This is a genomic window from Winslowiella iniecta (assembly GCF_001267535.1).
Lineage (GTDB): Bacteria > Pseudomonadota > Gammaproteobacteria > Enterobacterales > Enterobacteriaceae > Erwinia > Erwinia iniecta.
Map to the genome: position 1 here is coordinate 60,239 of NZ_JRXE01000001.1, position 57,671 is coordinate 117,909.

At 54.2% G+C, this 57,671-nt stretch carries 52 protein-coding genes and 2 pseudogenes (2 of these 54 running past the window's edge); 23 read left to right on the top strand and 31 right to left on the bottom strand.

The features are described 5' to 3' along the window. Together NG42_RS00225 and lrp are read right to left on the bottom strand one after the other, a co-directional pair. A protein-coding gene (locus NG42_RS00225) for a DNA translocase FtsK 4TM domain-containing protein (protein ID WP_052896543.1) crosses the window boundary here: on the bottom strand, positions 1–602 show its 5' portion. 2,866 nt of this gene lie to the left of the window's left edge; 602 of the gene's 3,468 nt are visible here — the first part of the coding sequence; it begins with the start codon at positions 600–602; its stop codon lies beyond the left edge, outside the window. Positions 603–721: 119 nt separating this feature from the next. Then, complete coding sequence (lrp, locus tag NG42_RS00230) at positions 722–1,216, bottom strand: leucine-responsive transcriptional regulator Lrp (RefSeq protein WP_006118610.1); 495 nt, start codon at positions 1,214–1,216, stop codon at positions 722–724. Between the two features lie 521 nt (positions 1,217–1,737). Here lrp and trxB point away from each other — a divergent pair. The 5 genes from trxB to infA all read left to right on the top strand — a co-directional run bounded on the left by trxB (position 1,738) and on the right by infA (position 7,653). Next, positions 1,738–2,706: a thioredoxin-disulfide reductase gene (trxB, locus tag NG42_RS00240; protein WP_052896546.1), complete on the top strand. Its 969-nt coding sequence runs from the start codon at positions 1,738–1,740 to the stop codon at positions 2,704–2,706. 156 nt (positions 2,707–2,862) lie between these two features. Continuing rightward, positions 2,863–4,623, top strand: coding sequence for a heme ABC transporter permease/ATP-binding protein CydD (gene cydD / locus NG42_RS00245; RefSeq protein WP_052896548.1), 1,761 nt, complete (start codon positions 2,863–2,865; stop codon positions 4,621–4,623). Beyond that, on the top strand, positions 4,620–6,350 hold the full coding sequence (gene cydC, locus NG42_RS00250; RefSeq protein ID WP_052896550.1) for a heme ABC transporter ATP-binding protein/permease CydC: 1,731 nt from the start codon (positions 4,620–4,622) through the stop codon (positions 6,348–6,350). The genes cydD and cydC overlap by 4 nt, the downstream gene beginning before the upstream one ends. Positions 6,351–6,380: 30 nt before the next feature. Further along, positions 6,381–7,073 carry a leucyl/phenylalanyl-tRNA--protein transferase gene (gene aat / locus NG42_RS00255; RefSeq protein WP_052896552.1) on the top strand — a complete coding sequence of 231 codons (693 nt, stop codon included), beginning with the start codon at positions 6,381–6,383 and terminating at the stop codon, positions 7,071–7,073. A gap of 361 nt (positions 7,074–7,434) precedes the next feature. Further along, the gene (gene infA / locus NG42_RS00260; protein ID WP_002211347.1) at positions 7,435–7,653 is read left to right on the top strand and encodes a translation initiation factor IF-1; all 219 of its coding nucleotides are present in this window, start codon (positions 7,435–7,437) and stop codon (positions 7,651–7,653) included. Between the two features lie 124 nt (positions 7,654–7,777). Here infA and clpA read toward each other — a convergent pair whose 3' ends face one another. Together clpA and clpS are read right to left on the bottom strand one after the other, a co-directional pair. After that, positions 7,778–10,054, bottom strand: a complete 2,277-nt coding sequence (gene clpA / locus NG42_RS00265; RefSeq protein WP_052896554.1) for an ATP-dependent Clp protease ATP-binding subunit ClpA — start codon at positions 10,052–10,054, stop codon at positions 7,778–7,780. 58 nt (positions 10,055–10,112) lie between these two features. After that, a complete protein-coding gene (clpS, locus tag NG42_RS00270; protein WP_052896556.1) occupies positions 10,113–10,433 on the bottom strand; it encodes an ATP-dependent Clp protease adapter ClpS in 321 nt (106 codons plus the stop codon). Between the two features lie 321 nt (positions 10,434–10,754). Here clpS and cspD point away from each other — a divergent pair, with 321 nt between their 5' ends. Beyond that, the gene (gene cspD, locus NG42_RS00275; RefSeq protein ID WP_052896558.1) at positions 10,755–10,982 is read left to right on the top strand and encodes a cold shock-like protein CspD; all 228 of its coding nucleotides are present in this window, start codon (positions 10,755–10,757) and stop codon (positions 10,980–10,982) included. 117 nt (positions 10,983–11,099) lie between these two features. Here the strand turns inward: cspD and NG42_RS00280 are convergent, their stop codons facing one another. After that, complete coding sequence (locus NG42_RS00280; RefSeq protein ID WP_052896560.1) at positions 11,100–12,764, bottom strand: ATP-dependent nuclease; 1,665 nt, start codon at positions 12,762–12,764, stop codon at positions 11,100–11,102. A gap of 138 nt (positions 12,765–12,902) precedes the next feature. Between NG42_RS00280 and NG42_RS00285 the strand changes: the two genes are divergently transcribed. The 3 genes from NG42_RS00285 to ltaE all read left to right on the top strand — a co-directional run bounded on the left by NG42_RS00285 (position 12,903) and on the right by ltaE (position 16,748). Continuing rightward, entirely contained in the window at positions 12,903–13,802 is a 900-nt protein-coding gene (locus NG42_RS00285; RefSeq protein WP_052896562.1) for a LysO family transporter, read from the top strand. A gap of 160 nt (positions 13,803–13,962) precedes the next feature. Beyond that, positions 13,963–15,684, top strand: coding sequence for a ubiquinone-dependent pyruvate dehydrogenase (gene poxB / locus NG42_RS00290; RefSeq protein ID WP_052896564.1), 1,722 nt, complete (start codon positions 13,963–13,965; stop codon positions 15,682–15,684). A gap of 62 nt (positions 15,685–15,746) precedes the next feature. Continuing rightward, positions 15,747–16,748, top strand: a complete 1,002-nt coding sequence (gene ltaE, locus NG42_RS00295; protein ID WP_052896566.1) for a low-specificity L-threonine aldolase — start codon at positions 15,747–15,749, stop codon at positions 16,746–16,748. A 41-nt stretch (positions 16,749–16,789) separates the two neighbouring features. Here ltaE and NG42_RS00300 read toward each other — a convergent pair whose 3' ends face one another. Next, complete coding sequence (locus NG42_RS00300; RefSeq protein ID WP_052896568.1) at positions 16,790–17,611, bottom strand: N-acetylmuramoyl-L-alanine amidase; 822 nt, start codon at positions 17,609–17,611, stop codon at positions 16,790–16,792. Further along, complete coding sequence (locus tag NG42_RS00305) at positions 17,611–17,931, bottom strand: heavy metal-binding domain-containing protein (RefSeq protein WP_052896570.1); 321 nt, start codon at positions 17,929–17,931, stop codon at positions 17,611–17,613. Before NG42_RS00305 ends, NG42_RS00300 begins: the two co-directional genes overlap by 1 nt. Positions 17,932–18,031: 100 nt before the next feature. Here NG42_RS00305 and NG42_RS00310 point away from each other — a divergent pair, with 100 nt between their 5' ends. The 6 genes from NG42_RS00310 (at position 18,032) to artJ (NG42_RS00335) (ending at position 22,514) form a co-directional block, all read left to right on the top strand. Next, the gene (locus NG42_RS00310) at positions 18,032–18,574 is read left to right on the top strand and encodes a lipoprotein (protein ID WP_052896572.1); all 543 of its coding nucleotides are present in this window, start codon (positions 18,032–18,034) and stop codon (positions 18,572–18,574) included. A gap of 214 nt (positions 18,575–18,788) precedes the next feature. Continuing rightward, on the top strand, positions 18,789–19,517 hold the full coding sequence (gene artP / locus NG42_RS00315) for an arginine ABC transporter ATP-binding protein ArtP (RefSeq protein WP_052896574.1): 729 nt from the start codon (positions 18,789–18,791) through the stop codon (positions 19,515–19,517). A gap of 14 nt (positions 19,518–19,531) precedes the next feature. After that, positions 19,532–20,263 (top strand): arginine ABC transporter substrate-binding protein, encoded by a 732-nt coding sequence (artJ, locus tag NG42_RS00320; protein ID WP_052896576.1) that lies wholly within the window; start codon positions 19,532–19,534, stop codon positions 20,261–20,263. 7 nt (positions 20,264–20,270) lie between these two features. Beyond that, a complete protein-coding gene (gene artQ, locus NG42_RS00325; protein WP_052896579.1) occupies positions 20,271–20,987 on the top strand; it encodes an arginine ABC transporter permease ArtQ in 717 nt (238 codons plus the stop codon). Continuing rightward, a complete protein-coding gene (artM, locus tag NG42_RS00330; protein ID WP_052896582.1) occupies positions 20,987–21,655 on the top strand; it encodes an arginine ABC transporter permease ArtM in 669 nt (222 codons plus the stop codon). The genes artQ and artM overlap by 1 nt, the downstream gene beginning before the upstream one ends. 127 nt (positions 21,656–21,782) lie before the next feature. Further along, complete coding sequence (artJ, locus tag NG42_RS00335) at positions 21,783–22,514, top strand: ABC transporter substrate-binding protein ArtJ (protein ID WP_052896584.1); 732 nt, start codon at positions 21,783–21,785, stop codon at positions 22,512–22,514. A gap of 152 nt (positions 22,515–22,666) precedes the next feature. Here artJ (NG42_RS00335) and NG42_RS00340 read toward each other — a convergent pair whose 3' ends face one another. The 9 genes and pseudogenes from NG42_RS00340 to NG42_RS00380 all read right to left on the bottom strand — a co-directional run bounded on the left by NG42_RS00340 (position 22,667) and on the right by NG42_RS00380 (position 30,011). Next, positions 22,667–23,146 (bottom strand): YbjO family protein, encoded by a 480-nt coding sequence (locus NG42_RS00340; RefSeq protein WP_052896586.1) that lies wholly within the window; start codon positions 23,144–23,146, stop codon positions 22,667–22,669. A gap of 118 nt (positions 23,147–23,264) precedes the next feature. Further along, positions 23,265–24,107, bottom strand: a complete 843-nt coding sequence (potI, locus tag NG42_RS00345; protein WP_052896587.1) for a putrescine ABC transporter permease PotI — start codon at positions 24,105–24,107, stop codon at positions 23,265–23,267. Next, positions 24,104–25,024 carry a putrescine ABC transporter permease PotH gene (gene potH, locus NG42_RS00350; protein WP_052896589.1) on the bottom strand — a complete coding sequence of 307 codons (921 nt, stop codon included), beginning with the start codon at positions 25,022–25,024 and terminating at the stop codon, positions 24,104–24,106. The genes potI and potH overlap by 4 nt, the downstream gene beginning before the upstream one ends. Positions 25,025–25,036: 12 nt before the next feature. After that, positions 25,037–26,170, bottom strand: a complete 1,134-nt coding sequence (potG, locus tag NG42_RS00355; protein WP_156321992.1) for a putrescine ABC transporter ATP-binding subunit PotG — start codon at positions 26,168–26,170, stop codon at positions 25,037–25,039. A gap of 126 nt (positions 26,171–26,296) precedes the next feature. Continuing rightward, the gene (potF, locus tag NG42_RS00360; RefSeq protein ID WP_052896593.1) at positions 26,297–27,406 is read right to left on the bottom strand and encodes a spermidine/putrescine ABC transporter substrate-binding protein PotF; all 1,110 of its coding nucleotides are present in this window, start codon (positions 27,404–27,406) and stop codon (positions 26,297–26,299) included. Positions 27,407–27,785: 379 nt separating this feature from the next. Next, entirely contained in the window at positions 27,786–28,265 is a 480-nt protein-coding gene (locus NG42_RS00365; protein ID WP_052896595.1) for a YbjN domain-containing protein, read from the bottom strand. 87 nt (positions 28,266–28,352) lie between these two features. After that, a pseudogene (rimK, locus tag NG42_RS00370) lies at positions 28,353–28,937 on the bottom strand (30S ribosomal protein S6--L-glutamate ligase); the annotation flags it as partial. 77 nt (positions 28,938–29,014) lie between these two features. Then, the gene (nfsA, locus tag NG42_RS00375) at positions 29,015–29,737 is read right to left on the bottom strand and encodes an oxygen-insensitive NADPH nitroreductase (protein ID WP_052896597.1); all 723 of its coding nucleotides are present in this window, start codon (positions 29,735–29,737) and stop codon (positions 29,015–29,017) included. After that, positions 29,721–30,011 (bottom strand): YbjC family protein, encoded by a 291-nt coding sequence (locus NG42_RS00380; RefSeq protein WP_052896599.1) that lies wholly within the window; start codon positions 30,009–30,011, stop codon positions 29,721–29,723. Before NG42_RS00380 ends, nfsA begins: the two co-directional genes overlap by 17 nt. 211 nt (positions 30,012–30,222) lie before the next feature. Between NG42_RS00380 and NG42_RS00385 the strand changes: the two genes are divergently transcribed. Next, entirely contained in the window at positions 30,223–30,486 is a 264-nt protein-coding gene (locus tag NG42_RS00385) for a GrxA family glutaredoxin (protein WP_052896601.1), read from the top strand. A gap of 60 nt (positions 30,487–30,546) precedes the next feature. Here the strand turns inward: NG42_RS00385 and ybjM are convergent, their stop codons facing one another. Beyond that, a complete protein-coding gene (gene ybjM / locus NG42_RS00390) occupies positions 30,547–30,921 on the bottom strand; it encodes an inner membrane protein YbjM (RefSeq protein ID WP_052896602.1) in 375 nt (124 codons plus the stop codon). A gap of 271 nt (positions 30,922–31,192) precedes the next feature. Between ybjM and NG42_RS00395 the strand changes: the two genes are divergently transcribed. The 3 genes from NG42_RS00395 to NG42_RS00405 all read left to right on the top strand — a co-directional run bounded on the left by NG42_RS00395 (position 31,193) and on the right by NG42_RS00405 (position 35,816). Further along, on the top strand, positions 31,193–32,881 hold the full coding sequence (locus NG42_RS00395) for an aspartate:alanine antiporter (RefSeq protein ID WP_052896603.1): 1,689 nt from the start codon (positions 31,193–31,195) through the stop codon (positions 32,879–32,881). Positions 32,882–33,345: 464 nt separating this feature from the next. Continuing rightward, the gene (ybjG, locus tag NG42_RS00400) at positions 33,346–33,951 is read left to right on the top strand and encodes an undecaprenyl-diphosphate phosphatase (protein WP_052896605.1); all 606 of its coding nucleotides are present in this window, start codon (positions 33,346–33,348) and stop codon (positions 33,949–33,951) included. A gap of 578 nt (positions 33,952–34,529) precedes the next feature. Continuing rightward, positions 34,530–35,816: an HAAAP family serine/threonine permease gene (locus tag NG42_RS00405; protein ID WP_052896606.1), complete on the top strand. Its 1,287-nt coding sequence runs from the start codon at positions 34,530–34,532 to the stop codon at positions 35,814–35,816. 65 nt (positions 35,817–35,881) lie between these two features. Here the strand turns inward: NG42_RS00405 and NG42_RS00410 are convergent, their stop codons facing one another. Beyond that, complete coding sequence (locus NG42_RS00410; RefSeq protein ID WP_052896608.1) at positions 35,882–37,087, bottom strand: serine hydrolase; 1,206 nt, start codon at positions 37,085–37,087, stop codon at positions 35,882–35,884. Positions 37,088–37,366: 279 nt separating this feature from the next. Between NG42_RS00410 and NG42_RS00415 the strand changes: the two genes are divergently transcribed. Continuing rightward, positions 37,367–38,023 carry an HAD family hydrolase gene (locus tag NG42_RS00415; RefSeq protein ID WP_052896611.1) on the top strand — a complete coding sequence of 219 codons (657 nt, stop codon included), beginning with the start codon at positions 37,367–37,369 and terminating at the stop codon, positions 38,021–38,023. 39 nt (positions 38,024–38,062) lie between these two features. Here the strand turns inward: NG42_RS00415 and NG42_RS00420 are convergent. Both NG42_RS00420 and NG42_RS00425 read right to left on the bottom strand, forming a co-directional pair. Continuing rightward, positions 38,063–39,175 (bottom strand): annotated as a pseudogene (locus NG42_RS00420) (PQQ-dependent sugar dehydrogenase). A 117-nt stretch (positions 39,176–39,292) separates the two neighbouring features. Beyond that, positions 39,293–39,961, bottom strand: coding sequence for a DUF3313 domain-containing protein (locus tag NG42_RS00425; protein WP_052896612.1), 669 nt, complete (start codon positions 39,959–39,961; stop codon positions 39,293–39,295). 347 nt (positions 39,962–40,308) lie between these two features. Here NG42_RS00425 and NG42_RS00430 point away from each other — a divergent pair, with 347 nt between their 5' ends. Further along, positions 40,309–40,563: a hypothetical protein gene (locus NG42_RS00430; RefSeq protein ID WP_052896614.1), complete on the top strand. Its 255-nt coding sequence runs from the start codon at positions 40,309–40,311 to the stop codon at positions 40,561–40,563. Between the two features lie 41 nt (positions 40,564–40,604). Here NG42_RS00430 and NG42_RS00435 read toward each other — a convergent pair whose 3' ends face one another. The 6 genes from NG42_RS00435 to NG42_RS00460 form a co-directional block, all read right to left on the bottom strand. Next, positions 40,605–41,597 (bottom strand): sugar phosphate isomerase/epimerase family protein, encoded by a 993-nt coding sequence (locus NG42_RS00435; RefSeq protein WP_052896616.1) that lies wholly within the window; start codon positions 41,595–41,597, stop codon positions 40,605–40,607. A 341-nt stretch (positions 41,598–41,938) separates the two neighbouring features. After that, complete coding sequence (gene gsiD, locus NG42_RS00440) at positions 41,939–42,844, bottom strand: glutathione ABC transporter permease GsiD (RefSeq protein ID WP_052896618.1); 906 nt, start codon at positions 42,842–42,844, stop codon at positions 41,939–41,941. A gap of 9 nt (positions 42,845–42,853) precedes the next feature. Further along, on the bottom strand, positions 42,854–43,774 hold the full coding sequence (gsiC, locus tag NG42_RS00445) for a glutathione ABC transporter permease GsiC (RefSeq protein ID WP_052896620.1): 921 nt from the start codon (positions 43,772–43,774) through the stop codon (positions 42,854–42,856). A gap of 53 nt (positions 43,775–43,827) precedes the next feature. Next, positions 43,828–45,366, bottom strand: a complete 1,539-nt coding sequence (gsiB, locus tag NG42_RS00450; protein WP_052896622.1) for a glutathione ABC transporter substrate-binding protein GsiB — start codon at positions 45,364–45,366, stop codon at positions 43,828–43,830. 49 nt (positions 45,367–45,415) lie between these two features. Beyond that, the gene (gsiA, locus tag NG42_RS00455; protein WP_052896624.1) at positions 45,416–47,278 is read right to left on the bottom strand and encodes a glutathione ABC transporter ATP-binding protein GsiA; all 1,863 of its coding nucleotides are present in this window, start codon (positions 47,276–47,278) and stop codon (positions 45,416–45,418) included. A 9-nt stretch (positions 47,279–47,287) separates the two neighbouring features. Then, the gene (locus NG42_RS00460) at positions 47,288–48,253 is read right to left on the bottom strand and encodes an isoaspartyl peptidase/L-asparaginase (protein WP_052896922.1); all 966 of its coding nucleotides are present in this window, start codon (positions 48,251–48,253) and stop codon (positions 47,288–47,290) included. Between the two features lie 256 nt (positions 48,254–48,509). On the opposite strand from NG42_RS00460, the gene moeA reads away from it, so the two are divergent. Beyond that, positions 48,510–49,745: a molybdopterin molybdotransferase MoeA gene (gene moeA / locus NG42_RS00465; RefSeq protein ID WP_052896626.1), complete on the top strand. Its 1,236-nt coding sequence runs from the start codon at positions 48,510–48,512 to the stop codon at positions 49,743–49,745. 1 nt (position 49,746) lies between these two features. Continuing rightward, positions 49,747–50,502 carry a molybdopterin-synthase adenylyltransferase MoeB gene (moeB, locus tag NG42_RS00470; RefSeq protein WP_052896628.1) on the top strand — a complete coding sequence of 252 codons (756 nt, stop codon included), beginning with the start codon at positions 49,747–49,749 and terminating at the stop codon, positions 50,500–50,502. Positions 50,503–50,588: 86 nt separating this feature from the next. Here moeB and NG42_RS00475 read toward each other — a convergent pair whose 3' ends face one another. From NG42_RS00475 to NG42_RS00495, 5 genes are all read right to left on the bottom strand, one after another. Next, positions 50,589–52,184, bottom strand: a complete 1,596-nt coding sequence (locus NG42_RS00475; protein WP_052896630.1) for an ABC-F family ATPase — start codon at positions 52,182–52,184, stop codon at positions 50,589–50,591. Between the two features lie 93 nt (positions 52,185–52,277). Beyond that, positions 52,278–53,759 (bottom strand): sugar porter family MFS transporter, encoded by a 1,482-nt coding sequence (locus tag NG42_RS00480; protein WP_052896632.1) that lies wholly within the window; start codon positions 53,757–53,759, stop codon positions 52,278–52,280. Between the two features lie 364 nt (positions 53,760–54,123). After that, entirely contained in the window at positions 54,124–55,686 is a 1,563-nt protein-coding gene (locus NG42_RS00485; RefSeq protein ID WP_052896634.1) for an efflux transporter outer membrane subunit, read from the bottom strand. A gap of 1 nt (position 55,687) precedes the next feature. Further along, positions 55,688–57,256 carry a DHA2 family efflux MFS transporter permease subunit gene (locus tag NG42_RS00490; RefSeq protein WP_052896636.1) on the bottom strand — a complete coding sequence of 523 codons (1,569 nt, stop codon included), beginning with the start codon at positions 57,254–57,256 and terminating at the stop codon, positions 55,688–55,690. After that, positions 57,253–57,671, bottom strand: partial view of an HlyD family secretion protein gene (locus NG42_RS00495; protein ID WP_052896638.1) — the final stretch only. It continues 721 nt past the right edge of the window; only the last 419 of its 1,140 coding nucleotides appear in the window; its start codon lies beyond the right edge, outside the window; its stop codon occupies positions 57,253–57,255. Before NG42_RS00495 ends, NG42_RS00490 begins: the two co-directional genes overlap by 4 nt.

Consider the following 57,671-nt stretch of genomic DNA (forward strand, 5'->3'; position numbering starts at 1 on the left):
GCAAAGGTCAGTACGCCCATTACCGTGCCGCCGATTTTCTCGGCAATCATCAGCCATGACCAGCCGGTATAGAGGGTCAAACCCGCCGCCCAGACGCACAGCAGGGTTAATGTGCCACCCGCACCACTGAAATAAGGTGCCATCGCGTTGCTGACCAGGCTGCCAATCACGCCGCCAGAGGCGAAGTACCAGATATCATCCGCGTTAATCGCCGCCAGACCGCAGGTGGTGATCACCAGCGCCAGCACGCCGATCAGACGCAAAGCTACAGCAAAATAGTCGATGTAATCCTGGCTGTCACGCTGGCGGAAAGTGATCCAGCAGAGGCCAAGAATAACCGGAGGAATGGCATAGGCCATCACGCCAAAAATAAACAGCAAGGTGTCGGCAAGCCACGCTCCTGGCGCGCCACCGAGGTTATGTATCGGTTCATGCCAGGCGGTTTGTGACCAGCTGGGATCGGAAGGGTTGAAGCTCAACAGTGCTGCCATCAGATAAACGGCGAAAAGAGCAACAATAATCAACAGCGCTTCAAGCAAACGACGTCCACTACTCAGCGGCTGCAAGGTAACTTCTTTATCTTCTGTGTATTCCTGGCTCAAGAGTACTCTCCAGGGGCCTGTAAACTTGGAAGGCAACAGCGCCGGGCAAGCCCGACGCTGAACCTGTATGAATTCACAGGAGTGTACCGAAATCTCTCAGGTTTTGCACCTGCCCTGTGTTACCGCGTTTTAATCACTAAGCGGTTACTTTGTTTCACTTCTTCCATCACAACATAGGTGCGTGTGTCATTCACACCAGGCAGACGCAGCAAGGTTTCACCGAGCAATTTACGATAAGCCGACATATCAGGAACGCGCGTTTTCAACAGATAGTCGAAATCGCCAGAAACGAGGTGACACTCTTGAGTTTCCTCAAGTTTTTGCACTGCGGCGTTAAATTGCTCAAACACATCGGGCGCACCACGATTCAGAGTAATCTCAACGAAAACCAGTAGTGAAGCATCAAGATAATGCGGGTTCAGCTGCGCGGTATAGCCAAGAATAAAACCCTGACGCTCCAGACGACGAACACGTTCTAGGCACGGCGTTGGTGATAAGCCAACCCGTTTGGAAAGCTCGACGTTAGAAATTCGACCATCCTTTTGCAGTTCATTAAGGATATTACGGTCGATTCTGTCGAGATCTTTACCGGGGCGTTTTTTATTGTCTACCATTATTATTGTCTCTCTTAATTCCTTCCCTTTACCTGCCACACCCTGAACAAATCAATGTAACAGGGTTGTCTGAAGTGAAGACATTGAGTCTGTTGCCTGATAAGCGCCATCCATATGACGCATGTTGTCTGTCCACACCATGCGTCATGACAAATGACAGACTGAGTTTATTCGGAGTAATGCGCGAAACATGGCATTAAACCCTGCTCTGCTGCCCTAAATACCCTCTGCTTCCTACAATGTTTTCGCAAAAGCGCAGCCGATTGTCAAAGTAAAACAAACAAAATCAGTACAACATGCCATATGCCCTGCTGCACGACTGTTTTTTAATGGGTATTTTCCCATTAATCTGTGCGATGTTGCCGCCAGCTGCTCGCTTTTCACTCAGCTGGCCGACCGCTGCCGCTTCATCGGTTAAAACTGTTGCATCGATTGTTAACAAAATCTCAGAACGCTTTTTTTGCGGCGTTAAATTCCCTACAATCGCAAAGTATGTTTGCCAGTTAACAAATGAGGGTCTCATGGGCACGGCCAAACACAGTAAATTATTAATTCTGGGCTCTGGTCCAGCAGGCTACACCGCTGCGGTCTATGCGGCGCGCGCTAACCTGAATCCGGTGCTGATTACCGGTCTGGAAAAAGGCGGTCAGCTGACCACCACCACTGACGTTGAGAACTGGCCAGGCGATCCAAGCGAATTAACCGGCCCGCTGCTGATGGAACGTATGCATGAGCACGCGGTGAAGTTCAATACCGAGATTCTTTTCGACCATATTCATACTGTCGATCTGCAGAACCGTCCGTTCCGCCTGACCGGCGACAGCGGCGAGTACACCGCCGATGCGTTGATTATCGCCACCGGCGCCTCTGCCCGTTATCTTGGTCTGCCTTCTGAAGAAGCGTTCAAAGGTAAAGGCGTCTCCGCCTGTGCGACCTGCGACGGCTTTTTCTATCGTAACCAGAAGGTTGCGGTAATTGGCGGCGGCAATACTGCGGTTGAAGAAGCACTCTACCTGGCGAATATCGCGGCGGAAGTGCATCTGATTCACCGTCGTGACAGCTTCCGTGCCGAAAAGATCCTGATCGATCGGCTGATGGAAAAAGTGAAAAACGGCAATATCGTATTGCATACCGATCGCACGCTGGATGAAGTGGTCGGCGATCAAATGGGCGTAACCGGCCTGCGTCTGCGCACGGTTTCCGGCAGCGAAGAGATTGAGCAGCTGGATGTTGCCGGCCTGTTTGTGGCAATTGGTCACAGCCCGAACACCGCCATCTTTAACGGTCAGCTGGAGCTGGAAAACGGTTATATCAAGGTTCAGTCGGGTATTCATGGCAACGCCACCCAGACCAGTATCCCTGGTGTATTTGCCGCTGGCGACGTGATGGACCATATCTATCGTCAGGCGATTACCTCTGCCGGTACCGGTTGTATGGCCGCACTTGACGCTGAACGTTATCTTGACGGTTTGGTTAAGAACGATAAGTAAGTTGTTAAAAAGCTGATCGAACTTTCCCAAGGCGACTGCTCATCAGTCGCCTTTTTTCATTCTGCCCTGTACCATTGCCAGCGACTTATCGTTGGGTCATTTATGTGGCACTGCCCGGTGGCTGCCAGTTTCGTTTTTCTGCAAGAACGGTAACTGATGAACAAGACGCGTCAACAACAACTTACCCGCTGGCTGAAGCAACAGAGCGTGCATGCGCGCCGTTGGTTACGCCTCTCTTTTCTGCTCGGCCTTGCCAGCGCACTGTTGATTATTGCGCAAGCCTGGCTGCTGGCATCGCTGTTACATCAGCTGATTGCGCTTACTCTTCCCCGCACCGAATTAGTCCCCGATTTTCTGCTATTGCTGAGCTGCTTTATTGCCAGGGCAGTGATCAGCTGGCTGCGCGAGCGGGTTGGATTTTACTGTGGGCTGGCGATCCGCCGCACACTGCGTAAAACGGTATTAGATCGTCTGGATGCGCTGGGACCGGCGTGGATTCAGGGTCAACCGGCGGGTAGCTGGGCCACCCTGCTGCTGGAACAGATCGAAGAGATGCAGGATTACTATGCACGCTATCTGCCGCAGATGTCGCTGGCGGCACTGATTCCCTGTTTTATCCTGATTGCCATTTTCCCGATTAACTGGGCAGCCGGGGTGATCTTACTGGTCACCGCCCCACTGATCCCGCTGTTTATGGCGCTGGTCGGAATGGGCGCGGCGGATGCGAATCGCCGCAACTTTCTCGCGCTGTCGCGGCTGAGCGGCCATTTTCTCGACCGACTACGCGGTCTGGAGACATTGCGCCTGTTTCATCGCGCCGCCGCAGAAACCGACAATATCAACAGCGCTTCAGAGAGTTTTCGCCAGCGCACCATGGAAGTATTGCGCCTCGCCTTCCTCTCGTCGGCGGTACTGGAATTCTTCGCATCACTCTCTATCGCCATTGTGGCGGTCTACTTTGGTTTCTCTTATTTAGGCGAACTGAACTTCGGTCATTACGCTACTGGCGTCACGCTGTTTGCCGGTTTTCTGGTGCTGATCCTTGCGCCGGAGTTTTTCCAGCCGCTGCGCGATCTCGGCACCTTTTATCATGCCAAAGCTCAGGCCGTAGGGGCAGCCGATGCGCTGCATACCTTCCTCAGCCAGACCGATGAAATCACCGTGGCACACGGCAGCCAGACGCTGAGCGACGGTGTGCCGCTGACGTTCAGCGCCAGTCAACTGGTGATTCTCTCTCCTGCCGGTTCGGTTCTCGCCGGGCCGCTGACTTTTACGCTACAACCTGGGCAGCGGGTGGCGCTGGTCGGGCAAAGCGGTGCAGGTAAAAGCTCGCTGCTGAATGTGCTGTCTGGTTTTCTGCCCTATCAGGGTTCGCTAACGGTAAATGGTATTGAGCTGCGCGAACTCAACGCGGAACACTGGCAGCAGCAGCTGGCGTGGGTCGGGCAAAACCCGCAGTTACCGGCGATGACGCTGCGCGACAATCTGCCGTCAGAGGATACAACGCAATTGCAGCACGCTATCCAGCTGGCAGGCGCCGATGAGTTTTTAGCCCAGTTGCCGCAAGGACTGGATACCGAGACAGGCGAACATGCTGCGCGGCTGTCGGTAGGTCAGGCGCAACGTGTGGCGGTGGCACGGGCGCTGCTGAAACCGGCCAGACTGATGTTGCTTGATGAACCGGGTGCCAGCCTCGACAGTGACAGCGAACGTCATGTGATGCATGCGCTGGTTCAGGCTTCACATCAACAAACCACGCTGCTGGTGACTCACCAGCTGAATCAGCTGACACAGTGGGATGAGATCTGGGTCATGCGCCAGGGCCAGCTGATTCAGCAAGGCTGCTGGGATGCGCTGGTGGCGCAGGATGGGCCCTTTGCCGAACTGTTATCTCAGCGCCAGGGAGCGATTGAATGAAAGCCCTTCTGCCATTTCTGAAACTTTATCGTCGGCACCTTGGCCGCTTAACGCTTGGCGTACTGCTGGCCATCGTCACTCTGCTGGCCAGTATCGGTTTACTGACGCTGTCAGGCTGGTTCCTCGCCGCCTCATCGCTGGCGGGCTTTGCCGGATTGTACACGTTTAACTATATGCTACCGGCGGCTGGCGTGCGCGGCGCGGCCATCACCCGTACTGCGGCACGTTATTTTGAACGCCTGGTCAGTCACGACGGCACTTTCCGCGTGCTGCAACATCTGCGGGTATTTACCTTCAGTAAATTGCTGCCGCTCTCCCCTGCCGGTATTGCGCGTTTTCGTCAGGGAGAACTGCTCAATCGGCTGGTGGCGGATGTTGATACGCTCGACCATCTCTATCTGCGGGTGATTTCACCGCTGGTTGGCGCATTGATGGTTATCCTGGTGGTGAGCTTTGCCCTTAGCTGGCTGGATATGCAGCTGGCTCTGACGCTCGGGCTGATTATGCTGCTGACACTGTTGGTGATGCCGCCGCTGTTTTATCGCGCCGGTCGCCCGGCAGGTGAAGCCATTACGCTGCTGCGCGGTCAGTATCGTCTGCAACTGATTCGCTGGCTGCAAGGCAGCGCGGAACTGAAGATTTATGGTGCTGCCAGCGCGTATCGTGCGCGGCTGGATGAGACCGAACAACAGTGGCAGCAGGCGCAGCGCCAGCAAGCGAATCTGGGCGGGCTGTCACAGGCGATGATTCTGCTGATTAGCGGCGTTACCGTCACTTTATTGCTGTGGCTCAGCGCCGCAGGCGTCGGGGAAATGACGCAGCCTGGCGCGTTGATTGCGCTGTTTGTCTTCTGCACGCTGGCGGCGTTTGAAGCGCTGGCACCAGTAGGGGCAGCTTTCCAGCATTTAGGCCAGGTTGTCGCCTCTGCGGTGCGCGTTAGCCAGATTATTGATCAACCCGCAGCCGTCAGTTTTTCGCAGCAACACGCTGCCCGGCAGGCTGGCATGGCCGTCGCGCTGGAAGGCGTCAGCTTTAGTTACCCTTCCACCAGCCGTCCGGCGGTTAGCGGTGTATCGCTGGCGGTTGCGCGCGGTGAAAAGATTGCGTTGCTCGGCCGCACCGGTTGTGGCAAGTCTACCCTGTTGCAATTGCTGACCCGCGCCTGGGACCCGCAAGCCGGTGAAATCCGTCTGGCCGGACTGCCGCTGCGCGACTGGGATGAAGCCTCGCTGCGTGCCAGCACCAGCGTGGTCAGCCAGCGCGTGCACCTGTTCAGCCAGACGCTGCGCGACAACCTGCTACTCGCCGCGCCCGCCAGCAGTGATGAGATGCTGACGGCGGTATTACAGCAGGTCGGCCTCGGCAAGCTGCTGGAGAATGAAGAAGGATTAAATGCCTGGGTGGGTGAAGGCGGACGTCAGCTCTCCGGCGGTGAATTACGCCGTCTCGGTATTGCCCGTGCGCTGTTGCATAACGGCGATTTACTGCTGCTGGATGAGCCGACCGAGGGGCTGGATGCCGAAACTGAACGCCAGATCCTCGAACTGCTGTGGCAGCTCGACACCAGTAAGACGGTGATTATGGTCACTCACCGTTTGCAGGGGCTGGAAAAGCTCGACCGTATTTACGTGATGGATCAGGGTGAGATTCTCGAACAGGGCCATCATGCGGAATTAATCGCCAGTCGCGGTCGTTACTGGCATTTTCACCAGCGCTTTGCGCTATAGTGTTAGTTTCTTGTCCGCTGAGAATATTCCATGCGACTGATTCAACTCTCACGTGATTCGCTGAATTTTCCGCCGCCGGAAATGGCGCTGAAGGAGCCGAATGGCTTACTGGCAATGGGCGGCGATCTCAGCCCTGCACGGCTGCTTAATGCGTATCAGCGCGGGATTTTTCCGTGGTTCTCACCTGGCGACCCGATTCTCTGGTGGTCGCCCGATCCGCGTGCGGTGTTGTTTCCCGAGCAGTTTCACCTTAGTCGCAGCATGAAGCGCTTTCATCGCCGTTCCCCCTATCGCGTCACCCTGAATCAGGCATTTGCAGAGGTGATTGAGGGATGCGCCAGCGAACGCCAGGAGGGAACGTGGATCACGCCGCAGGTGAAGCAGGCGTGGCTGAAATTATTTAGCATGGGCCATGCCCATTCGGTGGAAGTGTGGCTGGATGAGCAGTTAGTCGGTGGCCTCTACGGCATGGCGCTGGGGCAAATCTTTTGCGGCGAGTCGATGTTCAGCCGTAGCGAAAATGCCTCGAAAACCGCGTTACTGGTATTCAGCCACTATTTTAGCCAGCAAGGCGGCAAACTGATTGATTGTCAGGTGTTAAATTCTCATACCGCCTCATTAGGAGCGAAAGAGATCCCGCGTGCAGACTGGCTGGCATGGCTGAATACACTGGCACAACAGCCGGTCAGAGAGAGCTGCTGGCACGGACAGCGGCTTTTTTAACAACCGGAAATGAGGTTTTCCACGCATTTGCAGATAACAGTGCTATAATATGCGCGTTTGGTATGTCGTCCGCCGTTCGCTGCACCATGAGCGAGCCGGAATTACCAGGCTGGGAATCTCTCAACGCACCGTTTCAGAACTGTTTTAATTGTGCGAATGATGCCGACTTAAAGCAGATTCTTAGCCCGCTATTCCCCCGCTGACGTCATCACACCCGATATTTATTCGCCTGCTGCTTACGGTGTAAATCTCATCATTAGCAGCAAGTGCTGGTGACTTCACCAACAATTGTTTACATAATACTTGAAATTCGGCATTATCTTGCCGGTTCAAAACTAAGGTAGTCCACCCAGAGGATTCGATGGCCAAAGAAGACAATATTGAAATGCAAGGTACCGTACTTGATACGTTACCTAACACCATGTTCCGCGTTGAATTGGAAAACGGGCACGTGGTTACCGCTCATATCTCCGGTAAAATGCGCAAAAACTATATCCGCATCCTGACGGGCGACAAAGTCACTGTAGAGCTGACCCCGTACGACCTGAGCAAAGGCCGCATTGTCTTCCGTAGTCGCTGATTTGCCCCATTCAGTGTCGATGCGCTAAGCCAGCGACACCCGTAAAAAAAGGCCGGATAATTTTATTATCCGGCCTTCATTATTTGTGGGAGCCGATAACGGCTCCCCAGGGATGATGATGCGATTAATGCACCGTCCCTTCAGTTTTACGCTTCTGCGCGCTCAGGAAGTGATAAGTGAGCTGGTTGTTCTCTTTATCCAGCGCCACTGACACTGAGCCACCATCGACCAGCGAACCAAACAGCAGCTCATTAGCCAGCGGTTTTTTCAGGCTTTCCTGCACGGTACGTGCCATCGGACGTGCGCCCATCGCCTTGTCGTAACCCTTCACGGCCAGCCATTCGCGGGCTTCATCACTGACTTCCAGCGACACACCTTTCGCATCCAGCTGCGCCTGCAGTTCAACAATAAACTTGTCGACCACCTGATGGATAACTTCTGCCGACAGGTGTTTGAACCAGATAATATTGTCGAGACGGTTGCGGAATTCCGGGGTAAAGATCTTTTTGATCTCTTCCATCGCATCGGTGCTGTTATCCTGCTGGATCAGGCCGATGGATTTCCGCTCGGTCTCCCGCACTCCGGCGTTCGTGGTCATCACTACGATCACATTGCGGAAATCCGCTTTGCGGCCGTTGTTATCGGTCAGCATCCCGTTGTCCATCACCTGCAACAGCAGGTTAAACACATCCGGGTGCGCTTTCTCGATTTCATCCAGCAGCAGCACCGCATGCGGATGTTTGATTACCGCATCCGTCAGCAGACCGCCCTGATCGAAACCAACATAGCCCGGAGGCGCACCGATTAAACGGCTGACGGTATGACGTTCCATATATTCAGACATATCAAAACGCAGCAGTTCAATCCCCAACGCTTTCGCCAGCTGAACGGTCACCTCGGTTTTACCGACGCCGGTAGGGCCAGCAAACAGGAATGAACCGACCGGTTTACGATCCTGACCGAGGCCAGCACGACTCATTTTAATCGCTTCGGTTAATGCCTCGATGGCATTATCCTGACCGAACACCAGCATTTTCAGGCGATCGCCCAGCGTTTTCAGCGTGTCGCGATCGGTAGCTGAGACACTTTTCTCAGGAATACGCGCGATACGCGCCACCACCGATTCGATATCCGCAACATTGACGGTTTTCTTACGCTTGCTTACCGGCATCAGACGGCTACGCGCACCGGCTTCATCGATCACATCGATCGCTTTGTCCGGCAGATGGCGGTCATTGATATATTTCACCGCCAGCTCAACCGCCGCCCGCACCGCTTTGGCGGTATAGCGTACATCATGATGCGCTTCGTACTTCGGCTTCAGACCGTTAAGGATCTGCACGGTTTCATCGATCGACGGCTCAGTGATATCGATCTTCTGGAAACGACGCGCCAGCGCACGATCTTTTTCAAAGATATTGCTGAATTCCTGATAGGTGGTCGAACCCATCACGCGAATTTTGCCGCTCGACAGTAGCGGTTTGATCAGGTTAGCCGCATCAACCTGGCCGCCTGATGCCGCGCCCGCACCAATAATGGTGTGAATCTCATCGATAAACAGAATACTGCTGGTATCCTGCTCCAGCTGTTTCAGCAACGCCTTAAAACGTTTTTCAAAGTCACCACGGTATTTAGTACCCGCTAACAGTGAACCGATATCCAGCGAATAGATGGTGCAATCCTTGATCACTTCCGGCACGTCGCCCTGCACAATACGCCAGGCCAGACCTTCGGCAATCGCGGTTTTACCCACGCCCGATTCACCCACCAACAGCGGGTTATTTTTGCGACGACGGCACAGTACCTGAATAGCGCGTTCCAGCTCTTTATCGCGCCCGATCAGCGGATCGATACCGCCTACGCGAGCAAGCTGATTAAGATTGGTGGTGAAGTTTTCCATACGTTCCTCCCCGCCTGCTTGCTCTTCGTTAACCGGATTTTCTGCCCCTGGCGCCTGGCCAGGTTCATCTTTACGCGTTCCGTGGGAGATAAAGTTCACCACATCCAGTCGGCTGACTTCATGCTTACGCAGCAGGTAAGCCGCCTGTGATTCCTGTTCGCTGAAAATCGCCACCAGCACGTTCGCGCCCGAGACTTCACTGCGTCCCGATGACTGAACATGGAAGACCGCACGCTGTAACACGCGCTGGAAGCTGAGCGTCGGCTGCGTGTCGCGCTCTTCTTCGCTGGCAGGCAGCACCGGTGTGGTTTGTTCGATGAAGGCTTCGAGCTCAAGACGCAGAGCAACAATATCCACCGTACAGGCTTCCAGTGCCTCTCTGGCCGACGGATTGCTGAGCAGAGCCAGCAACAGATGCTCGACGGTCATAAACTCATGACGGTGCTCGCGCGCTCTGGCGAAAGCCATGTTTAAACTGAGTTCCAGTTCTTGATTGAGCATTAGGCACCTCCCCCAATTATCGCCTGACGGACAACTCCCGAATGGAGCGGAAAACCGATCAGGCTTTTTCCAGCGTACAGAGCAACGGATGCTCGTTATCTTTCGCGTACTGGTTCACATGTACCACCTTGGTTTCAGCCACTTCGGCGGTGAAAACACCACAAATAGCTTTACCACGATAGTGAACCGTAAGCATCAGTTGCGTTGCACGTTCAACATCATAAGAAAAGAACTTTTGCAGTACGTCAATAACAAATTCCATAGGTGTATAATCGTCATTGTTCAATATGACTTTATACATTGAGGGCGGCTTAAGCTCCTCACGCAGTTTATCTTCTGCAAGATGTTCAAAGTTAAGCCAGTCGTTAGTGTTTCCCATAGTAATCCGCAATTATTGTTCGTGACGAGCTGGCATCAGATTATCATGCCCTGCATTAAGTTTAACACGCCTGACAATTTGTCCAGCGTGGTTGAAATTTTATCCGATACTGCCGTTGCGCGACCTTCATCACAAAATTTGCAATAGCGTTAACTGCCTCAAATTTTGAGGATTTCGTCCCCGTCTCACAGGGCCATTAGCTTGACGCTAAGTCCGTTTTCTCTACATTGTACAGGCATAAGCTGATTGAGTTTTAATCAGCCTGGGCTGAAAGCCAGTTCACCTCATACTTATAAAATGTCTTGCGAGGGATGTAGAAGCATGGAGACGGGTACTGTTAAATGGTTCAATAATGCCAAAGGCTTCGGCTTTATCTGTCCTGTCGGTGGTGGCGAGGATATTTTCGCGCACTACTCGACGATTCAGATGGACGGTTACAGAACGCTGAAAGCCGGGCAACAAGTCCAGTTTGATGTACATGAAGGGCCTAAAGGCAATCATGCCAGCCTTATCGTTCCAGTAGAAGTGGCGGCCGCAGTCAGTGCCTGACCATTTCTCACTTATTCTGTACAACCCTACCGAAAAATGCCAGCCACAGATGCTGGCATTTTTTTCTCCACGCTTAACAGTAAAATTGGGTCGCCTTCGCCCTTTTCAACCCTGCGGCTAATCTGCCTGACCGCGAGCCAGCCACAGCACGCGCGCAAACATCTGTCGCAATATCGGTGGAATGGCCTCAGTACCGCGTTCAGCCGCATCCATCGCCACGGCAATCGCCAGATCTGGCTTTGACGAGCGCTGAATCGCCTTGGCAATAATGCGCCGCAGATTCATCGGGACGTTCGCGGGCAGATGCGCGATCTTATGATAGACCTCGCTAAATCCCTGCTTATACAGAAAATGCTCCATATCCAGCGCCGGTAACATCGTCAGATGATCGCGCTCGGCCTGCTGATGATCGCTGCACAGATTGCGCGCGGTAGCCGCATACTTTTTCCCGGCATCATCGCCATCGGTCAATACATGCCACTCAATACCCATCCGTTGGGCAAATTTCAGCAGTGGGCGCAGTCCGGATTGTGCAAATTCAATCACTTTCACCCCTTCCGCTTCAAAGTGGTGACCGCATTGCCGCGCCAGTTCATTCATCACCCAGACTTCGGTTTCTCCTTCCACCAGCAGCCAGCAGCGGGCAAACAGCGACGACGGGCGGCTGAAGCGAATATGAAACGCGATGCGTCGACTGTCTTCCGCACTCATTCCGCCGGGGCCAAGTCGCCAGGCGGCGACCCGCAATGGTTCGCGTACCAGACGACAAACCTGCTCCATCGGCACTTGCGACAGCAGTTCAGACGAGTTGGTGGTGGTGATTTTTTGCAGTGGCAGCAATTCCAGTAATCCCCACGCTACCGACAGCATAATCGGATGCAGACGGGTTTCCGGGTCCTCCACCAGCAGCAGCGGGCGGGCATCGGCATCGAGCTGCCAGGCACCGCGCGCCTGCGCCAGGAGCGTAAAAATCCGCAACATAATTAACCGACGACTGCGACTATTGGTATCAGCAATCAGCTGATTAAGATTATTTAAATGACGCCAGCCCTGCTGCGATTCACGCGCGCTGTGTGGCACCCTTCCCGGCTGTGCGCTGTTCTCCGGCTGCTGGACGGAAAAGTAGTGCTCCAGCAGTTGCTGCATGGTTTTTAACCCTTCACGCAGCTCACTGTCGCTGAGATGTTCCGGCCGGTTAACCAAATCGCGCGTCAGACTGTCAATCTGCCCGGCCAGCGCATTCAGCTCCGGTTCACTGTGCGCTGGCGGTGTTTCATGGCGCTGCCGACGGGTGAAGCGCGCATCGCGCAGCCGCAGCACCGGATGCAGCGCCATCAGCGTCTGCACCGCAGCTTCATCTGGGGTGGCAATCAGCTGCTGATGCCCATCGAGGAACTGGCGGCGGGTAGTGACCTGCTGATCATCATCAAGTTCACCGCTGACGCGATAAACAATGCGCTGTACACCGTCAGCGCCGTGCTGCCAGATATCACGCAATGGCCGGTAGCGTGGCGCGTGATAAGGATAAGACGGCCCCTGCCGAAAGGTAAAGGTCACCTGCAAATGGCGCGTACGCTGATTAAGATTGCCGGGCGGAAAGTGGAAATCATTGAGCACAAACTGATACAGCGTGGCTTGCGGTGACAGCAACAGCGTCAGTGCATCCAGCAAGCTGGATTTGCCCCAGGCATTTTCGCCGATCAGCACAGTGTTATTTTCCAGCGGCAGTGACAACCGGTTGAGGCCGCGAAACCCGACAATATCGATATTTTCCAGAATCATAGGCTCTACTCTCCCCGCTTTTACTTGAGAATGGCCGCCCGCTTGCAGCAGGTCAAGTACCGCTGCCGATCATTGCTTTACTCGACAGATGTTTTTGGATAGCGTGTTGCCACTTTTTCATAAGGACCAGCCAGCGCTATGTATTCGGGACTACTGATTATTCTTGTACCTTTGATTTTGGGCTATTTACTGCGGTTAAAACGTCCGGCGTTATTGCGACTGGTCAACCGCCTGCTGAGCTGGATGGTGTACGTCATTCTGTTTTTCATGGGTATCAGCCTCGCGTTCCTCGACAATCTGAGCAGTAACTTACTGTCGATTTTCCATTACGCTGCGGTCAGCGTTGCCTGCATCATCGCCTGCAATCTGCTGGCGCTGTGGCTGCTGGAGCGGCGTAAACCCTGGGCGCACCAGCATAAACAGGAAGTGCTGCCGTCGCGCCTGCATATGGCACTGGAGTCGCTGAAGCTGTGTGGCGTAGTCGTGATCGGTTTTGCCCTCGGATTAAGCGACTGGCCGCCGCTGCACTATGCCGCTGCGGCCAGTGAGTACGCGCTGATTCTGCTGCTGTTTCTGGTCGGTATTCAGCTGCGCGGCAGCGGCATGACCTTACGCCAGATTGTACTTAACCGGCGCGGCATGATGGTGGCGTTGGTGGTTGCCGTCAGCGCACTGGCAGGCGGCCTGATCGCCGCACTGCTACTCGATTTGCCGCTGAAAACCGGGCTGGCGATGGCCTCGGGTTACGGCTGGTATTCCCTGTCCGGGATTCTGATGACCGAAGCATTCGGGCCGGTGATCGGCAGCGCCGCCTTCTTTAATGACCTGCTGCGCGAGTTGCTGGCGATTATGCTGATCCCGACGCTGGTGCGCCGCCATCGCTCCACCGCCTTAGGTCTGTGCGGTGCGACCTCGATGGATTTCACCCTGCCGGTGCTACAGCGCAGCGGCGGAATGGAAATCGTTCCGGCGGCGATTGTGCATGGCTTTGCGCTTAGCCTGCTGGCACCGGTATTGATCGCGCTGTTCTCTTCATAATTTCCTGCCTGTCGCGGGGCTGTCTGGCCCCGCTTAAACAACATCAATTCACACTTTACCCCTGTTGGCGCAAATCCCGTTTCGTTTCCTTCGACTATGCTTTTTCTGATTAATAAAGGTCATCGACTGCCCAGCCGTTGATCACAATGAGGAGAAAAGGATGAAACAAACCGTTGCCGCTCTGGTGGCAAAAACGTTAGAAAGCGCCGGCGTAAAACGCATTTGGGGCGTAACCGGGGACTCACTGAACGGACTTAGCGACAGCCTGAACCGCATGGGCACCATTGAATGGATGCCAACGCGCCATGAAGAAGTCGCCGCATTCGCTGCCGGTGCTGAAGCGCAAATCAGCGGCGAGCTGGCGGTCTGCGCCGGCTCCTGCGGGCCGGGCAACCTGCATCTGATTAACGGCCTGTTCGACTGCCATCGCAATCAGGTGCCGGTACTGGCGATTGCCGCCCATATTCCTTCCAGCGAAATCGGCAGCGGCTATTTTCAGGAGACGCATCCGCAGGAGTTATTCCGTGAATGCAGTCATTATTGTGAACTGGTATCGAATCCTGAGCAGTTGCCGCAGGTGCTGGCGATTGCCATGCGTAAAGCGATTCTCAACCGCGGCGTGTCAGTAGTGGTGTTGCCGGGCGACGTGGCGTTACAGGCCGCTCCCGAGGGGGCAACAGCCAACTGGTATCCACCGCAGCATCCGCTGATTCAACCGCCAGCCGGTGAAATGGCCAAACTGGTCGAGACGCTGAATCAGGCGAAAAACATCACCCTGATGTGCGGCAGCGGCTGTGCCGGTGCGCATCAGGAAGTGGTGCAATTGGCCGCCATCTTAAAAGCGCCGGTGGTTCACGCGCTGCGCGGCAAAGAGCATATCGAGTATGACAACCCTTATAGCGTCGGCATGACCGGGCTGATCGGTTTCTCTTCCGGCTATCACGCGATGATGAATGCTGACACCCTGGTGTTGCTCGGCACGCAATTCCCCTACCGCGCGTTTTATCCGGCTGACGCGAAGATTATTCAGATCGATATCAATCCAGGCAGTATTGGCGCGCACAGTCATGTGGATATGGCGCTGGTCGGTGATATCAAATCGACCCTGACGGCGCTGCTGCCGCAACTGGCGGATAAGCCTGACCGTCATTTCCTCGACAAGGCGCTGGAACACTATGCCGATGCGCGGAAAAGCCTCGACGATCTGGCGACGGCCAATGATAAGCAGGCGATTCATCCGCAATACCTTGCTCAGCAAATCAGTCATTACGCCAGTGAGGATGCGATTTTCACCTGTGATGTCGGCACCCCGACCGTCTGGGCGGCACGCTATCTGAAAATGAATGGCAAACGCCGCCTGCTGGGTTCCTTCAGCCACGGCTCGATGGCGAATGCCATGCCGCAGGCGCTGGGTGCGCAATCCCTGAATAAACAGCGCCAGGTGGTGGCAATGTGCGGGGATGGCGGCTTCAGCATGCTGATGGGTGATTTCTTGTCGGTGGCGCAGCTGAAACTCCCAGTCAAAATCGTGGTGTTTAACAATAGCGTGCTGGGCTTTGTAGCGATGGAGATGAAAGCCGGTGGCTATCTTACCGACGGTACCGAGCTGGAAAACCCGAACTTTGCCGCGATTGCCAACGCGTGTGGCGTTAAAGGCATCCGGGTGGAAAAAGCCTCAGAGGTCGATGCGGCACTGGAGCAGGCGTTTGCCCATGACGGCCCGGTGCTGGTGGATGTGGTCACCGCCACCGATGAGCTGGCGATGCCGCCACAAATTAAAATGGAGCAGGCCAAAGGCTTCAGTCTGTATATGTTGCGCGCGATCATCAGCGGTCGTGGTGATGAAGTGGTTGAGCTGGCGAAAACCAACTGGCTGCGGTAAAACATTAATCCGGACTTGTTACGGACGCTGCGGCGTCCGTTTTTTTTATCAGGAGAGCAACAGTGGTCGATTTACGCAGTGATACCGTCACCCGACCGGGTGCCGCCATGCTGGCTGCCATGATGTCGGCAGAAACCGGGGACGATGTTTACGGTGATGACCCTACCGTTAATGCGCTGGAGGCCGAAGCAGCAAGGCTTAGCGGTAAACAGGCGGCGCTGTTCCTCCCTACCGGCACCCAGGCCAATCTGGTGGCGTTACTCAGCCACTGTGAACGTGGTGACGAGTATATCGTCGGTCAGCTGGCGCATAACTATAAATATGAAGCGGGGGGGGCAGCGGTGCTCGGCAGCATTCAGCCACAACCGATTCTCGCCGCCGCCGATGGCAGTTTGCCGCTGGATGTGGTGGCATCGGTGATCAAACCGGATGATGCCCACTTCGCCCGCAGCACATTATTAAGCCTGGAAAATACCCATAATGGCAAAGTGCTGCCCCTGGCCTACCTTAAAGACGCTTTTGCCTTTACCCGTGAACATCAGCTGGCGCTGCACATTGATGGCGCACGTATTTTTAACGCGGTGGTGGAGCTGGATGTCACGCTGGAAGCCATCGCCCGTTACTGCGACAGCCTGACCATTTGCCTGTCAAAAGGTCTCGGCGCACCGGTCGGATCGCTGCTGTGCGGTAGCGAAGACTATATCAAACGTGCGCGGCGCTGGCGCAAAATGACTGGCGGCGGTATGCGCCAGGCAGGGATTCTGGCAGCGGCCGGACTGTATGCTTTTCAGCATAATATCGCACGGCTGAAAGAGGATCATGACAATGCCCGCTGGCTGGCCGAACAGCTGAAAGCTATCGGGGTCGATGTCAGACGTCAGGATACCAATATGGTGTTTGTGCGCCTCGCCGATCATCAGACAGAACCACTAAAACAGTATATGCATCAGCGCGGTATCATTATCAGTACCGGTGCGGTCACGCGTCTGGTGACGCATCTGGATGTCGATCGTCATGCGCTGGAAGAGCTGGTCAGGCACTGGCAGGCGTTTCTTGCCATCTGATTAGCAGGCCGACACGGGCGGCGAGAACGCCGCTCGTGGGGTTATTCTGAGTGATATTTTTCGATTAACGCCTGGGCAATGGCGGCGGTTTCGGCATCCGGCAAACCACGATAATCTGCCGGGCGGAAATGCATCTGGAAAGCCGCGATCACTTTCCGCTGCTGCTGCGGCGTCATTCCTTCCGTCACCTCATAACCATAGCGTGCCAACAATGTCAGCAGCTCCTCTGACGGCACCGCTTGCTGCGGATCACGACCCGCCAGCCAGAAACGCACCCGCCCGGTGTCAGGCCAGGCGCCTAAGCCCTGCTGCGCCAGTAAAGTCCACGGGAATAACGGCCCGGGATCCTGTTTGCGCTGCGGCGCGATATCACTGTGACCGACAATATTCTCTGGCTGGATCTGATAACGCTGCGCTATATCGCGCACCAGCGGTTGCAGCACGGCGATCTGTTCCGGCGTAAACGGCGTCCAGACCACCCCGGTGGCGGTGCGGGTATAGCCGGGATTAACCAGCTCAATACCAATCGAAGTATCATTCAGACGGGTCGCGCCGCGCCAGAAGCTCGGTCCGGCATGCCAGGCCAGTTGCGCTTCTGGCACCAGTTGCCAGATAAGCGGCTCGCCTTTTTTTTGTGGCGGCTGATCCGGGATCAGATAATGCACGCTGACCTGCCGATCGGTCAGCGTCGCCAGTGAGGTGGGAAAATCTTCGGCCGTATAGTGAATCACCAGCACTTTAATACGCGGACGCGCACCGTAAGCACTGTGGCGCGTGTCCACCTTGTAGCCGTCGCGCTGTTCAATGCCGGGCGTTGAGCAGGCACTCAGCAGCATCGCCAGCAGCAGCATCCCGTAACGCATTAGCGGGTTTTCACTGCGGTTCCGCTGACGCTGACCATCAGCATACTGCTGTCTTTACCCACGGTTTCATAATCGATATCGATGCCGACAATGGCATTCGCGCCCAGCGCTTTCGCCTGCTCTTCCATCTCTTCAAATGCCAGCTTACGCGCTTTACGCAGCTCTTTTTCGTAGGCGCCGGATCGGCCGCCGACGATATCGCGGATGCCGGCAAAGAAATCACGGAAAATGTTAGCGCCAAGAATCGCTTCGCCAGTCACCACGCCGCAGTAATCGGTAATGGTTTGCCCTTCCAGCGTTGGGGTAGTTGAAAATTTCATACTGCTCTCCTGATCGGCCTGATAGCCCGCGAGGTTAAAAACCGTGGCTATACTTTATGCTAAAAAACATGACTTGCCAGCTAACAATAAGGAAATGAAAATGAAAAACATAGCGTTTGCCGCGCTGTTACCGGCCGCATTATTACTCAGCGCCTGTACGACGGTCGAACCGGCGTATAACGATATTGGCAGCCGCAGCGGACCCTGCGTGGAAGGCGGGCCGGATACCGTGGCGCAAAAATTCTACGATCTGCGTATTCAGCAGCCGACTCAGGGGCTGCCGGATGCGCAGTTGCTGGCAAAATATCGTCCTTATCTCAGTGATTCACTGTATCAGAAACTGTTGAAAGCCAATGCGGAGACGAATAAACCGGCGCAGCTTACTCAGGGCGATCTGTTCTCCAGCCTGGCCGCCGGCCCGACCTCAGCCAGCGTAGCCGATGCCTCGACCATTCCGAATACCGATGCGCGTAACATTCCGCTGCGGGTTACGCTGAGCCGCGACGGTGATAAAGCCGTAACGTGGCAGGATGAGGTGTTGATGGTGCGCGAAGGCACCTGCTGGACAGTGGATGATGTGCGTTATGTCGCCAACTGGCAGCGTGCAGGGGGCGGAAGCCTGAGCCAGACGTTAGAAAAATAATGCATTGTTAAGCGCGCCGCGACAATGCGGTGCGCTTATCGGGTGTGACGTTGCAAAAATCAATCGGCTTTACCGCTCCCCGCTTGCGATGCCCGATCTTGTGCTACGCTTTAAATACCTGACTTATCATAAATAAATTTTAACGCACGATGATTGCATAACTATTCTGTCGACGTTAAGATTTGCGACATCAATTGCTATTCACAATTTGCGCATGAGTATTCAACTAAACGGTATTAACTGCTACTACGGTGCTCACCAGGCACTGTTCGATATTCAACTGGAATGTCCTGAAGGTGAAACTCTGGTTCTGCTCGGCCCCAGCGGCGCGGGTAAGAGCTCGCTCCTGCGCGTGCTGAATTTGCTGGAGATGCCGCGCTCCGGCACGCTGAGCATAGCGGGTAACAATTTCGACTTCAGCCACACCCCATCCGATGGCGCAATTCGTGAACTGCGTCAAAACGTCGGTATGGTATTCCAGCAATATAATCTCTGGCCGCATCTGACGGTGATGCAAAACCTGATCGAAGCGCCCTGCCGCGTGCTGGGACTCAGCAAAGATCAGGCGCGCGCGCGTGCCGATAAACTGCTGGAGCGTCTGCGTCTGACCAAGTTTGTCGACCGCTTTCCGCTGCATCTCTCCGGTGGTCAGCAGCAGCGCGTGGCGATTGCGCGCGCATTGATGATGGAGCCAGCGGTACTGCTGTTTGACGAGCCGACCGCAGCGCTGGATCCGGAAATTACCGCCCAGATTGTCAGCATTATTCGCGAGCTGTCGCAAACCAAAATCACTCAGGTGATTGTCACCCACGAAGTCGAAGTGGCCCGTAAGACCGCCAGCCGGGTGGTTTATATGGAGAATGGCTACGTGGTTGAACAGGGTGACGCCAGCCGCTTTACACAGCCGCAAACCGAAGCGTTTGCCAACTATCTTTCGCACTGATGCAGGACATAATGATGAAAAAAATGGTACTTGCCGCACTGTTAGCCGGAATGAGCCTCAGCGCCACCGCCGCACAAACCATCCGCTTCGCCACTGAAGCCTCTTATCCTCCGTTTGAATTTGTCGATGCGGATAACAAAATTCAGGGCTTCGACGTTGATCTGGCCAATGCGCTGTGTAAAGAGATCGATGCCCAATGTACCTTTACCAATCAGGCATTTGACAGCCTGATCCCGAGCCTGAAATTCCGTCGTTTTGACGCGGTAATGGCCGGAATGGACATCACGCCTGAGCGTGAAAAGCAGGTGCTGTTTACTAAAGCCTATTACGACAACTCTGCGACCTTTATCGCGCAGAAAGGCAAACTGGCCGATGTTGCGGCACTGAAGGGCAAACGCGTTGGCGTGCAGAACGGCACCACGCATCAGAAATACCTGAGTGATAAGGAAACTGATGCCACTGTCGTGCCTTACGACAGCTATCAGAACGCCATTCTCGACCTGAAAAATGGCCGTATTGACGCGGTATTTGGTGATACTGCGGTGGTTAACGAGTGGCTGAAGCAGAATGCTAACCTTGCCCCGGTCGGCGAGAAAGTGACCGATAAAGCCTATTTTGGTACCGGCCTCGGTATTGCACTGCGTCAGGGTAATACCGAGTTGCAGGGCAAATTTAACGCCGCACTGGATAAAGTGAAGGCAGATGGCACCTATAAAACCATCTATGAAAAATGGTTCCAGCAGTAATTAATTGATGAACGAATTTACACCTCTTGTCAGCGCCGCCGGGATGACCGTCGGCCTGGCCATTTGTGCGCTAATCGTCGGGCTGATTCTGGCAATGATTTTTGCCGTCTGGGAATCAGCCCGCTGGCGTCCTGTGGCCTGGCTCGGCACCGGTCTGGTGACCCTGTTTCGCGGCCTGCCGGAAATTCTGGTGGTGCTGTTTATCTACTTTGGCGCATCGCAGCTGCTGCTGACGCTGTCTGATGGCTTTGTGTTGAATTTCGGCCTGTTCCAGTTGCCGGTGCAGATGGAAATCGAAAACTTCGACGTCAGCCCGTTCCTGTGCGGCGTAATTGCGCTGTCGATTCTCTACTCCTCCTATGCGTCGCAGACGCTGCGCGGCGCGTTAAAAGCGGTGCCTGCGGGTCAATGGGAATCTGGCCAGGCGTTAGGGATGAAAAAGGCGGCGATTTTCTTCCGACTGATTATGCCGCAGATGTGGCGTCATGCACTGCCTGGGCTGGGTAATCAGTGGCTGGTTTTACTGAAAGATACTGCACTGGTGTCGCTGATTAGCGTCAATGACATTATGCTGCAAACCAAAAGCATTGCCACCCGCACCCAGGAGCCGTTTACCTGGTATATGATTGCCGCCGCGATTTATCTGCTGATCACGCTGTTCAGTCAGTGGGTTCTGAAACGTATTGAGCTGCGCACCACGCGCTTTGAACAGGGAAATAGCTAATGCTTGAGTATTTACCTGAACTGCTCAAAGGGCTTCACACCAGCCTGACGCTGACCGTTGCCTCGCTGATTCTGGCGCTGGTGCTGGCATTGCTGTTTACCGTTGTGCTGGCGCTGAAAGTGCCGGTGCTGAGTCAGCTGGTTAAAGGCTATATCACGCTGTTTACCGGTACGCCGCTGCTGGTGCAGATCTTTCTGATCTACTACGGTCCGGGCCAGTTTCCATCGATCCAGCATATTCCCTGGTTATGGCACTTCCTGTCACAGCCGTGGTTGTGTGCGCTGCTGGCGTTGTCGCTTAACAGTGCCGCTTATACGACCCTGCTGTTTCATGGTGCGGTACGCGCCATTCCGGCCGGTCAGTGGCAATCTTGTGCCGCGCTGGGGATGAATCGCAAAGACACGCTGCGCATTCTGCTGCCGTATGCCTTTAAACGCGCCCTCTCCTCTTATTCCAATGAGGTGGTGCTGGTATTTAAAAGCACTTCGCTGGCCTACACCATCACCCTGATGGAAGTGATGGGTCACGGACAGCTGCTGTATGGTCGCACCTATGACGTGACGGTGTTTGCCGCCGCAGGTTTAATCTATCTGGTGGTCAATGGACTGCTGACGCTACTGATGAGATTAATCGAACGGCGAGCACTGGCCTTTGAGCATAGAAATTAATAAAAAGGCGGGAGTCTCTCGCCTTTTTCATTATTTATACACAAATATTGCATACCCATTCATTTAATGGCATCTTGTTTCTCGCCTTACGGCAACATAATGATAAAGAGAAACAGGAGCACGACCGATGAAAAAATTGTTACTGACCGCACTGCTCGCCAGCGTCGCCTTCAGCGCCAACGCGGCTGAGAAAATTCGTTTCGCCTCTTCTGCGACCTATCCGCCGTTTGAATCTCTGGATAGTAACAACCAAATCGTCGGTTTTGATATCGACCTCGCCAAAGCGCTGTGTAAGCAGATGCAGGCTGACTGCACCTTTACCAATAACCCGTTTGACAGCCTGATTCCGGCGCTGAAATTCCGTCGTTACGATGCGATCATTTCCGGAATGGATATCACCCCGGAGCGCAGCAAACAGGTCTCCTTTACCCAGCCTTACTATGCCAACTCGGCGGTGGTAATCGCGCAGAAAGGCAAGTTCAGCAGCCTGAGCGATCTGAAAGGCAAGCGCATTGGCATGGAAAACGGCACCACGCATCAGAAATTTATGCAGGATAAGCACCCGGAAGTGACCACGGTGGCTTACGACAGCTATCAGAATGCGATTCTTGACCTGAAAAATGGTCGTCTGGATGGCGTGTTTGGAGATACCGCGGTGGTCAATGAGTGGCTGAAAAGCAATCCGAAGCTGGCGACCGTCGGTGAACACGTTACCGATGCGCAATATTTTGGTACCGGCTTAGGGATTGCGGTACGCCCGGATAACAAGGCATTGCTGACCAAACTGAATGATGCGCTGGCGGCAATTAAAGCTGACGGCACTTACCAGAAGATCAGTGACCAGTGGTTCCCGCAATAACCTGACCTGGCGGGTCAGGCAAGCGTAACGCTTACCCGGGTGAGGTTCTGCAAACGTCATTGGGCATCAGTAAGCGCCAAATCTGTCTGGCCTGCCAAATTTAATACCGCTGGCGAAAACGCCGCCCGCGGTTTAAATCCGCTTTGATAACGTTATGACTTGTGAAAAAACTGACGGCTGCTGACCGGCACAAACAGCAGTATCAACACCACCAGATCGGGAAATTTTTGCAGGATCAGGGTATGAACGATCTCAGCATTGGTTTCTCCGCTAATGCTGAAAATTTCCGGATAGACCCAGCCCAGCGAGGCCACCAGCATATACAGCACCACCGCCGCCTGCGTCAGCACATAACCCCAGCGCCCCCAGTTGGTGCCACGCATCAGCGCAATAGCACAACGTAACTCAATAAAGAAGATTAACTGACTGGCAATAAAAATCAGGGTCGAATCCCAGGCCTGCGCACTGCGATGAACGAAGTTAGCCAGTTCCTCATAGCCCAGTTCATTGGCGAGCAGCAGCACGCTAAGACAGCGTGTGGCAATAATCGCGCTACCGGCAATAAGTACCGGCACCGGAATCGCCGAGTGCGCTTCCATGATGCCTTTTCCCGCTCTGAACACATCCGACATCTGAATTCTCCTGCAGACACCGCAACATCGCGTTAATGATCAACAGCAGCGACTCACTGAGTCGCTGCTGATAAATTCATTCCCTTACTGATCATTATATTGGCAAACTATTTCACTTTCATCCACGTGCTGCTTTCTGAATATCGCGAATACGCTGTTTTTCTTTATGCGCCATGATGCGCCAGGCGACAAAACCGGCAATGCCCACTACCAGCAGAATCAGTGACGCCAGCGCGTTAATTTCCGGGTTCATCCCGCGGCGCACTGAGTTCATAATTTCCATCGGTAAGGTATTGGCACCCGCGCCGGTCACAAAGCGTGAAATAACCAGATCATCCAGCGACAGGGTAAAGGCCAGCAGCCAGCCGGTGACAATGGCCGGGGCAATCATCGGTAATGTGATAACGAAAAACACTTTGAGCGGCGTGGCGCCAAGATCCATCGCCGCCTCTTCAATCGAACGATCCAGCTCACGCAGGCGCGCGCTGATCACCACCGCCACATAAGCGGTACAGAATGTGACATGCGCCATCCAGATGGTGACCATGCCGCGATCCGGCCAGCCAAACGCGTGTCCCATGGCGACAAACAGCAGTAACAGCGCCAGACCGGTAATCACATCCGGCATCACCAGCGGCGCGGTCAGCATAAACGCCAGGCTGGTGGAGCCACGAAAGCGGCCAAAGCGCACCAGTACCACCGCCGCCAGCGTGCCGAGCACCACCGCCGTCGTGGCCGCCAGCACTGCGATAGTCAGACTCAGGCCGATAGCGTTAAGCATTTTGCTGTCGTGAAACAGCTGCACATACCAGCGCAGGGAAAAGCTGTCCCAGACCGTGACCAGCGGCGAGCTGTTTACCGAGTAGATAACCAGCAGCAACATCGGCGCATACAACAGCGTAAAACCGGTGATCAGAATCGCCGTGCGCCACGGCGAACGAACAGCAGGCAGTGAATTCATGCTTTTGCTCCCGGTTGTTTATTCTGATGCTTATGGAACCAGATAATTGGCAAGGTCAGAATCAGCAGGATGGTCACAGCCAGTGCGGCTGCCATCGGCCAGTCGCGGTTCGAGAACACTTCTGACAGAATGGTGCGGCCAATCATCGCCGTATCCTTGCCGCCAAGCAGTTCCGGAATCACGTACTCTCCCACCGCCGGAATAAACACCAGCATTGAGCCGGCAATCACGCCGCCTTTGGTCAGTGGCACAATCACCTGGAAGAAGGTTTTGAGCGGCCCGGCACCGAGGTCAAGTGAGGCTTCCACCAGGGAATAATCGATGCGCGTCAGAGCGGCATAGATTGGCAGCACCATAAATGGCAGATAGCAGTAAACGATACCGATATAGACCGCCACATTGGTATAGAGAATTTCCAGCGGCTGATCGATCACCCCGAGCCACAGCAGAAAATTATTCAATACGCCATTGTTGTTCAGCAGCCCCATCAGCGCGTAAACCCGCACCAGGAAAGAGGTCCACGAAGGCAGCAGCACCAGTAACAGTAAAATGTTACGCACCGACGGCTGACTTTGCGCCACCGCCCACGCCAGCGGATAACCGACCAGTAAACAGATCAGGGTGGAGATTGCCGCCAGCTTCAGCGACTGCAGATAAGACCCGAGATAAAACTCTTCGCTGAACAGCCGTAAATAGTTGCTGAAATTCAGTACCAGACTGAACTGGTCGTCCGCCCAGCTGATTAACTCGGTGTACGGCGGACTGGCGCGCAGTGACTCGGCGAAACTCATTTTCAGCACAAATAAAAATGGCAGAAAAAACAGCATAAATAGCCAGATATAAGGCAGAGCAATCACCAGCTTACGGCCATGCTTTAACAGCAGGCGAGCCGCCACCGGTTGGTTAAATTGACGCATTTTATCCTCCACTCAGACCGTCAGCACAACGCAGCTGTCGGTATCCCAGCAAAGATGCACTTCATCGCCCCAGGTCGGCGCTCCCTGACGAAAGCGATGGGCGTTCTGCAACTGGGCAGAGATCATCTGGCCACCGCGCAGGCGCACATGGTAAATAGACAGATCGCCAAGATAGGCAATATGTTCCACAACGCCGACAGCAAAGTTGCAGCCGTCCGCCGGGGGCTGTTCACACAGCATCACTTTTTCCGGCCGCAACGCGATCCACACGGGCATGTTATCCATCACCGAGCTATCAGAATCGACCTTCAGCGGATTAATCAGTCCCGCGCTGTCGATCACTAATCCCTCTGGCTGGCGCTCACGCAGTATCCCTTCAAACACATTAACCGAGCCGATAAACTCGGCGCTGTAGCGGCTGGTGGGATGTTCATAGATCTCTTCCGGCTCGCCAATTTGCTCAAACTTGCCGCGATTCATAATGGCGATCCGCCCGGCCATGGTCATCGCCTCTTCCTGATCGTGAGTGACCATCACGCAGGTCGCGCCGACGCGCTCAAGAATATCCACCACTTCAAGCTGCATACGGTCGCGCAGTTTCTTGTCCAGCGCGCCCATCGGTTCATCCAGCAACAGCAGCTTAGGGCGCTTTGCCAGACTGCGCGCCAGTGCCACACGCTGACGCTGGCCGCCCGAAAGCTGATGCGGCTTACGTCGGGCAAACTCCTGCAAATGCACCAGCGCCAGCATCTCCTCGACGCGGTGGGCGATTTCAGCTTTTGTCAGTCGATCCTGTTTCAGGCCAAACGCGATATTCTGCTCCACCGTCATGTGCGGAAACAGCGCATACGACTGGAACATCATATTGATGGGACGCTGATACGGCGGCACCTGCGATAAGTCTTGACCATCGAGCACAATTTGCCCGTGGCTGGGCGCTTCAAAGCCCGCCAGCATGCGCAGCAGCGTTGACTTTCCACAACCGGACGGGCCAAGCAGGGCAAAAATTTCGCCTTTATAGATGGTCAGGCTGACATCATCAACGGCGTTCTGGCCGTCAAAAGATTTGGTCAGGTTGCGGATTTCCAGCAGCGGCGTTAAAGCCTTCGCTGTTTTATTTTGCGGGCGAGGGATCGCATCGTTCACTAACATTACTCTCCGGTGTAAAGCTGATAATCACGGCTGGCCGTTTTGGTGGGGCGGAATAGCTGAAAACCGTTCTGACGTCGGTTTTTCTGTAGGGGCGGCATTTTCGCCGCCCGTGGTTACCGGTTACTGACCACTTTTAACTTTAGTCCATGCGCGGGTGCGCACACGGTCAAGTTTCTGTTCCTGGACTTTCAGAATAAACAGTTTGGCCATGGTCGCGTCTGTTGGATAGATACCCGGATTATTACGAATGTCAGCCGCCACCAGTGGCAAGGACGCTTTGTTGCCGCTGGCATAGAACATTTTGTTCGAGATATCGGCAATCACTTTCGGCTCCATCAGATAATTAATAAACTGATAGGCTTCATCGACATTTTTCGCATCTTTCGGAATCGCCAGCATATCGAAGAACGCCAGCGCGCCCTCTTTCGGAATGCTGTAGGCAATATTGACGCCATTTTTCGCTTCCTGCGCCCGCTGTTTCGCCTGCAAAATATCCCCAGCCCAGCCCACCGTCACGCAGATGTTACCGTTAGCCAGATCGTTAATATATTGCGAAGAGTGGAAGTAACGAATGCTCGGACGCAGCTTCAGCAGCAGATCGGTGGCCGCGCCAGAGTAATCTTTCGCATCGCTGCTGTTGGGATCTTTACCGAGGTAGTTCAGCACGGTGGCAAAAATCTCTTCCGGTGCATCGAGGAACGAGACGCCACAGCTTTTCAGTTTTTCCAGGTTTTCAGGCTTCAGCACCAGATCCCAGCTGTCGACCGGCGCATCTTTACCCAGCGCGGCTTTTACTTTTTCGACGTTATAACCGATGCCGGTGGTCGCCCACAGGTACGGAATCGCATATTTATTGCCGGGATCGTGCTGTTCTAACTTCTTCATCAGCTCAGGATCGAGGTTTTTATAGTTCGGCAGCTTACTTTTATCCAGCGGCTGGAACACACCGGCTTCGAGCTGACGCGCAAGAAAACTGGAGGAAGGCACCACCACGTCATAACCGGAACTGCCAACCATCAATAAGCCTTCCAGTACTTCGTTGGAGTCGAAAACGTCATACACCACTTTGATACCGCTCTGTTTTTCAAAGTTCGGTACGGTGTCTGGCGAAATATAGTCAGACCAGTTATATACATTCAGTGTCTTTTGTTCTGCCATGGTGCCGGCGGAGACCGCCATCAGCACGCCAGCAGCCACAGCGGACAACCATTTTTTACGTTGGTTGAACATCTCTTCCTTCCTCCTGAACCGGGGTCATCACAACTATGCAGAACAAGCGAATTGCGGTGGCGCTTCTCTGAAAGTAAAAGTGACAAAGCACAGGCTTACAATGAATGAATATTCATTGGGCAGTTAATAGAAAAAACCTATGCTTTTTCACGCAATATGCAGCCCCGCCAGCATAGCCCCCGATTCCGGCACAGACCAGATCCCAGGTTAAAAAACGCCTTTTATCGATTTTTTATGCATGTTTCATCTCTGTGATACGCCATATATGGCATAAGTCACGCGAAATATCTGGCAACAGAGGGCAAAATGCAGAATAAAAATTGGTGGGACAGAAATGAAAAATGCCGCTTAAAGCGGCATCTGAACAGCAGATAAGAGTTTAGTGCAACATTGACTGGCGGGTAATGGTGGTGGTGCGCTCGTCATCCTCACCGACCATCAGTAAATTGTTGGCAAACGCTTCGAGGATCACCATCGAAATTTGCTCTTCGCTCTGTTTCATAAAGTGCGAAAACTGGCCAAACGTCAGACCGGCAGTAATGGTCATTGACTGACAGACGATCAGCTTCGGCAAATTATCATCCTGAATATCGAGGAAGGCTTTTACCGTCAGCGAACTGGCATTAATCTGCGATAAATCGCCTACCAGCGGAATTAGCGCGGTTGGCTTCACTTCTGCCAGCGCAGAAAACAGAATAACGTCATCGACCAGGTCGAGTTTCGCATCGAAAACGCCGTCAAAGTTTTGCATATGCGGCAGGTGAAGCGCCTGGCAGGCATCGCATTCAAACCAGGTGATACTTTGCTGATCCAGCCAACGTCGTAACACGTCAATATCTGGAACGACGAGTGAATCCATAACCTACTGCCTCATGCTGCAATTAAAGAGCGCACAGCTTACGGAAAAAGTGCTGCAAACACCACGTTCCTGAGCGAAATATGGCACTCAACCGCCGGTTTTCAGACAGAAACCAGGGTGAGCCTGTTGCTCAATCCATTGAATCATCAGGCTGGCAATGTCTTTACCGGTGATATTTTCTACCCCTTCGAGACCGGGCGAAGCATTGACTTCCATCACCAGCGGCCCACGGGTGGCGCGCAAAATATCCACCCCCGCCACATCCAGCCCCAGCGTGCTGACCGCCTTTACCGCGATTTCACGCTCCCGCCCGGTAATCTCCACCGGACGCGCCGTGCCGCCACGATGCAAATTGGAACGAAAGTCGCCCTCTTTCGCCTGGCGCTCAATGGCCCCCACCACCTGGTCACCAATCACCAGACAGCGGATATCGCAACCTTGCGCTTCTTTAATATATTCCTGCACCAGAATATGGGCGTTGAGTCCGCGAAAAGCATCAATCACGCTTTCCGCTGCCTGACGGGTTTCCGCCAGCACCACCCCAATACCCTGCGTACCTTCCACCAGCTTAACCACCAGCGGTGCGCCACCGACCATCTCGATTAAATCATGGGTATCATCGGGGGAGTGGGCAATGCCGGTCACCGGCAGATCACGCCTGCGCCGCTTCAAGCAGGCGTTTGCAGGAGTAGAGAGAACCATCGCGGGATAAAATAGCAATTTTCACCAGCAAGCCTCATAAGCCAGATTTAGCGCGTTGCCCATCCCTGCTTGTGCAGGTAATCAAGGATAAACGGGCGGCTCTCTTTAATAATGGTACGCTGGATATGTGCGCTCCAGGTATCGCTGCGTTGATGGCTGTCACGCTGCTGATAATAGTCCAGCAGTTGCTGGTCATACTCCTCCAGCAGTGCAGCATCCATCGGCTGGTAACTGTTTTCATGCACCAGCATGTTTGCCGGCATACGCGGTTTGACATCCGGCTGCTGCGCCGGCCAGCCAAGGCACATGCCAAACAGTGGTAGTACATGCTGTGGCAACTTCAGCAGCTGGCCGACGCTGTCGATATTATTGCGAATTCCGCCAATATACACGCCGCCCATCCCTAATGACTCCGCCGCCACCATGGCGTTTTGCGCCATCAGTGCGGTATCCACACAGCCCAGCAACAGCTGCTCTGCCAGCCCCAGCTGTGCATCCGGGCAAATTTGCAGATGACGATTAAAGTCGCCGCAGAACACCCAAAACTCCGCCGCCTGCGCCACATACTGTTGACCGCCGCTTAGCTCAACCAGCCGGGTGCGTAATTCGCGGTCGGTAATACGGATAATAGATGAACACTGTAAAAAACTTGAGGTCGAGGCCGACTGCGCGGCGGCAATAATCGCCTCGCGCTGCGCGTCAGTCATCGGCTGTTCGCTGAAAGCACGAATCGAGCGATGCGAACGTAATAAATCAATGGTCGGCGTCATGAGAATCTCCGGATCGGGTAGTATTTTTGTCACGCTTTGGCGTGCCGAGTAATTGCGGTGCCAGCGCCTGCGCGGTTCGCCACATCAGCGTAGCCGCAGCGGGCAGCATCAGTGCAATGCCGGTAAAGATCATGATGGTCGCCGCTGCTTTGCCGTTAAGCCAGTCGGGCAGCGACAGCCACTGATTAATCGACACCATCGCCAGCCCCAGCAGCAGAATGCCCAGTACTTCCATTACCAGTACGGCTTTGGGTAACTCTCCGAATGCACGCATTTCCCCCTCCCTTTGTCGGCCATTCACTGCGGCTCAAGGCACCGCCGCTCTATTAAAACCCAATCGCTATGCTTCTGCATAGACTGCGCAAATCAGATTAACAGGCAATTCCTTCTTCCTTTCGGAGAATGATGCGGGCATCATAAGCACATTCATCGATAAACTGTGATGACAATCACAGAACAGAATCTCACCTTTGAGGAGTTACCTTATGTTTGCAGTGATCTTTGGACGTCCAGGCTGCCCTTACTGTGTTCGCGCGAAAGAGCTGGCTGAAAAACTGACTGGCGAGCGTGACGATTTCAACTTCCGTTACATTGATATTCACGCGGAAGGCATTACCAAAGCTGACCTGGAAAAAACCGTCGGTAAACCGGTCGAAACCGTGCCGCAGATTTTCCTCGACCAGAACCACGTGGGTGGCTACACCGAATTCGAAGCTTACGCGAAAGAGAACCTGAACCTGTTCCAGTAATTGTGGCGTAACGCATAAAAAACCGGGTGCTGAACCCGGTTTTTTTGTTTTTGTCGCCAGCTAAGAGTGGCGACGCGGGCTGAACATCGCCCGCCAGAGCATCACCACCAGCGCGCCGGAGCCGCACCAGAACAGTGCGCTGGCATGCCAGGCAAACTCCTGCCAGAAACCCGATTGCAGAATAAAATGCGTATGAAGTAACAACAGGCAGAGTGGCGTCGCAACGACTGCGCCACATAATGCCACGCCAAGCGGAGCCTCTCTGGACGTTAATCCCGCCAGCACGCCGGGAAAGATAAACAGCAACAGACCGGGTTGCACCTGCGTTTCGCCAGAGCTTTCAATCACCATGCCAAAACGGGCGATGATAAACACCGCGCAATACAGCATGATACAGGTCATCACGCCCGGTAAACGGACGCCTTGCAGCAACATAGCCTGTCCTCAGTTGAGTCGTTACTCTCCCTCCCGGAAATTAATTGTGGAAATTAATTTATTCGGCAGAGGTTCAACAGAAAATAAAAAAGAGTGCTGTTTTTTACTGGCTGAAAAATAAATAAATGCTTAAAATAATCGCGTCATTATTTATCCCTTCAGGCCTCTTTACGCCAGACGCTTAAGTGAAATGCGCCCGTTCCGGGTAGATAAACGTTAACGCATAAATTTATTCCTATCAACAACTTACTGGTAAACAAGAAGTTAAGCCGTGAACATAAACGTCGCAGAATTGTTAAGCGGGAATTACATCCTGTTATTATTTGTCGTACTGGCTTTAGGTCTTTGCTTAGGAAAATTACGCTTAGGTTCTGTACAACTGGGTAATTCCATTGGCGTTTTAGTGGTATCGCTGCTGTTAGGGCAACAACATTTCGCGATAAATACCGAGGCGCTTAACCTCGGCTTTATGTTATTTATTTTTTGTGTTGGCGTGGAAGCCGGCCCCAACTTTTTCTCCATCTTCTTTCGCGACGGCAAGAACTATCTGATGCTGGCACTGGTGATGGTGGTCAGCGCAATGGCGATGGCGCTGGGACTTGGCAAACTGCTCGGCTGGGATATCGGCCTGACCGCCGGGATGCTGGCAGGTTCGATGACCTCCACGCCGGTGCTGGTTGGCGCGGGCGATACGCTGCGCCAGACCATCAGCGACAGCAAATCTCTCGGCGTTATGCAGGACAATCTCAGCCTGGGTTATGCTCTGACCTATTTAGTCGGGCTGGTCAGCCTGATATTTGGCGCGCGATACCTGCCAAAATTACAGCATCAGGATCTGCCAACCAGTGCGCAACAAATTGCTCGTGAACGCGGCCTGGATACCGACAGCCAGCGCAAGGTTTATCTGCCGGTGATCCGCGCTTATCGCGTCGGCCCGGAGCTGGTGGCGTGGGCTGATGGCAAAAATCTGCGTGAACTGGGGATTTATCGCCAGACCGGTTGCTATATTGAACGTATCCGGCGTAACGGCATTCTGGCGAGTCCGGACGGCGATGCGGTGTTGCAGGTGGGCGATGAGATTTCGCTGGTCGGCTATCCGGATGCGCATTCGCGCCTCGATACCAGTTTCCGCAACGGCAAAGAGGTCTTCGACCGCGACCTGCTGGATATGCGTATCGTGACCGAAGAGATTGTGGTGAAGAACCACAATGCGGTGAATAAACGTCTCAGCCAGTTAAAGCTGACCGATCACGGCTGCTTTCTTAACCGGGTGATTCGTAGCCAGATTGAGATGCCGATTGATGACAGCATTATGCTGAATAAAGGCGACGTATTGCAGGTCAGCGGCGAAGCGCGCCGGGTTAAAACCGTTGCTGATCGCATCGGCTTTATTTCGATCCACAGCCAGATGACCGATCTGCTGGCCTTCTGCGCCTTCTTTATCATCGGCCTGATGATCGGCATGATCACCTTCCAGTTCAGCAGCTTTAGCTTTGGGATCGGAAATGCGGCGGGGCTGCTGTTTGCCGGTATCATGCTTGGCTTCCTGCGTGCCAACCACCCGACGTTTGGTTATATCCCGCAGGGGGCGCTGACCATGGTGAAAGAGTTTGGCCTGATGGTGTTTATGGCGGGCGTCGGGCTGAGTGCCGGGAGCGGCATGACCCACGGCTTCGGCGTCGCTGGCTTGCAGATGCTGGTGTCCGGGCTGGCGGTCAGCCTGGTGCCGGTGGTGATCTGCTTCCTGTTCGGCGCTTATGTGCTGCGCATGAATCGCGCGCTGCTGTTCGGCGCGATTATGGGCGCCCGCACCTGTGCGCCCGCAATGGAAATTATCAGCGATACCGCACGCAGTAATATTCCGGCACTGGGTTATGCCGGCACCTATGCCATCGCCAATGTTTTACTGACACTGGCCGGGACCTTTATTGTCATTATCTGGCCGCTTCTGCCCGGATAAAAAATAATTATTAATTGCTGAGAACTTTCTCGATCGGCCACAGTCTTAATTAGTGCCACTGCTTTTCTTTGAAATCCCCAAATTGTGGAGCCCGTTAGTCGAATGACTAGCGGGTTTTTTTATGGGCTGATGTACGCAATCCCCTGCCTGCCCCGGTTAAGCACTCTTCTTTCCCCTCACGGTTCTGGTCATACAAGCGTCATAAAACTGACATTAATGTTAAACCAAACCACAACACCAGCATCGATTAGGATAAACTCCATTTACCGCAACTTTGCGCTCTTTTAAGCTATCTGCTTCGTTTTACAGCTTTTTTTTGCGCTGCCCACCGGACTGATTTTCAGCTGTTGCGCGGAGCAACCTTTTTTCCTGCGCTCTTTTTGCTGAGGCGCAGGGTTTGCTGGTTACAAATTTAACTTTCGGGTGTGTCACGCATCTGTTTAACAGGAAGAGGAAAACTGATAATGGAAGAGTTAAACCGGACGCTGTTTCTCTGGATTAACGCCACAGCAGAATCGCCACAGTGGTTGCTGACGCTGGCCACCTTTATAGCGAAAGATCTGATCGCGATTGTGCCATTGCTGATTGTCGCGTTATGGCTATGGGGCCCCAGGCATCGCGTGACATCACAGCGCGAGCTGGTGTTAAAAACCGGTATCGCGCTGATATACGCGCTGGCAATCTCCTGGTGTCTGGGCTCACTGTTTCCGCACCCGCGTCCTTTTACGCTTAATTTTGGCCATCAGTTTCTTGAACACGCGCCGGATTACTCCTATCCAAGCGATCATGGCACCACCATTTTCACTTTTGCGCTGGCATTTGTGCTGTGGCATCGCCGTTGGTCGGGCGCGATATTAATGGTGATTGGCGTGTCTATCGCCTGGTCACGTGTTTTCCTCGGCGTACACTGGCCGATGGATATGGTCGGCGGTTTGCTGGTCGGGATGCTTGGCTGCCTGTTTTCCCAGGTCGCGTGGCAATTCTACGGCACCCGCATGCTGAATGTACTCAGTCAGTTATATCGTACACTGTTCTCTTTTCCGATCCGCAAAGGGTGGGTACGAGATTAATGGCAACAGGCCCGCAACCCGGCGGGCCTTAATATTTTCAGCCGGGTAAATGTCAGCTATTTCATTCAGACCATCGTGTTAATTAATATCCTTCCCGTGTCGCCACACGTTATTGCGCAATAGCCGCTTTTTATTAACAGATTATTTACCCTGTTGCGCAAACCGCTCAACAAATAGCCATATCTTTTTCTTATCAATGCAATCATCTGATTTAAATCGTTTTTATTTTCAGGCTGCACATAAAAACAACAATCATAACAATGTTTAATGGTAGCAAAAAAGTCAAAATACAGTTATTAAGACTGTAAATGACTGGTTAACCAGAACATGTAACAAACACCACCACCAAAAGACAGGTTAATTAACTATAAATATTAATGCAGTTGTGATCCTGATCACCCGATATCGCCAAACTAACGCTGTCATCTGCTTATTCCGGTGGTAGAGTGTGCGCCATAAAATAATAGCGATGATTAATCACTACTGCGGTTGACGGTTATTTTTGCAGCGCCGATCAGGCGCAATCGTCGGGTGTTAATTGATTGTTTTTTCTGTTGTGGACAGCACTGGAGAAGATTATGGACTCGTCTCAAACCGCGGTTCTTGCGGGTGATAAACAGCAAAGTGTCATGGCATGGCGTAAAAGTGACACCATGTGGATGTTGGGTTTATACGGTACCGCCATTGGCGCAGGTGTACTGTTTCTGCCGATTAATGCCGGGATCGGTGGGCTTATCCCGCTGATTATTATGGCGCTGCTGGCGTTTCCAATGACCTATTACGCCCACCGTGGTTTATGCCGTTTTGTGCTGTCCGGCAGCAAGCCTGGCGCAGATATCACTGAGGTGGTGGAAGAACATTTCGGCGTCGGTGCGGGTAAGTTGATTACCCTGCTCTACTTCCTCGCTATCTACCCGATCCTGCTGGTCTACAGCGTGGCGATCACCAATACCGTCGACAGCTTTATTACTCACCAGTTGCAACTGCAATCGCCACCACGTGCGTTACTGGCACTGATTCTGCTGGTTGGCCTGATGACCATTGTGCGCTTTGGCAAAGAGATGATTGTCAAAACCATGAGTCTGCTGGTGTTCCCGTTTGTCGCGGTGCTGATGCTGCTGGCGCTGTGGCTAATCCCTAACTGGAGCAGCGCAATTTTTGACAATGTTTCGCTGGCAGGCAGCGGCAATGGGCTGGTGATGACATTGTGGCTGGCGATCCCGGTAATGGTGTTCTCCTTTAACCACTCCCCGATTATCTCAGCGTTCGCCGTGGCGAAGCGTGAAGAGTATGGCGATCAGGCCGAACGTAAATGCTCACGCATCCTGGCTTTCAGCCATTTGATGATGGTAGTGACGGTGATGTTTTTCGTCTTCAGCTGCGTACTCAGCCTGACGCCGGAAAACCTGGCAGAAGCGAAACAGCAGAATATTTCCATTCTTTCATATCTGGCTAACCATTTTAATACGCCAATGATGGCGTGGCTGGCACCGATTATTGCCATCGTGGCAATTACCAAATCCTTCCTCGGTCACTATCTGGGGGCGCGCGAAGGCTTTAATGGTCTGATCGTGAAATCACTGCGTGGTCGTGGCAAGCAGGTTAGCGAGAGCAAACTAAACCGCTTCACCGCGCTGTTTATGCTGGTGAGCACCTGGATTGTCGCCAGCTGGAACCCAAGCATTCTGGGGATGATTGAAACCCTCGGCGGGCCGATTATCGCCGTACTGCTGTTCCTGATGCCGATGTACGCGATTAACAAAGTTCCGGCGATGCGCAAATACAGCGGCGCGGCCAGTAACCTGTTTGTGGTGCTGGTGGGCCTGGTGGCCATTTCGGGGATTCTGTTTAACCTGGTGGGATAAGCTTTAGCGGCGGCGTTGCTGCCGCCAATAAATCGAACGGGCAGCGTTTTCGCTGCCCGTTTTAATCAGGAAAACCACTTCCCGAACCAGCCATCCAGCTTCATCATCACAAAGTCCCAGATTCGGCTGAAGAAGCCGCCTTGCTGCACTTCATCCAACACCACCAGCGGGCGCTGCTCAATGGTTTTACCGTTCAGCTGGAAATCAATGGTTCCCACCTGCTGATATTTCTTTAACGGTGCCTGGAGCTGCGGTGAAGTCAGGGTGAAGCTGGCCTTCATATTCTTCATCTGCCCTTTTGGGATAGTCAACGCGGCATCTTTCTCAACCCCCAGGTTGACCTGCTTACGGTCGCCAAACCACACGCGCTGGGTGGAAAACGCCGTGTTCGCCTTAATTGGCGTCACGGTTTCCCAGAAACGGAATCCCCACGTCAGCAACTTTTCACTTTCGCGGAAACGAATACCGTCGGTCGCCGCCCCCAGCACCACGGAAATCAGTCGCATATCCCCTTCAGTTGCCGATGCCACCAGGTTATTGCCCGCTCCGGAAGTATGACCGGTTTTGATCCCGTCCACCTTCAGGTTGCTGCTCCACAGCAGACGATTACGGTTATGCTGACGGATTTTGTTGAAGGTAAACTCTTTTTCTTTATGCAGTGCGTACTCTTCCGGCACATCGCGAATCAGTGCCTGACCAATCAGTGCCATATCGCGCGCGGTACTATACTGTCCTTCAGAATCGAGACCGTGAACGGTTTTAAAATGGGTGTTTTGCAGGCCAAGCGCTTTGACATAGTTGTTCATCAGGCCAACAAAAGAGTCCTGACTGCCGGCGACGTAATCGGCCAACGCGATGCTGGCATCATTACCGGACTGAATCACGATACCTTTATTTAGTTCCGAGACCGGTATCCGGTCGCCCGGCTTCAGAAACATGAGTGAGGAGCCTTGCAGGATCGGGTTACCGGTAGCCCAGGCATCTTTACCGACGGTGACCAAATCATCGTTGGTGATTTTCCCGGATTTAAGCGCTTGTCCGATCACATAACTGGCCATCATTTTGGTCAGGCTGGCGGGGTCGAGACGATCGTCTGCTGCGGATTCGGCCAGCACTTTGCCACTGGCATAATCCATTAAAATCCAGGCCTTAGCATCAATCTGCGGCGCGGCTGGCGCCTGTTCGGCGTGGGCAAGAGCGGTTGTTAGCACAACAAGCGTGGTGCTGGCAGCCAGTGCCCGGACACTGGCATAGAGGCGAGTTTTGTTCATGGCGTGACCAGAGTATCCATTTAAAATTTTAAAGGTTTCATGATGTTATCCAACAACATTCAACCTACTACGCTAACCTTTCGGCTAACTGAAAAAAACAGCATGACCGTAAAGTTTTTTAGAGTTTATTAGATAAATCTGGGCTTTGCTGCGAAATAGCGCAATTTCTGCCGATTATCTAATCAATCAGATTGCGTCAGATTCTGATTTTTTGCAGAACAGTTAAGGCTGTCACAAAAATCCGCTAATCTGAGTTGAGTTTGCCTGAGGAGAGTCACCATGGATTTAGCCCTTTTCGATCTTGATGAAACCCTGATTTGCGAAGACAGTACCAGCCTGTGGCTACGCTGGCTGGTATCGCAGGGCTTTGCGCCGGAAGCGCTGCTCAAACAGGAGCAGGAACTGATGAGCCAGTATTATCAGGGCACGCTGTCAATGGAAGAGTATATGAATACCACTCTCGCACCGTTAACCGGTATGGCAACGCTGACGGTATCCGGCTGGCTACGTCGCTTTATTCAACGCGATATTCTGCCACGGGTTTACCCTGACGCACGTGAGCGTCTTACATGGCATCAACAGCGTGGTGATACCATTCTGGTGATTTCTGCCAGCGGCGAACACCTGGTAACGCCGATTGCGCAACAGCTGGGTGCGCATGGCGCACTGGCGGTGGGGGTTGAAATCGTTGATGATCGCTACAGCGGTCTGACTTACGGCACTATGACCTACAAGGAAGGTAAAGTCACCCGACTGACCGACTGGAAATCGCTCCAGGCTGATCCAAATTTTGATCGCACCTGGGCCTACAGCGATTCGATGAATGATATTCCGCTGCTGGAACAGGCTGACCACGCGCATGTGATCAACCCGGATGAGCTGCTGCATCAGGAAGCGCTGAATCGCGGCTGGCAAGTCTGTCGCTGGGTAAAGTAACTTTGCAGGTGGCCAGTCATCACTGGCCACTTCGCTGAGTTACTTCAGGCCGACTTTCAGTAATTTGCCATCGCTTTCATCCGTCAGCACGTAGAGGAAACCGTCAGGCCCGACGCGCACATCACGAATACGTTCGTGGCGATCTTCCAGCAGACGTTCCTGCTCAATCACTTTTTCGCCATTAATTGTCAGACGAATCAGGCTTTGCTGTTTCAGCGCGCCAATAAACAGCGAATTTTTCCACATCGGGAATTTTGCGCTGTTATAAAACGCCATGCCGCTGATAGCTGGCGACACTTTCCACCAGAAGAGCGGCTGTTCCGTCCCTTCTACCTCACCACCTTTGGATTCCGGAACTTTTTCGCCGCTATAGTCAACGCCCCAGGTCGCCAGCGGCCAGCCGTAGTTTTTGCCCTTCTCAATAATATTCACTTCATCGCCGCCGCGCGCACCGTGTTCGCTTTCCCATATCTGCTGGGTCCACGGATTAAATGCCACGCCCTGCGGATTGCGCAACCCATAGGCCCAGATTTCCGCACGCGCATTTTTACGGTCGACAAACGGGTTATCTTGCGGAATCTCGCCGTCGGCGGTCAGCCGCACCATTTTACCCTATAGCTTACTCAAATCCTGCGCGGTGGCGCTGTGGAAATTATCGCCGAACACAATGTACAGGTAGCCATCGCGATCAAATGCCATACGGGTGCCGAGATTAGCGCCGCTGGAGAGCTGAGGCTGCTGGCGCAGCACCACCTTAAAATCACGCAACTGACGGTTATCTTCGCTCAGTACCCCATAACCGACTGCCGCACCGGCACCGCCATTTACGCCAGCTTCAGTAAAGCTCAGCCAGACGCGACGGCTTTTCTCAAAGTCGGGTGCCAGCACCACATCCAGTAAACCGCCCTGGCGGTGCGCCCACACCTTCGGCACGCCAGCAATCGGCTCTGATAACCCGCTCTGCGGATTCCATAAGCGCAACTGACCGGAGCGCTCGGTGATTAAAATATCCGCTTTATCTGGCAAAAAGGCCACTGCCCATGGGTGATCCAGCTTATCCTGCAGCTGTTGTACCGTAACATCGGCCGCCATTAGCGAACCGGAAACCAGTAATGAAGTACTCACAATCAGTGTCGACAGCAGGCGTGGCATAGGCTCCTCCGGGTAACCATCCGATAGTGAAGATCACGCGACCTTGCGCGCAATTTCAACGACTTTGGTAATAACCGTAGCCTGAAGGAGCCTGTACGGAATGATTTTTACAAAAACTTAAGGAGTCAATTTAATATTCACCGTGTCGTTGACCATGCTATTAATTGGCTGTTTCAGGTCTTCAAAGTTTATCGGTGCATTGCTGTTGGGGATATTTTTGCCAACGCCTTTACGTACTACCTCAACCATCGTCTTACCGCTTTGCGCATCAATCAGCTGTACTTCAAGAAACAACGCGCTCTGCTGAGTGCGATGCCCCGCAGCTGCCATGGTACCGGCAATCACTGCGCCAATCGGGATCACTTCGTAAAACTGAACACCTTGATTCTCAGCGGTTACAGCGGTAATTGCGGTTTTCATAATCAGCGTTGCTGGCCCCGCCTGTTGTACCAGCGGTTTACGTTTGGCGACCGCGGCTCGAAGTTGCTGATCGGTATAACTTCTGATTTGATCAAGCGTTGCCTGGCTGACGCGGGCATTCGGTGCTGCCGCCGGATAATAAATCACCGGCGTAAAAACCACTCCCCGGTAATCACTTTCTTTAAAATCCGGCGAAACCCATCGCAGGGTTTCCTGTCCCGAGGCCGAACGTGTGGGTTGTAACTGACTATAATCAGGTAAAAAACCAGAAAATTGTCGGGTGTCCGCGACTTTTGATGTACAACCGGCAAGGAAAAGAGTGCTAACCATCGCTCCTGCCAACAGCATTTTGCGCTGAATAATCATGAAGAGATTCCTTAAGGCGGTGAAGGGGTAATGTTGTTATCAATCGCCTTTTCAGCATAGGAAGATTCGAGATAATCACCACCCTACTAACCACTTTTAACCCTGTGCCGATTAAAAATAGTCTGATTATTCTGTTGCCCTGAATTAACCCGCCCCTTTTATGCTGACTGAAAACCCTATTCACCGTTATTGCTGGCAGACATTGTTAACGCAAAATGTCAGCCATGTAAAAAAACGCAATGCTGATTATTTTTTAAGCGGTGATATTTTATACTCTGGCGGTTGGACCAGCCAGAACCGGCGCGTCTGACAAAGGAGCTTGATTAACGAATAGGGACATAATCACTATGACGAATAGCAAAAATACCAAAAAAACCTCAGGGCGTATCGCCAGCGTTGCGGCGCAGACGCTGAAAAACCCGGATGCCACCGCGATGCAAAAAAGCCTCGCGGGCTCCGCGTTAGCCCAATCGCGTACTGATAAAGAGAGCGGTAAAGAGATGGAGGGTAAGGCGTCTTCCGCATTAACCGATCCGGAATCTGATGCGTTAACCCGCAGTCTGGCAGCAAGTGTATTATCGCAGTCGAATAAAATACGTTAAGTTATCTGTCGGCGGGAACACTCCCGCCGATATCCAGCCGGTTACTCCTGAATCGAGGTCAGCAATGCATTCTGCACGATACGTTGAGCCGCCAGCGGATTTTGCTCCGCCTGCGCGGCCTGTAGCGCAGTGATATCCAGTTTATCCAGCGCGCGGTAAATATGTTTAAGAAAACGAATCGATAAGTTGGCCGCTTCGACATTATCTTCACGGAACGGGAATTGATCCAGCTGCCAGACCCCGTCCCAGTTATTTATTTTCAGCACATAGAAGAACTCAAAGATCTCGGTCATATGCACCGTACCGACCACCAGATCGTCATCCCAGCCGCGCAGGTTATCGTTAACGTCCATCCCAAACAGACGGCCACGGTCAATAATCAGCTGAGCTGAATCCGCAGGTGATTCGCCGGCAAACAGCGCATGACCAAAATCGAGCAGCACGCCGACGTTATCCAGTCCAATATCATCAATGCCCAGCAAGGTTCTGGCGGCAGAATCCCAGGTCATTTTGACGCGCGGTTCACGCGGTTTATATTCAATCGCAAATTTCACATCCGGATTGGCGCTGGCCAGATCGCGCATGCCATCTACCGCCAGTTTCCATAAATTTTTATGGTCAACCTGGAACGGATAGTCCCAGCCATCCTGACCCGGCCAGACTTTGACATAATTGGCACCGATCTCACGCACCACCCCCGCCGCTTCGTTCATCAGTTCAAACGCCTGCGCACGTGTCGCCGGATCCGGGTTGGTAAAGGCTCCGCGTGAGAATTTGCGCAGATAAATTTCCGGCGTGATCCCTATCGCCTGTAATCCCGCCTCATGCAGTGCCTCTTTGACCTCACTCAGCCCCACGCCTGGGGTAAACGGATATGGCAGGTCGACATAGGATAAATCTTCTACCTGTTTCGCCAGCATTATCTGGTCGATAGTGCTGAGCGACGGGCCATAGCCATCAACCGCGTAGCGATCAACATAGTTAGCGAAATGCCATAAACCGGCACCGAACTTGGGATAGTTATAGGTACTCATCGTAAGATAGTCTCCGGATCAGCGTGTTATCAGATTTTGCCGTGGCAAGCCTGGGCGCACCAGACTGCACATCGGGCCAGCATTGAATATATATTCAGTAACGTTTATTTATTCATTGAGTGTTACTGATATCTGCCGGGACATCCATCTCGCTGCGGTTGAAAAGTGACAGCTATCACAGGTTTTCGCCGCAGGACGATAAGCGGAAGAGGAATAGTTAAAAATGAAGGGAACCTGTCGGGAAGCCGTTTTCGACTCCCGCCCTGAAGATATGCCAGGCGCTAAGCTTCGGCAGGGGCGGCGTGAATGCCGCCCCTGCATTCACACTCCTGAGTGATGCATCAGCTTTTTAATTTCGGGTCCAGCGCATCGCGTAAACCATCGCCTAACAAGTTAAACGCCAGCACGGTAAGGAATATCGCCAGGCTGGGAAAGATCGCCACATGCGGGGCAATCACCATATCAGCACGCGCTTCGTTAAGCATTGCGCCCCACTCCGGCGTGGGTGGCTGCGCGCCGAGGCCGAGAAACGACAGGCTGGCGGCGGTGATAATCGATGTCCCGATACGCATGGTGAAATAGACCACAATCGAGGAAACCGTGCCCGGCAAAATATGGCGCATAATAATGGTGAAATCGGATGCGCCAATACTGCGTGCCGACTCGATAAATGTCTGATGTTTAAGCACCAGCGTATTACCGCGCACCAACCGGGCAAAGGCCGGAATACTGAAAATCGCCACCGCCACAATCACATTCGACATGCCGCTGCCCATAATCGCCACCACGGCAATCGCCAGCAAAATACCGGGGAAGGCAAAAAGCACATCGCAGATGCGCATAATCAGCCGATCCCACCAGCCTTCATAGTAACCAGCCAGCAGTCCGAGTGCGGTGCCAATTGCCGCACCGATTGCCACCGAAAAGAAACCGGCAATTAATGAAATCTGTGTCCCGACCAGCACCCGGCTAAAAATGTCACGCCCCAGCGAATCGACGCCGAGCCAGTGCATCATCGACGGCCCCTGGTTAAGCCGGTCATAATCAAAATAGTTTTCCGCATCGTAGGGGGCAATCCACGGTGCGATAAAGGCCACTATCAGCAGCAACAGGACAAACAACGCGGCGATCATCGCCACATGCTGACGACGAAAACGTCGCCAGAACTCCCGCCACGGCGTGCGCACGCGATGTTCTTTTACGGTGGGCATTGCGCTCAGTGCCGCTTCACGTCGCCAGTTTTTCATTGCGGCTCCTTATTTGTAGCGAATAGCCGGGTTAATGGCGGCATACAGCATATCAACGATCAGATTGATCAAGATAAACTCCAGCGAGAACAGCAATACCTCGGCCTGAATCACCGGATAGTCGCGCATCTCAACAGAATCGACTAATAACCGCCCGAGCCCCGGCCAGTTAAATACCACTTCAACTACAATCGAACCACCGAGCAGAAAACCGAACTGCAAACCCATCATGGTGACCACCGGGATCATCGCATTGCGCAGCCCGTGTTTTATCACCACCAGCGATTCACGCACGCCTTTGGCGCGGGCGGTGCGCATATAATCTTCCTGCATCACCTCAACAAACGAGGCGCGGGTAAAGCGTGCCATCACGGCGGCCACCGCTGCCCCAAGGGTAATCGAGGGTAAAATATAGTGTTTCCAGCTGTCGGCACCGACGGTCGGCAGCCAGCCCAGCTCGACGGAAAAGACCTGCATCAGCAGCATACCGAGGGCGAAAGCGGGAAAGGAAATACCGGAGACCGCCAGCGTCATGCCGAGACGGTCCGGCCAGCGGTTGCGCCAGACGGCAGACAGCACGCCAATTGTCATGCCGAAAATCACCGCCCAGACCATACTGGAGAGCGTCAGCCAGAGCGTTGGCATAAACCGCGAGGCAATCTCTTCCGCAACCGGTCGTTTCGACACCATTGAGTGACCAAAATCGCCCTGCAACGCATTAAGGATAAATTGCCAGAACTGCTGGGGCAGCGGCTGGTCGAGTCCGAGCTGCTGGCGCACCATCGCCACCACGGAAGCATCCGCTTCCGGTCCGGCAATCAGCCGCGCCGGATCGCCCGGCAACATATGAACAAACAGGAATACCAGTACCGCCACAATCAGCAGCGTAGGAATCAGTCCCAGTAAGCGTTTAATAAAATAATTAAGCATGCATCATCCTGCCCGTTGCCACGCCAGCCCTGACGGACTGGCGTTGACCGGCACTACTTCAGATCGGCTTCATCGAAGCTAAAGGAGGTATCCGGCATAACATAAAAGCCGGTCAGCGTTTTGGTGTTCGCCGAAACCAACTGCTCAACCACCAGCGGAGCCCATGGACGATCGTTCCAGATGCGATCCTGTGCATCTTTATACAGTTTGGCTTTTTCAGCACGATCGGTGGTTTTCAGCGCAGCAGCCAGATCGTTATCCACCTGCGGATTGCTGTAAAACGCGGTATTAAAGATGGTTGGCGGCCAGGACGTGGTGGCGAACAGCGGCGTCAGCGCCCAGTCAGCTTCACCGGTGGAAGCTGACCAGCCGGTGTAAAACATGCGTACTCCGCTCTCTTTCTGCCCTTTACTTTCCACTTCCGCCGCGCGCTGACCGGCATCCATCGCCGTCACTTTGACCTTAATCCCGACCTGAGCCAGCTGCTGTTGGGTAAATTGCAGCACTTTCTGCGCAGTGCTGTGATTATGCGATGACCACAGCGTGGTGCTGAAACCGTTCGGGAAACCGGCCTCTTTTAACAGTTCACGCGCTTTGGCCGGGTCATAGGCTATCGCCGGATAAGTCTGGGCGAAGTCGATAGACGGCGGCACGATACCGGTAGCTGGCGTCGCGAAGCCACTGAACGCCACTTTCGCCAGCGCCTGGCGGTTAATGGCGTAGTTAATCGCTTCGCGCACCTTCGGGTTGTCGAACGGCTTCTGCGTCACATTAAAACTGATATAGCGCTGCATGATCGAAGGTGACGTCACCAGATCCAGCTTACTGTTGCCTTTCAGCACGTTCGCCTGCTCAAACGGAATCGGGAAAGCAAAGTTGGCTTCACCGGTTTGCAGCATCGCCGCGCGGGTGTTGTTATCCACTATCGGACGCCAGGTAATGCTGTCGAGTTTTGGATAACCTTTCTTCCAGTAGCCATCCCACTTTTTCACCTTCACAAAGTCGGTCTGGTTCCAGGTCACAAACTCATACGGACCGGTTCCCACCGGATGGAAGCCGATCTCTTTGCCATATTTTTTCAGGGCGGTCGGTGAAATCATGGCCGCAGCCGGATGCGCCAGGATATTGATAAAGGCCGAGAATGGTTGTTTTAAGGTTATTTTAACCGTAGTCGCATCGACCGCTTCAGTCGTGGCAATGGTTTTAAACAGGTTATAGCGTTTCAGCTGGCTGTCGGGATTACTGGCGCGATCGAGATTGACCTTTACCGCTTCGGCATTGAAGTCGGTACCATCCTGGAATTTAATCCCTGGACGCAGTTTGATGGTGTAGATCAATCCATCCGGGCTGGCCTGATAGCTTTCGGCCAGCACGTTGGTCAGCTTCATCTCTTTATCAAAACCAAACAGCCCCTGATAAAAAGATTTCGCCACCGCCTGCGACAGCGTGTCGTTAGCATCGTAAGGATCGAGGGTGGTGAAATTGGAGGCGACGGCGATCACCGCATCCTTTGCCGCCCAGGCCGGGACCGCAGCGAAACTGCCGATCAATCCCGCAGTCACCAGCCATTTACGCGTGTGTGAAATCGTCATGTTACAAAGTTCTCCTGTAGTCCCTTGAGTTATATGAAACAAAACACCATCAGGCACCGCTGATCGCATGGCGCGCGACGTAATGCCCTGCGCCAACTTCCACCAGGGGTGCCACTTCGGGTTCATCACCCAGCGCGCGAATCGGACTGGGAATTTCATCGACCAGTAAAGCGCGTTCACGGCGTCGATGGCCGGGGTCGGCAACCGGCACCGCTGACATCAGCTTACGGGTATACGGATGCTGCGGGCGCTCGAAAACCGCCTGTCGCGGGCCAATCTCAACAATCTGACCGAGATACATCACCGCCACGCGATGGCTGATGCGCTCCACCACCGCCATATCATGAGAAATAAACAGAAACGCAATGCCGAACTCACGCTGCAAATCGAGCATCAGATTGATAATCTGCGCCTGGATCGACACGTCGAGTGCGGATACCGACTCATCGGCAATCACCACTTTCGGATTCAGCGCCAGCGCACGCGCAATACAGATACGCTGCCGCTGCCCGCCGGAAAATTCGTGTGGATAGCGCTGCGCATGCTCCGGCAGTAATCCCACCTTCTCCAGCAGCCAGGCGACGCGCGCTTCCGCCTCGCGTCCCTTCATCACGCCATGCACCAGCAGCGGCTCCATGATCGAGAAACCGACCGTCAGGCGCGGATCGAGCGAGGCATAGGGATCCTGAAAGATAAACTGAATATCGCGGCGCAAAGGCGACAGCTCGCTGGTTTTCAGCCGGTCGATGCGCTGACCGTTAAAGGTGATACTGCCGCCCTGGCTCTCCACCAGCCGCAGCAATGAGCGCCCGGTGGTTGATTTGCCGCAGCCCGATTCGCCGACTAACGCCAGCGTTTCGCCCGGTTTCAGATCAAAACTGACCTTTTCAACCGCATGTACCCGGCGCGTTACGCGATTAAAAATACCGCTGCGAATATCAAAACGCGTCACCAAATCGCGCACCTGCAATATCGGTTCGACTCCGGCCGGTACCGTATCCTGGGCATCCAGTGATAGCGGCTGTTCTGCACTGACCAGAGGAAATTTAGCCGGAAACGGCTGGCCAGCCATTGAGCCAAGTTTCGGCACCGCCGCCAGCAGCGCCCGGGTATAGGGCTGCTGTGGCTGACGAAAAATCTGCTCAACCGGCGCGGTTTCCACCACTTCACCGCGATACATCACCTGTACCCGGTCAGCCATCTCAGCAACCACGCCCATATCGTGGGTGATAAAGATCACCGCCATTTCCATCTCTTTTTGCAGCACCCGAATCAGCTGCAAAATTTGCGCCTGAATAGTGACATCCAGCGCGGTAGTTGGCTCATCGGCAATTAACAGAGCCGGTTTACAGGATAACGCCATGGCGATCATCACCCGCTGGCGCATACCGCCGGAAAGCTGATGCGGATAGCGGGTCAGCACGTTTTTCGCTTCCGGAATGCGCACTAAATCCAGCATCCGCTGCGCTTCCGCCAGCGCCTGGCGATGATTCAGCCCCTGATGCAAGCGAATCGACTCAGCGATCTGTTCACCGACGGTAAACACCGGATTCAGTGAGGTCATCGGCTCCTGGAAAATCATCGCCATATCGGCACCGCGAATGGCGCGCATCTGCGACTGGCGTGCCGTAGCCAGATCCAGCACCGCGCCATTGCGGCGGCGCAGCCAGATTTCGCCGCTGTCCATCTTGCCGCCGCCCTGCTCAATCAGGCGCATCAGCGCCAGTGAGGTGACCGACTTGCCGGAACCGGATTCGCCGACAATCGCCAGCGTTTCACCGCGCCTGACCTCCAGCGACAGCTGGCGCACCGCCTGCGTGGTCACGCCTTCCTGAGTGAAGCTGACACTAAGATTGCGTACCGCCAGCACCTGTTCGGCTGACAGCGGCACGTCTGCTGAGGATCCGGTCATGCTTGCTCCTTACTCTTCGCGATAGATTCCCACCACCGCACCATCGCCAACATAACCGTAGCCGCGATACATCCCTTCGCTGTTAAACGGCAGCGCGATATTGCCATCGCGATCGACCGCCACCACGCCGCCGCTGCCGCCAAGCAATGGAATTTTTTCCATCACCACGCGTTCGCTGGCCTGCTTTAGTGACAGACCGCGATATTCCACCAGCGCAGCAATATCATAGGCCGCCAGGGTGCGCATAAACACTTCACCGGTACCGGTGCAGGAGACGGCCACATTGGCGTTATTGGCGTAACAACCGGCACCGACAATCGGTGAATCACCGACCCGTCCGGCCTGCTTATTGGTCATTCCGCCGGTCGAGGTGGCGGCCGCCAGATTGCCTTGCAGATCGCAGGCCACCGCGCCTACTGTACCGAGTTTACGATCGTTATCCAGCGGATGACCGTCGGCCGTTTGCGCCGCGCCATCATGATCAAGCAGCATCTGCTGGCTGGCTAACGCGCGCTGCAACTGCTGCCAGCGTTCCGGCGTCGAGAAGTAATCCGCCGCCACGGTTTCCAGCCCGTGCTGCGCCGCAAAGCTCTCGGCACCAGCGCCGATAAACAGCGCATGCGGGCTGTGTTCCAGCACCGCTCGCGCCGCCAGTACCGGATGACGAAGATGCGAAACGCCTGCCACCGCGCCCACTTCCAGCGAGCGGCCATCCATTACGCAGGCATCCAGTTCATGAGTACCCTGATGGGTAAAAACCGCGCCTTTACCGGCGTTAAACAGCGGGCACTCTTCCAGTAAACGTACCGCTTCAGTGACCGCATCCAGCGCGCTGCCGCCCGCTGCCAGTATCGCCTGACCACTGGCGACCACATCAGAAAGTGCCTGAATATACTGTTGCTCTTTCTCTGCGCTCATTGCCGCACGCGCAATGGCTCCCGCGCCGCCATGAATGGCGATCACTGCTCTGCTCATCATTCACTTACCCTGTGTGTTAAATCAGCATGAAAAACACTGAGTTAGCTGAGGTTTATCAAAATTTCAGCGATTTTTGACTATAGGTAGCCTGTAAAGCGATGTAAAGCGGAATGTTTCATTCCCGGTAATAACAAAACGTTGTATCTAATAACCTGAACCGCTTTACCGCAGGTGCTGCCCGGCAACAGCGGGGATGATCCGGCCGGGGTTTCGCGCCATAATAGACAGCATCTGATGTATTGCTGGAGAGACCATGGAACTGTTTACTGCGGGGTTAATCTCCCTTGAAGAAGCGCGCGAGAAAATGCTGGCGCAAATTTCCCCGCTGAGCGATGTCGAGACCCTCGCCCTCGCCGCTGCCGCCGGACGCATTACCGCTGAGGCAGTGATCTCGCCCATTGATGTGCCGCCTTTTGCCAATTCAGCCATGGATGGTTATGCGCTGCGCCAGGCCGACTTAAACGCCGACAAACCGTTGCCGGTGGCAGGCAAAGCCTTTGCCGGTGCGCCTTATCAGGGCGATTGGCCAGCTGGCAGCTGTATCCGCATTATGACCGGCGCACCAATTCCGCCGGGTGCCGATGCCGTGGTGATGCAGGAACAGACCGAAAGCAGTGATGAAGGCGTGCGCTTCCTCGCGGCGGTGCAACCGGGTCAAAATATTCGTCTGGCGGGTGAAGATATTCAGCAAGGTGCCAGCGTGCTCACTGCCGGAGTGAAGCTCGGCGCAGCCGAACTGCCGCTGCTGGCCTCGCTCGGTATCAGTCAGGTTAACGTATTGCGCAAGCTGCGAGTGGCGGTTTTTTCCACCGGCGACGAGTTACAGCCGGTCGGCACGCCGCTGGCCGCCGGACAAATCTATGATACTAACCGCTTTGCCGTGCATCTGATGCTGGATGCGCTGGGCTGCGAGGTGCTTGACCTTGGTATCATTAAAGATGACCCGACAGCACTGCGCGCAGCCTTTGACCAGGCCGATACGCAAGCCGACGTGGTAATCAGCAGCGGCGGGGTTTCCGTCGGTGAAGCCGATTACACTAAGCAGATGCTGGATGAACTGGGTGAAATCGGCTTCTGGAAGCTGGCGATGAAACCGGGCAAACCTTTTGCTTTTGGCAAGCTAAACAACAGCTGGTTCTGTGGCTTGCCAGGCAATCCGGTGTCCGCTGCGGTGACTTTCTATCAACTGGTACAACCGCTGTTAGCGCGCCTTACTGGTCAGCAGAGTGACTGCCTGCCGGCAAAAATGCGCGCGCGCGCCACCGAACGCCTGAAAAAATCACCGGGTCGTCTCGATTTTCAGCGCGGAATATTCTGTCGCAACAGTGAAGGCGAGCTTGAAGTGCGCAGTACCGGTCATCAGGGTTCGCACGTATTCAGCTCTTTCAGCCAGGCGAACTGCTTTATCGTTCTTGAGCGCGAACGCAACACGGTGCAAGCGGGCGAGTGGGTAGAGATCGAACCGTTTAACGCGCTGTTGGGAGGCTGAGATGCTATCGCCACTGACCGATGACGAAACGCTGCGCTATAACCGGCAGATCGTGCTGCGCGGGTTTGATTTTGAGGGTCAGGAGACATTAAAAGCCGCCAGTGTGCTGATTGTCGGACTCGGCGGACTGGGCTGCGCCGCCAGTCAGTATCTGGCCTCGGCGGGCGTTGGTTCACTGACGCTACTGGATTTCGACAGCGTGTCGCGCTCCAATTTGCAGCGGCAGATTTTGCATACCGATGCGCAGGTGGGCATGGCAAAAGTGGAATCCGCGCGCCAGCGGCTGGCCGCCATCAATCCGCTGATCACCCTCAACGCGATTAATGCACAACTGGATGATATCGCGCTGAAAAAACAGCTTAACAGCTGCGATCTGGTGCTGGACTGTAGCGATAATCTGGCCACGCGCGAGCAGCTGAACCGGCTCTGTTTTGCGGCGAAGACCCCGCTGGTATCGGGTGCCGCCATCCGCATGGAAGGACAGATTAGCGTTTTCAGCTGGCAGGAAAATGAGCCTTGTTACCGCTGCATCAGCCGTCTGTTTGGTTCCAGCGCCCTCACCTGCGTGGAAGCGGGCGTGATGGCACCTCTGGTCGGTGTGATTGGTGCCTTGCAGGCGATGGAAGCGATTCGTCTGTTAGCCGGTTACGGTAACAGCGTGGCGGGTAAACTGCTGATGTACGATGCCATGACACTGCAATTCCGCGAGATGAAGCTGGCGAAAGATCCTGCCTGCGAGGTATGTGGGGACTTGTAGGGGAACCGTTTTCGACTCCGGCGCTGAGGGTATGCAGGGCGCAAACCCTCAGCATGGACGGCGAGAACGCCGCCCCTGGAGGATAATCAGTTATCCACGCCTTTGCTGCGCAGATAATCTTCGTAGTTGCCGGTAAAGTCGATAACCTTGTTCGGGGTAATCTCAATCACGCGGCTGGCCAGTGAGCTAACAAATTCACGGTCATGGGAGACGAAGACCAGGGTGCCTTCGTACATCTCCAGCGCCATATTCAGTGATTCAATAGATTCCATATCCAGGTGGTTAGTCGGTTCATCCATAATCAGGATATTCGGACGCTCCATCATCAGCTTACCGAACAGCATACGGCCTTTTTCACCACCGGACAGCACTTTCGCTGGCTTCTTGATATCATCCTGGCTGAACAGCAGACGACCAAGAATCCCGCGAACCACCTGCTCGTCATCGTTACCCTGCATCCACTGGCTCATCCAGTCGAACACATTCAGATCGTTGTCGAAGTCAGATGCGTGATCCTGCGCGTAATAACCGATGCTGGCGTTTTCCGACCATTTCACTTCACCGCTATCCGGCAGCAGATCGCCGACCAGGGTTTTCAGCAAGGTCGTCTTACCGATACCGTTAGCACCGATAATTGCCACCTTCTCACCCACTTCCAGCAGCAGATTCAGGTTTTTAAACAGTGGGCCGTTATCGAAACCTTTGGTCAGGTTTTCAATTTGCAGCGCATTACGGAACAGTTTCTTATCCTGTTCGAAACGCATAAACGGGTTCTGACGGCTGGAGGCTTTCACCTCTTCCAGTTTGATTTTATCAATCTGTTTAGCACGTGAGGTCGCCTGGCGAGATTTTGAGGCGTTGGCGCTAAAGCGACTGACAAACGACTGCAATTCATTAATCTGCGCTTTTTTCTTGGCGTTATCCGACAACAGACGTTCACGCGACTGGGTCGCGGCAGTCATATATTCGTCGTAGTTGCCCGGATAAACGCGCAGCTCACCGTAATCCAGGTCAGCCATATGGGTACAGACCATGTTAAGGAAGTGACGGTCATGCGAAATAATGATCATGGTGCTGTTACGTTCGTTCAGCACCTGCTCCAGCCAACGGATCGTATCGATATCCAGGTTGTTGGTCGGTTCGTCGAGCAGCAGAATTTCCGGGTTAGAGAACAGCGCCTGTGCCAGCAGCACACGCAGTTTCCAGCCGGGTGCCACTTCGCTCATTGGACCGTAATGCTGCTCCAGCGGAATGCCCACGCCGAGTAACAGTTCTCCGGCACGCGCTTCTGCGGTGTAGCCGTCCATTTCGCCGTATTTCACTTCCAGATCGGCTACTTTATAACCGTCTTCTTCACTCATTTCCGGCAGTGCATAGATACGGTCGCGCTCTTCCTTCACTTCCCACAGTTCGTGATGGCCCATAATCACCGTGTCGAGCACGCTGAATTTTTCAAAAGCGAACTGATCCTGACGCAGCTTACCGATGCGCTCATTGGGATCGAGGGAAACATTACCGCCGGACGGGACGAGGTCGCCGCCAAGGATTTTCATAAAGGTTGATTTGCCGCTGCCGTTAGCGCCAATCAGGCCGTAGCGGTTACCGCCGCCAAATTTGACAGAGATGTTTTCGAACAGCGGCTTACTGCCAAACTGCATGGTGACGTTGCTGGAAACTAGCACAGGGATTGCCTTACGGTTGAAGAAGTGGAATGTGATTCAACGCGCATTATGCCATAAAAAGCCGGGCGGCGAATACCGCCCGTTGTATAACAGCTAGGCCTTCTGTTTTATCGCTGTCGCTATGTGCCGGGTTTCCTTATCATCACTTAACCAGTCATGCAGATAGTGTTCAATCTGCTCCAGGCTGCGGTTACGGGTTTCCGGGATGCATTTCATCACAAAGATTGCCCCGGCGATGCCAATCAGGCCAAAGATAAAGAAGGCACCGGAAAGTCCCACCGCCGCCAGCAGTATCGGGAAGGCCAGCGAAATCATAAAGTTGGCGATCCACATGGCAAAGACTGCGCCGCCCATAAAGATCCCGCGCAGCCGTGTCGGGAAGATTTCCGACAGCAGCAGCCAGGTGACCGGCGACAGCGCACCTTGCTGGAAGCTCAGAAACATCAGCATACCCAGCAGCACCATATAACCGCGCAGCACATCCGGTTGACCATTGATGGTTTCCGGCATCAGGTAGCTGACCGCACCGATAAAGAACAGGCAGGCGGTACAGCCAAACTGGCCAATTTTCACCATGGTTCGGCGGCCAATTTTGCCCAGCAGCCAGATACCGACAAAGGTCATTAAGACCGAAATCACCCCGTTGGCAATGGTGGCGACCAGCGCCGAGTCGTTACTCATCCCAACCGCCGTCAGCATCGTCGGTGCGTAATACATAATGGTATTCACCCCGGTCAGTTGCTGAATCACCGCCACGCCAATGCCAATCAGGAACAGTTTAAATAACCACGGGGTTGTCAAATCGCGCAGGCTCGGTTTGCCCAAATCGCGCGGTTCTTCCAGCGTTTCTTCAATCTCCGTCAGTTCCCACTCGACGTCCTCTTTGGCGCGGGTACGCTCCAGCACACGCCTGGCATCGGCTAAACGCCCTTTCATCGCGTACCAGCGCGGCGTATCCGGCATAAACATCATGCCAAACCACAGCAGGACTGCCGGAATGGTGGCAACCGCCAGCATCCAGCGCCAGGTGTTCTCACCCCCCCACATATGATTGAAACCGGCATTAGAAATATACGCCAGCATCTGACCGGAAACGATCATCAGCTCCTGTAACGTCACCAGCTGGCCACGCTTGTTAGCCGGAGCAATCTCAGCGATATACACCGGGACGGTCGCCGCCGCGCCACCGACTGCCACGCCCAGTACCAGACGGAAGAAAATCATCCAGTTCACATCAGGAGCCAACGCAGAGCCGGTACCACCAATGGCGAAAATGATCGCGAGTATCAGAATAATTTTCTTCCGTCCGGCAGCGGCAGCAAAATGGCCGGAAGCCAGTGCGCCAAAGGCCGCACCAAACAACAGCGAACTGGTCACCAGACCGGTAGTAAACGGCGTCAGGTGCAGTTCGTCGCCCATAAACAGTAAGGCACCAGAAATCACGCCGGTATCATAACCAAACAGCAACCCACCTAAGGTTGCCACTGCTGCAATCACCTTAACAAACGGCTCGGTGCGCGTATTGCTGTTCGGCCCCGATGCCTTGCTCGGTGAGATATATTGCTCTTTTGCCATACTGAACCCGCTCCTGGTGATAAGGAAAAAACCTGAGAAATGTGAACAGATGCAACATTCACTCAGTCCGCGCTTCAATTTAGACTGATATTTTCATTTCATTTAACAATGAAAATTTAATTTTGTGGCGCAGGTCATACTGCACAGCTTACTTTGTGATACTAAGCACATTATTGCCGTTCCGGGGTTGTCTGTTCCCGTAAACACTGCTTCGCAACACAGCCTTTTATGTTTCATGTTTATTTTGATGTGAATTTTTTATTTCAAAAATAGCGTAACAGCAAACAACCTGAGGGAGACAGATCGAAAAAGGGAGGGATTCGGGCGGCAGGAGCGCCGCCCTGGGGATTTGTTGCGGCGTGATTCAGAGCTGGCGTCGGGTATCAGCCGTTTCCGCCGGGCCAAATACCTTATACGTCGGCAAAGACAGGTTCTGATACGGCTCCCAGCCGCCGCCCAGCGCTTTATACAGCGCGACTAAGTCCACACTGCTCTGCACCCGCGCCTGCTCCGCCTGCTGTTTCGCCTGCGATAACTGGCGTTGCGCATCCAGTACGTCGATAAACGTCGAAATCCCTTTGCGGTAGCTGTCATCCGCCAGATTAAAGGCGTTTTGTAGCGCGTCTACCGTTTCATCAAGTCCGGCGACCTGTTGTTGATCGGTGCGGTAACTGACCAGCGCATTTTCCACATCCTGCAAGGCCGTCAGCACCGCCTGACGGTAGCCCAGCGCTGCGCTGGCCTGCTGCGCGCGCGCCAGCTTAACGCTGGAGACCAGTCGTCCACCCTGGAAAATCGGGATCGATACCGACGGGCCAAAGCTGTAAAAATGGCTGCTCCAGTCATCGAGATAGTTGGCATGGGTATTACGCACGCCAAGCTCGCCGGTCAGCGACACGCTCGGGAACAGCTGCGCCACCGCGACGCCAATATTGGCGGTGGCCGCATGCAGACTGGCTTCCGCCTGGCGCACATCCGGCCGACGACGCGCCAGTTCGGCGGGCACACCCACCGGCACCGCCGCAGGCAGTTTGGGCATCGCTTTACTGGCATTCAGCTCGGCATCCAGCGCACCAGGTGGCTTACCGATTAATACCGCCAGGCCATTCTTCGCCTGCTGCGCTTGCGCCTGATATTGCGGCAGCTGGGCGCGTAACGAGCTGAGCTGCGCACGGGCATTTTCGACGTCCATCTGCGGTGCCAGTCCATTGCGCTGCTGGCTTTGCGTCAGCTCCAGCGTTTCGGTTGCCACCTCAATTTGCGTCTGTAGTGTCTGGCTGATGGCCTGCGCGCCGCGCAGCTGCATATAGACGCGCGCCACTTCGGCTTCAAGCGAGACCAGCGCATCGTTACGGCTCTCAATCGACTCCTGTTGCCGGGCACCCGACATCTCAACCTGACGCCGTACCTTGCCCCACATATCCAGCTCCCAGGCCGCATCGAAACTGCCCTGGTAGATATTAATCGGTCGGCTTAGCCCGTCGAGTGCGCTACGCACTTGCGGGTCGACCTCACCCAGCCGGTCATACACCCCGTTCGACTCCAGCTCGCCTTTCACTCCCAGTTGCTGCCGCGTCATGCCCGCTTTCGCATTAACCGAGGGAAACCAGCCGCCACGCGCTTGCGACAGCTGCTCACGTGCACCGGCGATGCGCAGCACCGACTGCTGTAGCGACAGGTTACCGGCGATAGCACGCTCCATCAGACTATCCAGCTGAGGGTCATTAAATGACGTCCACCAGCTGGGATTGGTCGACGCAGCCAGCGGCGAAGATACCTCGCCCGCGTCCATCCCGTGGTAACTGCCGCGGGTATCGTTTTTCGGTGCCTGGTAGTCAGGCCCGACAGAGCAAGCCGACAGTGCCAGCGTCAGCGTAAACGCCAGTCTGCTACGCGCCGGGAAACGCGCACGCGTTATAAAAGTCATATCAGTGTGCTCCTGCGCTGCCTTCGCTCTTAATCGGCGACAGCAGTAAACAAAATGGAATCATCATCAGCGCCACAATACCCAGCCCCATAAACACGTCGATGTAAGCCAGAATTCGCGACTGCGCCACCATCTCCTGATACAGCTGACCGGTGGCTAACGTCACCGGGTCGCCAACCGCGCTGGTAAAGTCACGGATGGCCTGCGCCCAGTGCTCGACGGTCAGATTAAACGGCTCATTCAGCGGCGTCATATTGTGCGCCATGGTGGCACTGCGTACCTGTGAGCGATCGGTAATCGCTGCCGTCGACAGCGAAATACCGATGGATCCGGCGACGTTACGGAACATAGTAAACAGCGCCGCCGCGTCAGCATTCAGCCGCTGCGGAATCGAGATAAAGGCGATGGTGGTCAGGGGAACAAACAGGAAGCCCAGCCCGACGGACTGCGCGCTGCGCATCATCGCCAGCGTGGTGAAATCCACATTCGGCGTCAGCCGCATCGAGTAGAACATCGACAGGCATAACAGCGCGAAGCCGAAAGCAATAATCCAGCGCGTCTGCACCATCGGCATCAGCTTCAGCACCAGCGGAATGGTCATCACTACCAGAATCGCGCCGGGCGACAGCACCAGCCCCGACCAGGTGGCGGTGTAGCCTAAATCCTGCTGCGCCAGCTGCGGCAGAACCACCGAGCTGCCGTAGAGAATCATCGCCATTCCCGCCATCAGCAGGCTGGAAACCGCAAAGTTACGGTCTTTCAGGCAGCGAATATCCACCACCGGTTTTTTTGCATATAACAGCCAGTAAATTGCGCCCACCAGGCCAATGGCCGTCAGCACGGCAAACAGCTGAATAAAGCCCGAGGAGAACCAGTCGTCATCTTCGCCGCGATCCAGCATCACCTGTAAACAGCCAAGGCCGAGAGTAATCAGGCTGATGCCGATATAATCGATACGCAGTTTGCTTTTCGCCCACTTGCGCTCCCACGGCGGATCTTCCAGCAGCTGATAGATGGCCAGCACCGTCAGAATGCCCACCGGAATATTGATTAAAAATACCCAGCGCCAGCTGTAGTTATCGGTGATCCAGCCGCCCAGCGTCGGGCCGACAATCGGCGCGACAATAATCGCAATTGATGACAGGCCAAACGCCTTGCCGCGATCTTCCGGCTTAAAGTAGTCGAGCAATACCGACTGCTGCACCGGCTGTAACCCCCCGCCGAAAAAACCCTGCAAAATGCGGAACAGAATGATTTGCCACAGTTCCGTGGCAATCCCGCACAGGAACGAGCAGACGGTAAACATCACAATGCAGATCAGGAAGAACTGTTTGCGACCAAACACCCGGCTGAGAAATGCCGAAAGCGGCAGTACGATGCCGTTGGCCACCAGATAAGAGGTGAGTACCCAGGTGGATTCGCTGTAGCTGGAAGAGAGTGAACCGGCCACGTGCGGCAGTGCCACGTTAACAATGGTGGTGTCGAGAATCTCCATAAACACCGCCAGCGTGACGGTCATCGCCACCAGCCATGGGTTACTGGTGGGTTTCCAGCTCTCGCTATGACTCATTCCAGCGTGACCTTCGGCTCAACGGACAGGCCGAGCGGCAGCGGTTTATTCGCATCGAGACCTTTATCAATCACGATTTTCACCGGCACACGCTGCACAATCTTCACAAAGTTACCGGTGGCATTTTCCGCCGGGAAGGTGGAGAAGCGCGATCCGGAGCCCATCTGAATGCTGTCGACATGGCCTTCCAGCTTCATGTCCGGCCAGGCATCAATGCTGATTTCCACTTTATTGCCCGGACGCATACGCTCAAGCTGCGACTCTTTGTAGTTGGCGGTCACCCAGACGTCGGTGGAGACCAGCGAGAACATTGACGTTCCGGCCTGCACCAGGCTACCGAGCTGGACATTGCGCCTGGTGACAAAGCCATCGTAAGGCGCACGTACATCGGTATAAGAGAGATTAAGTTCAGCGG

Bases quoted from the DNA above. Each gene is read 5' to 3' on its own strand.
- poxB (WP_052896564.1), top strand. From the start codon at position 13,963: ATGAAACAAACCGTTGCCGCTCTGGTGGCAAAAACGTTAGAAAGCGCC.
- NG42_RS00285 (WP_052896562.1), top strand. From the start codon at position 12,903: ATGTATTCGGGACTACTGATTATTCTTGTACCTTTGATTTTGGGCTAT.
- clpS (WP_052896556.1), bottom strand. From the start codon at position 10,433: ATGGGAAACACTAACGACTGGCTTAACTTTGAACATCTTGCAGAAGAT.
- NG42_RS00435 (WP_052896616.1), bottom strand. From the start codon at position 41,597: ATGAGTACCTATAACTATCCCAAGTTCGGTGCCGGTTTATGGCATTTC.
- cspD (WP_052896558.1), top strand. From the start codon at position 10,755: ATGGAGACGGGTACTGTTAAATGGTTCAATAATGCCAAAGGCTTCGGC.
- NG42_RS00365 (WP_052896595.1), bottom strand. From the start codon at position 28,265: ATGGATTCACTCGTCGTTCCAGATATTGACGTGTTACGACGTTGGCTG.
- gsiA (WP_052896624.1), bottom strand. From the start codon at position 47,278: ATGACCGGATCCTCAGCAGACGTGCCGCTGTCAGCCGAACAGGTGCTG.
- artP (WP_052896574.1), top strand. From the start codon at position 18,789: ATGAGTATTCAACTAAACGGTATTAACTGCTACTACGGTGCTCACCAG.
- NG42_RS00460 (WP_052896922.1), bottom strand. From the start codon at position 48,253: ATGAGCAGAGCAGTGATCGCCATTCATGGCGGCGCGGGAGCCATTGCG.
- aat (WP_052896552.1), top strand. From the start codon at position 6,381: ATGCGACTGATTCAACTCTCACGTGATTCGCTGAATTTTCCGCCGCCG.
- clpA (WP_052896554.1), bottom strand. From the start codon at position 10,054: ATGCTCAATCAAGAACTGGAACTCAGTTTAAACATGGCTTTCGCCAGA.
- gsiB (WP_052896622.1), bottom strand. From the start codon at position 45,366: ATGACGATTTCACACACGCGTAAATGGCTGGTGACTGCGGGATTGATC.
- NG42_RS00485 (WP_052896634.1), bottom strand. From the start codon at position 55,686: ATGACTTTTATAACGCGTGCGCGTTTCCCGGCGCGTAGCAGACTGGCG.
- NG42_RS00415 (WP_052896611.1), top strand. From the start codon at position 37,367: ATGGATTTAGCCCTTTTCGATCTTGATGAAACCCTGATTTGCGAAGAC.
- NG42_RS00310 (WP_052896572.1), top strand. From the start codon at position 18,032: ATGAAAAACATAGCGTTTGCCGCGCTGTTACCGGCCGCATTATTACTC.
- NG42_RS00340 (WP_052896586.1), bottom strand. From the start codon at position 23,146: ATGTCGGATGTGTTCAGAGCGGGAAAAGGCATCATGGAAGCGCACTCG.
- cydD (WP_052896548.1), top strand. From the start codon at position 2,863: ATGAACAAGACGCGTCAACAACAACTTACCCGCTGGCTGAAGCAACAG.
- moeA (WP_052896626.1), top strand. From the start codon at position 48,510: ATGGAACTGTTTACTGCGGGGTTAATCTCCCTTGAAGAAGCGCGCGAG.
- NG42_RS00425 (WP_052896612.1), bottom strand. From the start codon at position 39,961: ATGATTATTCAGCGCAAAATGCTGTTGGCAGGAGCGATGGTTAGCACT.
- artQ (WP_052896579.1), top strand. From the start codon at position 20,271: ATGAACGAATTTACACCTCTTGTCAGCGCCGCCGGGATGACCGTCGGC.
- potF (WP_052896593.1), bottom strand. From the start codon at position 27,406: ATGTTCAACCAACGTAAAAAATGGTTGTCCGCTGTGGCTGCTGGCGTG.
- lrp (WP_006118610.1), bottom strand. From the start codon at position 1,216: ATGGTAGACAATAAAAAACGCCCCGGTAAAGATCTCGACAGAATCGAC.
- NG42_RS00385 (WP_052896601.1), top strand. From the start codon at position 30,223: ATGTTTGCAGTGATCTTTGGACGTCCAGGCTGCCCTTACTGTGTTCGC.
- NG42_RS00380 (WP_052896599.1), bottom strand. From the start codon at position 30,011: ATGCGTGCATTCGGAGAGTTACCCAAAGCCGTACTGGTAATGGAAGTA.
- potH (WP_052896589.1), bottom strand. From the start codon at position 25,024: ATGCGTCAATTTAACCAACCGGTGGCGGCTCGCCTGCTGTTAAAGCAT.
- NG42_RS00430 (WP_052896614.1), top strand. From the start codon at position 40,309: ATGACGAATAGCAAAAATACCAAAAAAACCTCAGGGCGTATCGCCAGC.
- cydC (WP_052896550.1), top strand. From the start codon at position 4,620: ATGAAAGCCCTTCTGCCATTTCTGAAACTTTATCGTCGGCACCTTGGC.
- artJ (WP_052896576.1), top strand. From the start codon at position 19,532: ATGAAAAAAATGGTACTTGCCGCACTGTTAGCCGGAATGAGCCTCAGC.
- NG42_RS00480 (WP_052896632.1), bottom strand. From the start codon at position 53,759: ATGGCAAAAGAGCAATATATCTCACCGAGCAAGGCATCGGGGCCGAAC.
- NG42_RS00490 (WP_052896636.1), bottom strand. From the start codon at position 57,256: ATGAGTCATAGCGAGAGCTGGAAACCCACCAGTAACCCATGGCTGGTG.
- gsiC (WP_052896620.1), bottom strand. From the start codon at position 43,774: ATGCTTAATTATTTTATTAAACGCTTACTGGGACTGATTCCTACGCTG.
- infA (WP_002211347.1), top strand. From the start codon at position 7,435: ATGGCCAAAGAAGACAATATTGAAATGCAAGGTACCGTACTTGATACG.
- artM (WP_052896582.1), top strand. From the start codon at position 20,987: ATGCTTGAGTATTTACCTGAACTGCTCAAAGGGCTTCACACCAGCCTG.
- ybjG (WP_052896605.1), top strand. From the start codon at position 33,346: ATGGAAGAGTTAAACCGGACGCTGTTTCTCTGGATTAACGCCACAGCA.
- NG42_RS00410 (WP_052896608.1), bottom strand. From the start codon at position 37,087: ATGAACAAAACTCGCCTCTATGCCAGTGTCCGGGCACTGGCTGCCAGC.
- potI (WP_052896587.1), bottom strand. From the start codon at position 24,107: ATGAATTCACTGCCTGCTGTTCGTTCGCCGTGGCGCACGGCGATTCTG.
- NG42_RS00405 (WP_052896606.1), top strand. From the start codon at position 34,530: ATGGACTCGTCTCAAACCGCGGTTCTTGCGGGTGATAAACAGCAAAGT.
- ybjM (WP_052896602.1), bottom strand. From the start codon at position 30,921: ATGTTGCTGCAAGGCGTCCGTTTACCGGGCGTGATGACCTGTATCATG.
- nfsA (WP_052896597.1), bottom strand. From the start codon at position 29,737: ATGACGCCGACCATTGATTTATTACGTTCGCATCGCTCGATTCGTGCT.
- gsiD (WP_052896618.1), bottom strand. From the start codon at position 42,844: ATGAAAAACTGGCGACGTGAAGCGGCACTGAGCGCAATGCCCACCGTA.
- NG42_RS00300 (WP_052896568.1), bottom strand. From the start codon at position 17,611: ATGCGTTACGGGATGCTGCTGCTGGCGATGCTGCTGAGTGCCTGCTCA.
- moeB (WP_052896628.1), top strand. From the start codon at position 49,747: ATGCTATCGCCACTGACCGATGACGAAACGCTGCGCTATAACCGGCAG.
- trxB (WP_052896546.1), top strand. From the start codon at position 1,738: ATGGGCACGGCCAAACACAGTAAATTATTAATTCTGGGCTCTGGTCCA.
- NG42_RS00280 (WP_052896560.1), bottom strand. From the start codon at position 12,764: ATGATTCTGGAAAATATCGATATTGTCGGGTTTCGCGGCCTCAACCGG.
- artJ (WP_052896584.1), top strand. From the start codon at position 21,783: ATGAAAAAATTGTTACTGACCGCACTGCTCGCCAGCGTCGCCTTCAGC.
- NG42_RS00305 (WP_052896570.1), bottom strand. From the start codon at position 17,931: ATGAAATTTTCAACTACCCCAACGCTGGAAGGGCAAACCATTACCGAT.